The sequence below is a fragment of the Caulobacter sp. genome (assembly GCF_017744445.1).
Taxonomy (GTDB): Bacteria; Pseudomonadota; Alphaproteobacteria; order Caulobacterales; family Caulobacteraceae; genus Caulobacter.
In genome coordinates this window covers 114350-172020 of sequence record NZ_JAGIBH010000010.1, presented here as the reverse complement: position 1 = coordinate 172020, position 57671 = coordinate 114350, and the positions used below count along the sequence as shown (strand labels likewise).

Here is a 57671-nt window from a genome sequence, read left to right as displayed (position 1 = left end):
ACCCCGGACTACATCGTCGCCAAACCCGGCGACCGGGTGGACCTCAGCGCGGTCGGCTCGTCCGATCCGGACGGCGACGCCCTGTCCTACGAGTGGTTCTGCTACGAGGAGGCCGGTACACGCGGCATGACCAGCTCGGCCTCGGGCGTGAAGCTGGACATCAATAACGCCGACCAGCCCAAGGCCTGGCTGACCGTGAAGACCAACCGCGTCGTGCCGCCCGGCACGGGGACCATGCACATCATCCTGGCCGTCACCGACCACGGCTCCCCGCGCCTGACCCGCTACAAGCGGGTGATCATCGACGTGAAGTAGGCAGGCTGGTCCGCGCGAAGGCCGTCTTCGAGACGGGCTCCGTGCCGATCACCGCGCCCTGCGCGAAGTCCAGGCGCGCGGGGGCGCCGGCGGTTTCGAAGGTCAGGGTGTTGGTCCCGCTGCCCTCGACATACTTGCCCGCCTGGCCGCTGGCCGAGACCAGCTGCGGCGCGCCCTTGACCGTGACCAGGCGGTCGAAGGTCAGCTTGGCCCGACCGCCCTCGGTGGCGACAGCGATGACGCGGGGGCCATCGGTCCGCTCGGGGTTCCAGGTTCCAGCGAAGGTCCAGGCCGCGTCGATCTTCGCCGCCTGGGCCTTGCTCAGGCTATCGGCCATCCAGGCGTAGTCGCCGCCCTTGCGATGGCTGTTGCTGAAATAGCGCCGCTCGCCCCACTGGGTCTCGGCGGCCGCGACGCGGTTGCGCTCGATGTCGGCCGGGCTGGGGGTCCCGCCGTCCAGCGGATAAATCACCTGGTAGGTCGGCTTGTCGCGCATCCGTTCCGAGAAGGCGCAGTCCAGGAAATAGAACTGCGCGTCGCGGTGATGGCGGCCCAGATAGAAGTTCGGCGGGCCGTCGAACGTGCAGCCCTTCATGACGAACTTCTTGTCGGCATTGCCCTTGCCCTCATGCCAGACGGCGGCCTCGGCACGGGGATAGACCTGGACGATCTCGGAGTCGGACATGAAGCACCAGCCGCGCGGGCAGACGAAGTCCACCGCGCCGGTGATCCGCAGGTCGGTGTGATAGTAGCGCCCGCCGTCGGGGCTGAGCGGCGTGGCGCCCGGCCCTTCGGAGAGACCCATCTCGGCCTTGGACTTGTCGGTCCGCCACAGGGCCAGGGTGTCGGCGCCCAGGCTCAGCAGGTCGGCGTCCTGGATAATCGTCCGATCGCCTCGGCCCAGCACCGCGAAGGCGTGAGGACCGGCGACAGTGACGGTGTTGTGCACCGTCATATGCTCGAGGACGAAGTCATGGGCGGTGGCCGCGATATTGACCACGCCCTGGCCGATCTCGTCCTTGGTCTCGTTGGCGGGACGATTGGCCTGCAGGCGCAAGCCCAGCCGGCTCTCGCCGCGCAGAGTCACGTAGGGCGCGTCGACCCGCACGGCCTCGTCGTAGAAGCCGTTGCGGACCAGGATCCCCTTGCGCTCGCGGTTATCGGTCGGGATCGACTTCAGCGCCGCCGCGATCGTGCTGAACTGGCCCGAGCCGTCCTTGGCCACCACGATGTCGGGGACCAGGGCGTAGGTCGGCGGGACCGGCGTCGCGGCCCGCGCCGCCATGGGCAGCGCCGAGATGCCGGCCAGCGCCGCGCGGCGCGTCATCGAATAGCTCATGCCTTTTGGGTCCGCAGATAGGTGATCAGGCGCGCCATGTTGTTGATATAGGCGCCGGTGGAAATGCCCATCGGCCCGCTGGGCAGGGTGAAGGGTGAGGTGTCCCAGGCATCCCCCACTTGGCCGACATCGACGAAACCAGCCGGCGGCTTGTCTGGGCCGGGGCCCTGGTAGGGATGGCTGGTCGTGCGCAGCTCCACGGGCCAGTAGCCCTCGGCGTTCAGGCCCGAGACCAACTCGTTCACGGCCGCCAGGCGCTTGCCGTCGCCGACCGTGACATTCAGGTCCGAACCGCCGACATGGCTAACGATGTACGGCGGGAACAGCGACGGCCCACGGCCCATCAGGGTCGAGTTCTTCGTGGCCTCCTCCGGCGACATCGTCGCCACGCGCTCGTAGCGGGCACGCAGGGACGCGACGTTGATGTACTTCTCGGCCTTGGTCCCCTCGGTGTTGAAGTCCGCCCAGAACTTGCCGTTCTGGCTGTTGGAACCGCTGCGGTGGCCACCCAGCAGCTTGCCGGTCGAAGGATCATAGTTGCGGTAGAAATTGCGCCCGTCGGGCCCGCGCTTGTCGGCGGGGATCTCGACGCTGGCCAGCCAGTCCAGCGCCTCGGGCACGCGCGCCAGGTACTTCCGCTCGCCCGTCTGCTGGTAGTAGGCAATCAGCTGCATCACCGCCGCGGCCGTGCCGTGCGGGGTGATCGAGACCGGCTCATAGGTGCGGCCGGTCGCGGGCTTCAGATCGAGCGAATACTGCATGGCCCAGCCCGGCGTGGGCTGCGGCTGCTGCAGGGCGATGATCAGCTCCATGCCACGCTTGACCGGCTCGCGGACCCGCTCGTCCTTCAGCTGTTGCAGGACCAGCAGCAGGAAGTCGATGTTCTCCTCGGCCACCTCGTCGTTCATCGTGATGAAGCCGGTGTAGTCGGGGCGGCCCTGCTTGGAGAACTCGCCCATGCGGGGCCAGCGCTGGGGCCAGCCGCCGTTCGGATATTGGCTCTTCAGGACGAAATCGACGGCCTTGTCGACGGCGGCGCGATACTTGGGATCGCCCTTCTCTAGGTGCAGACGCAGCAGGAAGCGACCGCACTCGACCGTCACATGGTCGTCGAAGGTGGCGTTGCCGTAGTAGTGCTGGAATTCCTCCAGCCGCCAGCCATTGGTCCCGATGGTCTCGTACCACCGCTTCAGCGAGGCCTCGCCGGCGAAGTCGATGATGTAGTTCCAGCCGCCCGACGGATGTTGGCCGGCGATCAGGGCGTCCGCCGATTGCTGGGCGGCCTTGTAATAGGCCTCATCGCCGGCGGCGTGATAGGCGTCGAGGAAGATCTGGCCCATCTCGGGCGTGCCCGGCGCCTGGGTCCAGATCATGGACGGATAGGCCTCCATCTCGCCCCAGCGGCGCGAGAGGTCCGGCAGGTAGGACCAGACATAGCCGCCGTGGACCGCGACCTTGTCGGTCATGAAGCGGGTGGCGCGAGCCATGGTCGCCTTGACCTCGGCGGGGGCCGGGCCGGTCGCCGCTTCCGCAGCGCTTCCCAGGAAAGGCAGGGCCGCCACGGAGCCCAGCAAGGTGCGTCGCGAGAACATTCCAAACTCCATCCGAAAAAGCTCGACGCCGGCGATGGGGATCGCCGGCGTCGCTCCGAACCCGGGCCGTTGCAGGCGGCCCGAGCAAGAGGAAGTCAGCCTAGAACTTGTAGCGGACGCCCAGACGATAGTTCGGGCCACTGGCGCCGTACGACTGGATCACCGGATCGGTGTAGCTGTAGCGGGTCGCCTTTTCGTCGGTGATGTTCAGCGCCTCGAAGGTGATGCTCACCTTCTTGATCGGCGACCAGCGCACCGACATGTCGACATTGGTGGTCGCGGCCGACGAGCCGAACTCGTTGATCAGCGGGCTGTCGCACGCCGCGCCGTTCGACTGCAGGCCCGGATCGCAGTTGCCTGCGGTCAGCGGGTAGGTCGTCTTGTAAGCGTCGCGCTTGGCCACCGAGACGCGAGCGTTGAACTTCTCGGTCTCGTAGTAGAGCGTGAAGTTCAGGCCCTTGGGCGAGGCGCCCAGCCACGGCCCCTTGCCGTAAGTCGGGGCCTTGGTGACCGTGCCGGCTCCAGCCACCACGGTGCCCGGATCCAGGATGTAGGTCAGCTGGGTGTCCAGCTTGGTCATGTTGAACTGGACGCCCAGGTTCTTGAAGTACCAGGGCAGGAAGGTCAGGTCCTGCTGGAAGTTGAACTCCCAGCCCTGCAGGTAGCCGCCGGGCGCGTCGCGGACCTGGCGGGCCAGGACCGGGTTGTTGGCGTCGATATAGGCGCGACGGAAGACGTCGGCGCCGGTCTCGCCCGGGAACTGCAGCTTCAGAGCGGCGATGGCCTCGGCGTCCAGGAACTGCGAAAGCGGCGCTTCGTAGAAGACGGTCTGCGGGAAGCTGGAGATATCCTTGCGGAAGTAGCCCAGGCTGATCAGGCCGCCCTTGTTGAAGTACCACTCGGCGGCGATGTCATAGGCCTCGCCACGGAACGGCGAGAGCTTGGTGTTGCCGACCGTGATGGTGCCGCCGATGTTGGAGCCATCGCCCGGGATGCTGATGCCGGTGATGGCCGGCGACAGGTTGCCCAGCAGCGGACGAGCCATGACCTTGGCCGCCGCGGCGCGGATGTAGAGGTTGTCATAGGCCTCCCAGGTGATGTTCCCGGACGGCAGGGTGTCGGTGTAGTGGTTCTCGCCGGTGATGCGACGGCCGGCGGTTGTCTCGCCATAGGCCAGGACGTCGGTCTCGGCCTGGCGGACACCGATGTTGCCGAACAGGCGACGGCCGCCCCAGACTTCGTAGTCGAAGTTGAACTGCGCGTAGTACGACAGGTTCTTCTCGGTCACGCCGAAGGTGGCGGTGCGGTTGCGCTTCCGCGTGATCGTGAAGTCGCCGAACTTGTTGATGCAGTTGCAGTCGAAGCCGAAGACGTTGCTGAACGCCTCCATGTTCGGGACGATGAAGCTGGTGGTCGAACCGGCGGGCACGTCCAGGCCGTTGCCGAACTCGATCACCTGGCTCAGCGACGCCACCGAGACCTTGGCTTCCTTTTCGGTCGGATTCAGCAGGTCGTTGTTGCGCTCGTACTGGTCGGTCGAGAACTTGAACTCGCGCTTGGTGATGCCCGTCTTGATGGTCCAATGATCATCGAGCTCGTAGGTGACGTCGATCTTGCCGCCCGTGTAGTCGTTGATCGTCGTGCGCCGATAGTGGCGCATGCCCGAGAAGCCCTTGATGATGCCCCAGTTGTTCGGGTCGGCGGCGTTGAAGCCGGCGTCGAACTTGGGCATGCCGGTCGCGCCGCGCTCGTCGAAGACGAACGGGCCCTGGACGTCCATGGCGTTGAACTCGACCAGGGTGCCGACGTTGACGTTCTCCGAACGCGAGGTGCCCAGCGAAGCCGTGGCCCTCAACTTGTCGCTGAACTCGTGGTCGACCGTGGCCGACACCTGGCGGAAGTCGGTGGTGTAGGCGCCGCGGTCGGCGGCCGAACGCCAGTCGACATTACCCAGCTTCAGATATTCGGCGTTCTGGCCGACGACGTCGGCGTCCAGCACCTTGACCGCCGGCCGGCCGATCAGCTGGCCGCGGAACGGCAGGGACGAGGCCGGACCGGCATAACCGGGCGAGGCTGGGTTGGTGTAGTACTCGTAGGCGTCCAGGTTGTTGGGGTTGTAGCTGAAGGTGTAGCCCGGCAGCGGGTTATTGCCGTTCAGCGCCTGGCCGCAGTCCGTACCCGGCGCCAGCTCGGTCTCGGCGGCGGCGGTGCAGGTGCCGGGATAGAGCGCGCGGCGCTGGGCGTCGGTGAACGGCGTGCCCGCGCGAGCCGTAGCGGTCGGGACGTTGGCGCCGAACTGATAGGCGGCGTTGGTGTTGTTGCGGTTCAGGCCGACCGGACCCAGCTGGTAGTTGGTGCTGGTGCTCTCGAACTTCGAATACAGGCCGTCCACGGTCAGGCGCGTGCGCTCGGCCAGCTGCAGCTGGAACGAGCCCGTCAGGCCCAGACGCTCGGTCTCGACGTTACGCTGCTGGATCGACGGCAGAGCCGGGAAGCGGACCAGCGAGTTGTTGCAGCCCGGCGTGGTCGGGGTCAGGCCGGCGACCGCTTGCGCCGCCACGGCCGCGCAGCCCGGATAGAGCTTGGCGTAGGCGGCCGGATCCGAACCGGTCATCGCCGCATAGGCGTCCGGGTTGGCCATCGGGTTGTAGTAGTTGGCCGGATTGGCCTTGTAGGCGTCCAGGGCCGAGCCCGTCAGGGTGGTCGGGATCAGGGCGCTGAACACCGTGCCGGTCGGCGCGGCGAAGCCGGCGCGGCCCGGCAGTTCGTCGCCGGTCCAGGTCGAGCCGCGATAGACATAGTCCGACGAGCCGGTGCCGCGGGCGTAGTTATCGTCCTCGGAGTTGCGCTTGGCCCAGGCCGCCGAGACCAGCACGCCCAGCTTGCCGTCGAAGAAGCGGTCGGAGAACAGGCCGGTGACGCGCGGCGCGTGCTTCTTGCCGTTCTGGTAGTAGGAGTCCTCGGCCGAGAAGGCTGCGGCGCTGTTCTTGTAGTCGAACGGACGGCCGGTGATCAGGTCGACGGTCGCGCCCAGCGAGCCTTCATCGGCCTCGGCCGAGGACGACTTGCGCACCCGCACCGAGCTGAACAGCTCCGAGGCGAAGGCGTTGAAGTCGAAGGCGCGCGAGCGGTTGGGGCTGGAGCCGGCGTCGTTGGCCGCGCCGGTCGACAGCGCCTCCATGTTGTTGATCCGTACACGGCTGAAGTCGCCCGACAGGCCGCGCACGCTGATGGTGCGGCCTTCGCCGTTGTCGCGGTCGATCGAGATGCCCGGCAGGCGCTGCAGCGACTCGGCCAGGTTGGAATCGGGGAAGTCGGCGATGTCCTCGGCGTTGATGGCGTCCATCATCACGTCCGAGTTCTTCTTCAGGTTCAGGGCGCTCTGCAGGGCGGCGCGGTAACCGGTGACAACCACCTCGCTGACGGTGTCGGTCGAGTTGGCCGGAGCAGCCTCCTGGGCGGCCGCGAAGCTCGGCGCGGCGGCGACGAAGGCGGCGGTGGAGATGCTGGCCAGCAGCAGGGCTCGCTTCTTGTGGTCTCGATGGATAGTCATTGGTTTTCCTCCCCAATTGACGTCGACTCCGGGCGGCGGATGTTTCTCTGTCCGTCCCTTCGCCTGTTGATGGCCCCTAGTCGGCCGTGGTCCGTCGGCTGGCGTTCACGCCCTGCGGTGCGTGGCGTCAGTCGACATCGTGATCTTTCCGGGTGGCGTTCAGCTCCCGCACCAGCTGGCGGTCGGGGCGGAACAGCACGGTGCGCTCGCCGCCCAGTTCGCGGGTCTGGCCGCTGGTCGGATTGACGAGCGGGCGCGAGCGGGTCTGATGGATGGTCAGTTCGCCGATGGTCGGGACGTCCAGGCTGTGGCCGTCCAGCAGCGCCTGGCGCATACGGCCCAGCAGGGCCCGGACCATGACGTCGCTGACCTCGCGATCCATGCGCGAGAAATCCATGAAGGGTTGGACGAAGCCGCCATCAACGCGCATGGGCGCCCCGCTCTTTCGAGGCGATCCGCGCAGGGCGATCGATATGGCTCAGGGCTCGCAACAGGCCCGCCTCCCCTTCCCTAATCCGGCGAAATCATCGCCTGCCCGGCTGGACACCGGTGTCAATGACATCGACATAAACATGCCGAATTTGAATCCGAAAGGGAAAAGTTACCGGTCACATGCGATTTGTGGGGCAAATAATTTCTAGAAATCGCCTCGAACCTAATTCAACGAATGAGCCAGATCGATCCGCACAACAAAGATGTCCGAACGGCGATTTTTTTGTTGGCGCATTGAACAGGCGGCCATGAAGCCGCATCGTCGGCGGCATAGGACGGCGCGTAGCGATAGGGAGGGGCCGTGGCGAAACCGCACCGGCCGAGCGCCGACAACGACGTGCGAACGTGGAGCGGCCAGTCGGCCTTCCGCGAGAGCTACTGCGATGACTGGGAGGACCTGCGCCGGTTTCTGCGCGCGCGGTTCGGCCCCGGCCCGCCCGAGCCCGAGGACCTGGCGCAGCAGGCCTTCGTCAAGCTGGGCGAGCGGCCGGCGGACCAGGCGCACGAGAGCCCCCGGGCCTTCGTCTTTCGCGTGGCCATCAATCTCGCGCGCGACGCCTTGCGACGTCAGAAGATGGCATCCCGCCTGGTGTCGGCCTCCGCGCCGGCCCTGGAGGCGGACGCCGAACCTGACGCCGAGCGGACCATCATCGCCAAGCAGGAGCTGGGCGTGCTGAGCCGTGTTGTCGAAGGCCTGCCGCCCCGCCACCGCCGCTTCCTGGCGGCCAACCGGGTGGCCGGTCAAAGCTTTGCCGAGATCGCTCGCCAGAACGGCGTGTCCGAGGCGTTGGTGCGCAAGACGGTCGGGGAGGCCGTCGCCGCGTGCCAGCGCGCCATCGCGGGCGGTCAGATAGACTTTCGAGGATTGTCTCGTGAACGCAACCGTCGCGCCTGACGACGACATCGAGGGACAGGCCCGCGACTGGGCCCTGACCGTGTTCGGCGAGCGCCTGTCGACCGAGCGCGCCGACGCCCTGCGCGACTGGCTGGCCGCCGATCCTCGTCATGCCGAGGCTTATGACCAGGCCGAGCAACTGATGCTGGCCCTGAGCGGGGTCGACGCCCTGACCCGCGAGCAGCGCCCGGCGCGCGCGCCGGCCTGGCGCTGGGCCGCCGCCGCCGGCCTGCCGCTGGCCGCCTGCCTGGCGATCGGCGTGACTCTGGCGACGCGCTCGCCCGAGATCCTGGAGAGCGGCCGCGCGGTGCGCACCGCCACGCTCAGCGACGGCAGCGTCGCGACCTTGGCTCCGGAGACGCGCCTGCGGAAGGCAGGCTGGCTGGGCGGCCGCCACTATGTGCTCGAGCGCGGCGAGGCCTTGTTCGACGTCCGCCACGCCCGGGGCCGCAAGTTCCAGGTCGAGGCCGGTGAGACGCAAGTCACCGTGCTGGGCACGCGCTTCGAGGTGCGACATGCGCCGAGCGGCGAGATCGGCGTGGCGGTCGAGCGCGGCCGCGTCGCCGTGCATCGCGACGAGGGCGGCCCCACCTTCGACGCCGTGCTGGCGCGGGGCGACAGCGTCACCCTGGACGCCGCCGGCGCGCACCGGGCCAAGCTGGCCGATCCGGCCGCGATCGCCGGCTGGCGCCAGGGCCGCCTGAGCTATGCCTCGGCCCGCCTGACCGACGTGGCCAGCGACATCGGCCGCTTCTCGGCCGTGCGCGTGGTCGCCGCCCCGGGCGCGGCCGATCTGCGGGTGACCGCCAGCTTCCGCGCCGACCAGTCGCGCGCCTTCGTCGCCAACCTGCCGGCCGCGCTGCCGGTCACGGTGCGCCCACGCGCCGACGGCGTTCTGGTGGTCACGCCGCGCTAGGCCAAAAGAAAGCCGGCGAGGCGGACCTCACCGGCTTCAGTCATGCCTGTGTGCGGGGGAGTGCTCACAAACATCAGGGATGATGGGCGGGAGAGATCCCCTCCCGCCGGTAGCGCCTAGAACTTGCCGCGCACGCCGAACTTGATGGTCCGGCCGTTGTACTTGGCGTAGTCCATGCGGGTCTTGCGGCCGTTGCCGTAGCGACCGCTGACATCGTCGAAGAAGTCGTACTGCAGGGCGTTGGCCAGGTTCAGGGCGTCGAGGCGGACCTCGATGCTGTCATTGACCTTGTAGGTGACGTTGCCGTCCAGGAAGCCCGCGCCCGAGTGCCAGCGCTGCAGGTCCGAGCCGTTGTTGGACGTCTCGATGATGTTCTTGGCCTTGTAGTTGTACGACAGGCGAACCCCGAACGGCCCCTTCTCGTAGTAGCCGGTCAGGCTGTACGAGTACTTGGGCACCGTGTTGACGTTCAGGATCTTGCCCGCCGTCGTCGTGTAGTCGAAGCCCGACGTGTTGACGTGGGTGAAGCTGGCCAGGGCGCCGAAGCCGCTCCAGAAGCCGGGCAGGAAGTCGAACGACTGCTGGTAGGCCAGCTCGTAGCCGTCCAGCTTGATCGTGCCCTGGTTATAGAAGGTCGACAGGGTGATCGGCAGGTTCGGGTCGATCTTGCCGGTCGCCGGGTTCTGGAAGATCGGCGCCAGGGCCGCGTCGGGCAGGCCCAGCGACGAGAACGGCACGTTGATGTTGGTCGAGACGGTGGTGTCCTTCAGCTCCTTCCAGAAGAAGCCGGCGCTGAGGATGCCGCCGCGGCCGAAGTACCACTCCACGCCCGTGTCGTAGTTGGTCGCGGTCTGCGGCAGCAGGTTGGGGTTACCCGCCGTCGCCCGGGTCTCATAGATGTTGGGGATCACGGTGTTGGCCGCGATGATCGACAGCGAGGCGCGGGTGATCGTTTTGCCCCACGAGCCGCGCCAGATCAGCTTGTCGGTCAGGTCGTAGGCGAAGCTGGCCGACGGCAGGGTGTTCTTGTACGAGCCCTCGGCCTCGTTCGGCTGGTAGGTCGTCACGCCGTTGTTGGTCTGGCGCAGATAGTTGTCGATGTGGGTGTCGGTCTCCGAGTAGCGGACGCCGACATTGACGCGCAGTTCGCGGTCCAGGACCTGGCCCTTCAGGTCGCTCTGGATGAAGGCGGTCTTGACCGTCTCCTCGGCCCCGAACGAGGCGTTGAAGTCGACCGGCGTGGCCTTGGCCGTGCCGATCGGGTCGAAGGTGCTCATCACATAGTCGCGGCCGAACACCGCCCACTGCTGCGGATAGCCCGAGCCGATCACCAGGTTGTCGATCGGCACGTCGCGCAACATGGCGCCGCGCAGGGTGGCCGCGCCCAGGGCGGCGATCTTGGCGGTGCCGGCGGCGGTGGCGTTGCGCTTGGTGGTGGTCTTCTTGGTCGAGACGTACGAGAAGCCGCCCTTCAGGTGACCCTCGATGCCGAACACGCCGTAGTCCCAGTCGGCGAACAGCTTGGCCGTCTTTTCCTTGTCGACCTCGCGCCGCCAGTCGAAGCCGACGCCGAAGTCCTCGTAATTGGCCGGGTTGGTGAAGTCGACGCCCGGCGCCGACAAGGCCGGATAGACGTGGTCATCCGTGTACTTGATGGTCGTGGTGACGCCGTACAGGTTCGAGATCAGGCGGTTGCCGGTGAAGAAGGCGTCGCTTTCGCTGAGGCTGCCCTGGGCGGTGATCTTCAGCTTGTCCGTGGCCTGATAGGCGGCGCTGAACGACGCCATTTTGAACTCGGTCTGGGAGTCGTAGTAGTAGCTCTCGCCCAGGTACGAGGTGTTGCCGAACGTGCCTTCCAGCAGGTTGGACTTCGGATCCAGGGTCACGTTGATCGGCACGAAGCCGTTGTGGCCCGGCGCGCCAGGCTTGGCGGTCGGAATGGTCGTACGCGAGTTCCGGATCGGCAGGCCGAAGGTGTATTCGTCCAGCGAGTCCTGCAGCTTCGAATACAGGCCGTCGACGCTGATGTTCACCTTCTCGTTCTGATACTGCAGCGAGCCGACCGCGCCGGTGCGCTCGCGCGTATTTTCACCGCCATAGTAGCGGTAGAAGCGCGGCAGGTAGCCGTTCTCGATCTGGGCCTGGGTCAGCGAGCCGCGATTGTAGCGCGGGTCGGCGAAGTCGAAGGCGAAGGCGAACTGGCCCTTGTTGGGCGACAGGCTGGCCAGGGCGTGGCTGTTATAGCCGCCGGTGGCCTCGAAGCCGGAACGGTTGTTCACGCTCTTGGAATGGGCCACCGCGAACAGGGCGCCGAAATTGCCCCAGGTGTTGGAGAACAGCGCGAAACCGGCCGGGTCCAGGTGCTTGGACTTGTCGTTGTACGAGCCGACGACCTGGTAGCGGATGTTGCGACCGGCCTTGTCGAACGGACGCGGGGTCTGCAGATCGACCACGCCGCCGATGCCGCCTTCTTCCAGCTCGGCCAGCGGCGTCTTGTAGAAGTCGACACGGCCGAACAGTTCCGAGGCGAAGACGTCGTAGTTGAAGTCGCGCGACGAGCCGCCGACATTGCCCGACGAGGTCGTGCGGACCGGGGCGCCGTTGATGGTGGTGACGTTGTAGTCCGAGCCCAGGCCGCGGATCGAGATGCGCTGGCCCTCGTTCGACGCGCCGTCACGGCTCAGATACACGCCCGGAATGCGCTGCAGGGCTTCGGCGACGTTGGCTTCGGGGAACTTGCCGATGTCCTCGGCGACGATGGAGTCGCGGACGACGATGGCGTCCTTCTTCAGGCCCAGCGACTTTTGCAGCGAGGACCGGAAGCCGGTGACGATCACCTCCTCCACGGTGTCTTGCGGCGCCGCCGTCTGAGCCCACGCGTTGGTGGCGACGCCGCCCAGGCCCGCGGCCAGAATCGTCGTCAGCAGAAGTTGCTTCTTCATGTTCCCTCCCCGTCGCGGTCCATTCGCCGCGCAGTTTTCCCCTCCCCGCCCGGCGTGCCCGAGGGGGTTGCCCGCCGTTGGCGGAGCATTTCAAAAATCGAACTGGAGACGCGTTATGCGTGATGGCGCGGACTAGCCGCGTCGCAGTGCCCTAGACATGTTTCCTCGCATTCGAGCTTTTCGCTTCTGTCGATAGGCGTAACACATATCGAAGCGAGTCCACATATATCGGAACGCGGTTTGTCTGATTTTTTCGTCGCTGAAATGTTTCGACAGGCGCCGTTGCACGCCAGCCACATCAGACCTTTGAGCGTTTGACATACGAAAACACGCGCGCGGTCGCCCGCGCGCGTGCTCAAAGGATCCGACGATGTCGCGGGATCAGCGGTAGCCGAACTCGGCGCTGATCTTCTGGGTGGTTTCCTTGACGTAGTCGGCCACGGCCTTGATCCGCGCGTCGTCCATGTACTGGGCGATCGACGACACCGAAACGGCGGCGATGATCTTGCCGCCCATGTCGCGGATCGGCGCGGCCACGCAGCGGATGTGGTCCTCGTTCTCGTCCAGATCCATCGTGTAGCCCAGGCTGCGATAGCGGGCCATGACGTCCAGCCACTGACGCAGGTCGTAGCGATAGCGCGGGAAGGTCGCCGCCTCGCGCAGGAACACTTCGCGCAACACCTCTTCGCTCTCGTCCAGCAGTAGGGCCTTGCCCAGGCCAGTGTGGCGCAGCGGCTGGCGCTCGCCGATCACACAGCGCACCTCGATGCGGCGGGTGCCGGGGATCTTGTCGATATAGTGGACCTGGTCGCGCTCCAGCACGCCCAGGTTCACCGTGTCGCCCGTGTCGACCGACAGCTGGCGCAGATGATCATGGCTGACCCGCGTCAGGGTGATCTGCTGCGACGCCGCATAGCCCAGCTCCAGGAGCTTGGTGCCCAGGGCGTAGCCTTCCCGCGTCGAGAACGACAGGAACCCGGCCTCGACCAGGGTCGAGGCCAGGCGGTGCACCGTCGTCTTATTGAGGTCCAGCGACTTGGCCATCTTGCCGAGCGTTGTGTCGCCCTTGGCCACCCGGCTCAGAACCTCGAGCCCCTTGAAGAGGGTCTGGGCGCCGGCATTGGCCCGCGCCGAGGCGACCTCTTCCACATCCGCCGTGGCGATGTCCTTCATATCAACCGTTCATGCTGGCCCGATGGCGACATTGCCTCGAGCCGTCCCGAATAGTGATACGCCCCTCACAGGGCAATACAAGCCTGACACCGGTGTCGGAACTCATATCCTAGTAGTCGACGGCGTAGTCCTTGAGGAACGGCTGTCCCGAGAATGCCAGCTTCTGGGTCCAGGGTTGGGCCGGGGTCGTCCAGAAACTGTCATTGGCCGGCAGGCCCAGGGCCAGGAAGCCCTCGCTCGTGATGTACATGCTGCCGTTGTTTGAATACCAGTCGCCCAGGGCCGGGTTGTGGCCGACCAAGCCGATCGTCAGGAAGCCGTCCGGCGTGAAGTTGCTGGCCTGGCTGAACACCGCCTTGTGCACGGCGGTCAGCGCGGCCCGCACCTGGCCCTCGGTCAGTTTCGACGACAGTTGCTTGCGCTTGGCCATGAAGGCCAGCGGCTGGAAGGCCGCGGTGCGATAGGTCAGCGAGCGGCCGAACGGCGGGAAGGTCCCCTCTGGCGAGACCAGGCGCTCCAGATGTTCGGAATAGCGCTGGGCGCGCTTGACGGCCAGCTCGCGCCACTGGGTCAGGTTGTCGTTCCAGAACGGGGCCTTGTTGGCCTCCATGACCTCCAGCACCTGGATCATCATCGGGTGCATGACGAACGAGTTATAGTAGTCGAAGTGGAACTTCTCGCCGTCCTTGATCCAGCCGTCGCCGACGTACCAGCTGCTGATCGCCCGCACGGCCAGGCTCATGCGCATCGGGTCGTATTCCTCGCCGATCTGCATCAGGAAGGCTTCGTTCATGGCCGCGAACAGCAGCCAGTTCGTGATCGGAGGATTGGCCCGGCGCAGCCCCTTGATCTCGGCGACGATGCGCTTCTTGGTCGTGGCGTCCAGCGGATCCCACAGGGTCTTGGGCGCCCGCAGCAGGGCCTGGGTGTAGTAGGACGAGTCCACGAGCGCCTGCCCCGTGCCGCCCCAGGCCAGGTAGTCGGGGCTGCTGGGATCCACCGAATGGACATAAGCCTGCACCGCCTGGTCCTTCAGGCGCTTGCGCACCTTGCCCTCGGCGGTGTCGTCGTCGGGCAGCGCGAGCCACGGCGAGACGCCCGAGATGAGGCGGCCGAAGCACTCAAGATAGGCCACGTTGCGGTCGCGGCCGTCCCAGGTGGGGCTGAGCTCCAGGGGGAAGGTCTTCTTCAGCTCGCCCTTCGACATCGCCGCCAGCACCGGGCTGGCGATCTTTTCCAGCAGGCCCGCCATGTAGGCGCGGTCGTCGACGGCCGCGGGCTTGGCGGCATTGGCCGCGCCGGCGGAGCCCAGGGTGGCGGCGCCGACCAGGGCCGCCTTCATGAAGTCGCGCTTGTGCATGGTCGCCCCCTTAGCGAGTCGGTTTCAGATCAAGATCGGCCATCGCCGTCGCGGCCAGCAGGAAGGCCCCGACGCCGTAGAACTGGGTGTCCTCGTAGCTGACGCTTTCGGGACGATCGCCGATCGGCTGCACCCAGCCGAACTTGCCGTCCGGATGCACCGCGCGAGACAGGGCGCCCCAACCCTTGCGGATGGTCGGCTCGTAGGTCGCGCGGTCCAGCAGGCCGGCCTTCACGCCCCAGGCCAGGCCGTAGGTGAAGAAGGCCGTGCCGCTCGATTCCGGCAGCGATTTCGCCGGATCGGCCAGCAGCGACGGCGACCAGTAGCCATCGGGCTTCTGGATGGTCTTCAGCTTGGCGGCCATTTCCTTGAAGACGGTCTCCATCCGCACGCGATCGGGATCGCCCGGCGGCAGCATCGGGATCACCCGCGCCAGGCCTGCCACGACCCAGCCGTCGCCCCGGCTCCAGAACACCTTCTCGCCGTCCGGGCCACGGCGGGTGAAGAACCGCGAGTCCCGGTAATAGAGGTGCTCTTCCTTGTCGTAGAGGTAGTCGGTGGTGGCGGCGAATTCCTTGCGGGCATAGGCGGCGTATTTCGGATCGCCGGTGACGGCCGACAGCTCGAACCAGGTGGCAGGCGCCATGAACAAGGCGTCGCTCCAGCACCAGCGCTGGTCGCAGTCGACGCCGCGCGGGTCGGTATATTCGGCGTGCTCCAAACCAACCTTGGGCGGATAGGCCAGGATGGCGTCGAAACGCTGGCGCAGCGGGGCGATCGCCGCGTCGCCCGCGCCGTGCTTGGCCGCCCACAGATAGGACTGGCCGATGACGTGCTCGTCGGCGTGGTAGAAGCGCTTGCCCAGCGCCCACTTGTTGGCCGCGCCGCGCGCCAGGATCGCCTGGCGATAGGCGGTGTTGTCCGAGCGATCGGCCAGGTCGCGCAGGCCCACGAACAGCGCGCCCTGCACCCAGCCGGCCGGATCGACGGTGTCGCGCGCGGCTTCCGGCGGGATGTAGCCGGCGGCCATGGTGGCCAGCTGGTAGTCGGCGACCCGCTCGGCCAGGCGCAGAACGTCGGCGCGTCGCCAGGGCGTCTCGACGCCCTGACCAACCTGAGCAGCGGGAGCCTGGGCCGAAGCGGCCATGGGCAGGGCGCTCAGGGCGGCCAGGCCCAGGGTGAGTCCAGCGATGACCTTCATCGGGCGGTTTCCTCTCCGGTTCGTGGTGTCAGGTCCTCGGCCCGTACCGGACGGAGCCTTGGCGTCAGCAGGTGGATCAGAAGCAGGGCGACCAGATAGGCCCCGCCGGCGACCATGAAGATCGGTTGGTACGAGCCGAGCGCCTCGAGCACGCGGCCGTTGAAGGTGGTCATCAGCATGCCGCCAATCGCGCCGGCCGCGCCGCCCAGCCCGATCACCGAGGCGACCGACTGGCGGGGAAAGAGGTCCGACGGCAGGGTCATCAGATTGGCCGACCAGGCCTGGTGGGCCGCCGCCGCCAGGGCGATGATCGCCACCGCGCCCCACAGGTTGTCGACGAACTGCACCAGCACGATCGGCGTCACAGCCAGGGCGCAGGCCAGCAGAGTCCACTTGCGCGCCGCATTCGCTGATCTTCCGGCCTTCATCTGCCGCGACGAGCTCCAGCCGCCCAGGATCGAGCCGATGTCGGCGACCAGGTAGATGGCGATCAGCGGCGGGCCGAACGACTTCAGGTCCAGGCCGTGCCGCTTGTTGAGGAAGTCGGGCAGCCAGAAGAGATAGAGCCACCAGACCGGATCGGTCAGGAACTTGCCAACCGCATAGGCCCAGGCCTCGCGCCGCCGCAGCAGCGTCCGCCAGGGCGTGCGGACCGCGACCTCGTCCGTCCGGCCATCCTGGATGTAGGCCAGCTCGCTGGCCGAGATCTTGGGATGCTGCTCGGGCGAGCGATAGACCAACAGCCAGGCGACCAGCCACAGCAGGGTGATCAGGCCGGTGGCGATGAACGCCGCGCGCCAGCCGAACGCCAGGGTCACGGCCGGCACCAGCAACGGCGTGACGATGGGGCCCAGCGCCGTGCCGGCGTTAAACAGGCCGACCGCCTGGGCGCGCTCCTTCTGCGGGAACCACTCCGACACCGCCTTCAGGCTGGCGGGGAAGGCGCCGGACTCGCCCAGGCCCAGGCTGAACCGGGCCAGCGCGAACTGGATGACGGTGTGGGCAAAACCGTGGGCGATGCTGGCCGCCGTCCAGACCACGAAGGCGACGGCATAGCCGATACGCACGCCCAGCAGGTCGATCGCCCGACCAAAGGTGACGAAGCCGATCGCATAGGCCAGCTGGAACCAGAAGACGATGTTCGCATAGGCGACCTCGGTCCAGCCCAGGTCCTTCTGCAGGGTCGGCTTCAGGATGCCGATCATCTGCCGGTCGATATAGTTGATGCCGATCGCCAGGAAGAGCAGCGCGCAGATCAGCCAGCGATAACGCGTGGCGGGCTTGTCCGACAAGGCGATGGTCATGGCGCGCGCTCCCTATCGCAGCTGGCAGAGATCGACGGGGGTCATGTCCTCGTAGTCGAGGTTTTCGCCGCCCATCGCCCAGATGAAGGCATAGGCGTGGGCCCCGACCCCCATGTGCACCGACCAGGGCGGGCAGATCACCGCCTCCTCGTTGGCGATCACCAGGGTGCGCAGCTCGTCGGCCTCGCCCATGAAATGCAGCACCCGCTCGGTCTCCGGCAGGCGGAAGTAGAAATAGGCTTCGGAGCGGCGGTCATGCACGTGCGGCGGCATGGTGTTCCAGACGCTGCCCGAGCGCAGGATGGTCAGGCCCATCAGCAACTGGGCCGAGGCGCAGACCCCGGGGATGACCATCTGGTAGATGATGCGGTGATTGGCGGTGTCCTGCGTGCCGCGCTCCAGCGGGATGGCGGCGGCGGTGGACAGGGCCTTGGTCTCGAAGGCGGCGTGGGCCGGGGTCGAGGCCAGGTAGAAGCGGGCGGGGTTGGCGGGATCGTCGCTCTCGAACCGCACCTCGACCGCGCCACGCGTGATGTACAGGGCGTCCAGCGGCGCCAGGGCGAAGACCTGGCCGTCGACGACGATGCGCCCCGCGCCATGGCCGACATTGACGACGCCCATCTCGCGCGCCGCCAGGAACGGCTTGCCGGCATGGGACGGCGGTTCGGTCTGAACGGGCAACGCCAGCGGCTGGTCCAGCGGCGTCGCGCCGCCCAGCACCAGACGCTCCTGGTGCAGATAGTTCAGGGTCAGCGCGCCGGCGACGAACAGGCCGTCGACCAGGTAGCGATCGCGCAGGTCCTGGTTGCTGGCCCCGGCCATCATGTCCGGATGGGTGGCGTAGAAGACTCTGTCGTAGATCAAGCCAAAGTCCCCGCCCCAACGTGCCCCGGCGTGTTCGCCGGTAGCGGGGCGGCGTCTTAAGGTCCGCCCGATGCGATTTTCTCGCAAAACTATATTCGGAACGCAAGTCCACAAATCGGAACGGTAGCCGATCTACGACTAAAAAGACCGATTTCCGTCACGGACTTTCACACTTTGTCACACAAAAGTGGAACGGCGATCGCGTCGCTCAGAATTGTGAATTGCGAAATAATCCCTTCCACAATGCGCAGATTAAAGAAATCTGACGCAGCAATATCTTCCTCGTCATGAGGCGACGACGACAGACGGTTCGGCCTCACTCAAGAGGAGATCCGACATGAAGCGCCTGCTCGTTCCGTTCCTGCTGGCCACCGCCAGCCTGGCCCCGATGGCCTCCGCGATCGCCGCGCCCAAGGCGCCGGTCGCCGTCGAGCGCCTGGCCCCGCCGGTGGTTCACTATCGCAGCGCCACCATTGATGGCGTGAAGATGTTCTACCGCGAGGCCGGTCCCGCCAACGCCCCGGTCGTCGTGCTGCTGCACGGCTTCCCGACCTCGTCGCACATGTTCCGCAACCTGATCCCGCTGCTGGCCGATCGCTACCACGTGATCGCGCCCGACTATCCGGGCTTTGGCCAGAGCGACGCGCCGGACCACACGAAGTTCGAATACAGCTTCGGCCACTTCGCCGACATGACCGACACGCTGCTGACCCAGCTGAAGGCCCAGCGCTACGCTCTCTATGTGATGGATTACGGCGCCCCGGTCGGCTACCGCCTGGCCATCAAGCATCCCGAGCGGGTCAGCGGCCTGATCGTCCAGAACGGCAACGCCTATGAAGAAGGCCTGCGCGAGTTCTGGAACCCGATTAAGGCCTACTGGGCCGACGGCTCGGCCGCCCACCGCGAGGCGCTGTCGGGCGTGCTGACCCTGGACACCACGAAATTTCAGTACACGGACGGCGTGAAGGACGTCAGCCGCATCAGCCCCGACAACTGGACCCACGACCAGGCCCTGCTGGACCGCCCCGGCAACAAGGACATCCAGCTGGACCTGTTCTACGACTACCGCACCAACGTGCCGCTGTACCCGCAATTCCAGCAGTTCTTCCGCGAGCGCAAGCCGCCGACCCTGGTGGTGTGGGGCAAAAACGACCAGATCTTCCCGGCGCAGGGCGCGCTTCCCTACAAGCGCGACCTGCCCGACGCCGAGATGCACCTGCTCGACACCGGCCACTTCGCCCTGGAGGACAAGCTGGACGAGATCGCCCCGCTGATCCGCGACTTCCTGGACCGCAAGGTCGCCAAGTAACTAGCCCCGCCGGATCGCGCCGGGTCGTTCGCCGAAGCGTCGGTGGACGGCCCGGCTGAAGGCGCTTTCGGACTGGTAGCCCAGCTCGGCCGCGATCTGGGCTATCGACTGGTCGCCACGCCGTAGCCGCTGGCGGCCCAGGTTCAGGCGCAGCTCGCTGAGGAACCCGAGCGGCGACTGGCCGGCGATCTTGCGGAACTGCCGCACCAAGGTGGCCCGCGACGCGCCGGCGAGATCGGCCAGGGCGTCCAGGCTCCAGTCCTCGCCCGGCTCACGCAGCATGGCCAGAGTCGCCGCCGCCGTGGCGCGATGGGCCAGCAGAGCCAGCAGACCCTCGGCCGGCGGATCGGCCTCTAGATGGGCGCGCAGGAACATCACGAACAGCGCGCTGGCCAGGTCCATGGCGATGGCGACGGCCCCAACCCGCGCCTGTTCGATCTCGTCGTGCATGGCCGCGACTAGGCCCACGAACCGGGCCTGGGAGGCATCCTGCCCCGCCCGCAGCACGATCACGTCCGGCAAGGCCGAGACCGGCAGTTGCGCGGCGGTGGCCTCGAAGTGCAGCAGGCCGCAGATCAGCTCGGTGTCGGGCGCGCCGTCGCCCGCTTCTTTGATCCGGATGGCGTTGTGATAGCGGGTCGAGATCGGCCGCGTCGCCTGCTCGGCGGTGATCCGGGGACGCAGGACGTGGGCGTCGCCGCGCGGCAGCAGCAGGATGTCGCCAGCGCTCAGCACCACCGCCTCACGTCCCGTCGGCGTCACGACGCACTGCCCTTTGGCGACGATATGGAACTGCGCGGCCGCCGAGGCCTCGTGCTCCACCCGCCAGTCACCCCCGAACCGGCAGTAGTCCTCCAGCTCAGGCCGGACCCGTAGAAGCGCCGCCAGGTCACTCAGAGCATCGCTCATCGGCACTTTCTCCGCCCGAATGATCCGCACGGTCATAAGGACGCGTCGCGCGGGCATCAAGCGAGGACCGCTGGAGGCTTAGCTTTCTCGTCACAGCAAGAGGAGGCCCACATGGCCATGCATGACTGGAATGGATATCGCAAACAGATCGGCGCCGCGGTCGGCGAGGTCGGCAAGCTCAGCCCCGGGACGGTGCAGGGTTACGTCGCCCTCAGCCAGGCCGGCGCCAAGACGGGCCTGCTGGACGCCAAGTCCCGCGAGCTGATCGCCCTGGCGGCGGCCGTGTCCCTGCGCTGCGACGGCTGTATCACCGTCCACGCTGAGGAAGCCCGCAAGCACGGCGCGTCGAGGGAAGAGATCGCCGAGGCCCTGGGCGTGGCGGTCGCGATCGGCGCCGGCGCCAGCCTCGTCTACACCACCCGCGCGCTGGACGCCTTCTCCGAAGCCGTGAAGGCCGCCGGCTAGGCGACCCAACTAGGCGGCAGGCGGCGGCGCTGACTATAACCGCGAGGACAAGGGAAAGGCGGGCGTCATGGATCGCTGGCAGGCGATGAGAGTGTTCGTGAAGGTGGCCGAGACCAAGGGTTTCGCCGAGGCCGCGCGACACCTGCACATGAGCCCGCCCGCCGTCACCCGCGCGGTGGCGGCGCTGGAGGAGACCATCGGCGCGCGTCTGCTGACCCGCACCACGCGCTCGGTCACCCTGACCGACGCCGGGGCGCGGTTCTTCGAGGACTGCACGCGGATCCTGGCCGACCTGGCCGAGGCCGAAGCCAGCGCCGCTGGCAGCTTCGCCAAGCCCAGCGGCGTGCTGACCATCACCGCGCCGGTAATCTTCGGCCACCGCTACATCCTGCCGATCATCATGGATTACTTGGCCGAGCACCCGCAAGTCAGTGTCCGCACCCTGTTCGTGGACCGCATGGTCAACATCGTCGACGAGGGCGTCGACCTGGCGGTGCGCATCGGCAACCTCTCCAATTCCGGCTTCAGCGCCCTGCGCGTCGGCGCGGTGCGGCGGGTGATCTGCGGCGCGCCCGGCTATTTCGAGAAGAACGGCGTGCCGGCCGCGCCGGCCGACCTGGCCAACCATTCGGTGATCGCCACGACCAGCGCCTGGGCGTCGTCGGAATGGCGCTTTGGCCAGAACGACAAGACCATCGTCCATGTCTATCCGCGCCTGTTCTGCAACACCAACGACGCGGCGCTGCAGGCGGCGATCGCCGGGTTCGGTCTGACGCGAGTGTTATCCTATCAGGTCGCCCCCTCGCTGGAGTCGGGCGAACTGCAGACGGTGCTGTCGGCCTATGAGGAAGCCCCTCTGCCGATCCATCTGGTCCACCCCGAGGGACGGCAGGCGCCGGCCAAGGTCCGCACCTTCATCGACTTCGCCGCCGAACGGCTGCGGGCCGACCGCCTGATCAACTGACCTAGAGCAGGCCCATCCACGAGATGGCGTCGACCGTCTGCCCCTCGGCGAGCCCGGCGAAGACGTCGTGCAGGAAGGTCTTGGCCCTCTTGCGGAAACGGAAGCGGGGCATCGCTCAGTCCTCCCGGGCCAGGGTCAGCAGCGCCCGGATCTGACCCGCGCACAGGCCGACGCGCTCGGCCCGGCCGCGCGCCGCGTCGGTGGCGACGCCGGCCCTCAGCGCCAAGGCCAGGACGATCGCGGCCTGGGCCTGGATGTCGAAACTGCGCCCCTCGCGGGCGGCGTCGATCTCGGCTCCGGTCAGGCCGGCTTGCGAGGCCTCTTCCGCCACGGCGAGTTCGGTTGGGAACAGGGCCAAGCGGACCTGCACGGCCAGCTTCGGGTTCAAGTCTGCGGGGGTCATCATCCTCTCCGGCGGGGGTGGCCGATGAGATCGATATGAGCCTCGTACGTGATCGGAAGAACGCGGATCCGGCGGAATGGATTGTTCCGCCGATCGAAACACGAGGCGATCTCGCCATCGACAATTTCATCAAGCGGAATAGTGCCTTTACCCCATCGCGGCTTCAGCACAGCCGGGGAGGCTCTAGTTTTCGGGACATCGGATGGACGCCGTGTCCAGCCGCCTCGCTCCAAAGGACACGACGATGCGTCTCCACTACTTCCCGCTCTCGGGCCACGCCCACCGCGCCCAGCTGTTCCTGTCGCTGATCGGCGTCGAGGCCGAACTGGTCGAGGTTGACCTGGCTGGCGGCGCCCACAAGACGCCCGCGTTCCTGAAGCTGAACCCGTTCGGCCAGGTGCCGGTGCTGGAAGACGGCGACATCGTCATCGCCGACTCCAACAGCATCCTCGTCTATCTGGCCAAGAAGTACGGCAAGACCGACTGGCTGCCGGAAGACGTCGTCCAGGCCGCCCAGGTGCAGCGCTGGCTGTCGGTCGCCGCCGGCGAACTGGCCTACGGCTCGGCCGCCGCCCGCCTGGTCACCGTGTTCGGCGCCAAGCGTGATCCGGACGAGGTCATCGGCCGCGGCCACGCCCTGCTCAAGACCCTGGAAGGCCTGCTGAGCCAGCACGACTGGCTGGTCGCCGACCGTCCGACCATCGCCGACGTCGCCCTCTACAGCTACACGGCCCGCGCGCCGGAGGGGAATGTCGACCTCGAGCCCTATCCCGCCGTCCGCCAGTGGCTGGCCCGCATCGAGGCCCTGCCGGGCTTCGTGCCGTTCGCCCGCACGCCGGTCGGCCTGGCCGCCTAGCGCCGCCTTATTGCCAGGGAGAGCGCCATGACCACGACTGAGATCGAAAAGCCCTCTCCCTGGCATCGCGGCGAGATCGAGATGCAGCGCGCTGTCGGCGTCGACAAGCGCATGGACGAGATCGGCCGCCGGGTGCTGCGCGACTACCTGCTGGACCAGCACCGCCAGTTCTTCCCGCAGCTGCCGTTCCTGGTGGTCGGCGCCGTCGACCCGACCGGCGCGCCGTGGGCCACGATCGTCGCTGGCCAGCCGGGCTTCATCAGCTCACCCGACATCCACACCCTCGCCATCGCCGCCGTGCGCCAGCCCAGCGATCCCGCCGATGCGGGCATGGAGGACGGCGACCCCGTCGGCCTCTTGGGCATCGAGCTGCACACCCGCCGCCGCAACCGCATGAACGGCACGGTCCGCCGCCAGTCCTACGGCTTCGACGTCACGGTCGGCCAGAGCTACGGCAACTGCCCGCAATATATCCAGCTGCGCGACTTCGACGTGGTCGGCGATCCGGCCGCGCCCTATGGCGGCGAAGTAGAGACCTCCGACATCCTGGACGCCGAGGCCCGCCGCATGATCGGCGCGGCCGACGCCTTCTTCGTCGCCTCCTATAGCGACGAGAACGGTCGGCAGGTCGACGTCTCGCACCGGGGCGGCAAGCCCGGCTTCGTGCGGATCGGCGACGACGGCGTCCTGACCATCCCCGACTTCGCCGGCAACCTGTTCTTCAACACGCTGGGCAACATCCGGCTGAACGGCAAGGCGGGCCTAGTCTTCGTCGACTTCGCCAGCGGCGACCTGCTGCAGCTGACCGGCGAGGCGGAGGTCGTTCTGGACTCGCCCGAGATCGCCGCCTTCCAGGGCGCCGAACGCCTCTGGCGCCTGCGGCCGACCCAGTTCGTGCGCCGCCGCGCCGCTCTGCCCGTCCGCTGGAGCACCCGCCACGACGGCGCCTCGCCCAACGCCCTGATCACCGGCGACTGGGACGAAACCGCCGCGCGCCTGAAGGCGGCCGCGCTGGCCAATCAGTGGCGACCATTCCGGGTGCGGAAGATCACCCAGGAAAGCGCCACCATCCGCTCGTTCGAGCTGGAGCCCGCCGACGGCGCGGTCGCCATCCCGCACCTGGCCGGCCAGCACCTGCCCATCCGCGTGCAGCCGCCCGGCGTCGAACGGCCGGTGATCCGCACCTACACCCTGTCGGTCGCGCCCTCGGACCCGTTCTACCGGATCAGCGTCAAGCGCGATGGCGTGGTCTCGCGATATCTGCACGACCACATCCGTGAAGGCGACCTGATCGAGGCCCGCGCCCCGGCCGGCGACTTCACCATCGACGCCTCGGAGAAGCGGCCCGCCGTGCTGCTGGCGGCCGGCGTCGGCATCACCCCGATGATCGCCATGGTCCGCCACCTGCTGTTCGAAGGCTTCCGCAAGCGCGGCATTCGCCGGACCTACATCTTCCAGGCCGCGCGAACCAAGGCCGAGCGAGCCTTCGACGCCGAGCTTTCGGCCCTGGTCGAGGCCACCGGCGGCGCGATGCATCTGACCCGGATCCTCAGTGACACGCAGGGGGCCGATCCCGACGACTACGAGCTGTTGGGCCGCCTGGACATGGACGCCCTGCGGGCCGAATTGCCGTTCGACGACTACGACTTCTATCTGTGCGGCCCGCCCGCCTTCATGCAGGCGGTCTATGACGGCCTGCGCGGGATGAACATCGCCGACCAGCGCATCCATGCCGAGGCGTTCGGCCCGGCCTCGATGCAGCGCACGCCCGACGTCGGCGCCGCGCCGATCCCGGCCGGCCCGCCGCCCGCGACCACCGCAAAACCCGTCTTCTTCCTGGAGTCGTCCAAGGAAGCCCGCTGGGAGCCCGGCTCAGGCACGCTGCTGGACCTGGCCGAAGCGCGCGGGCTGCAACCGGAGTTCAGCTGCCGGTCCGGAACCTGCGGCTCGTGCAAAACCAGGATCGTGCAAGGCGCGGTCTCGTACCTGAAGCAACCTGCGGCCCAGGTGGGCGACGACGAGGCGCTGATCTGCTGCGCTGTCCCCGCCGCCGAGGGCGAAGCGCTGCAATTGGCGCTGTGATCCCTATCTAGACCTCGAACCCGGAGTTCCCCATGTCCCGTCCGCCACTACCCCCGTTCACTCGCGAAACAGCCATCGAAAAGGTCCGCCTGGCCGAGGACGGCTGGAACAGCCGCGACGCCGCCAAGGTCGCCCTGGCCTACACCACCGACACCCGCTGGCGGAACCGCGCCGAGTTCCTGAACGGCCGCGATGAGGCCCAGGCCTTCCTGACCCGCAAGTGGGCCAAGGAACTGGACTACCGCCTGATCAAGGAGCTGTGGGCCTTCGAGGGCGCGCGCATCGCCGTCCGCTACGCCTACGAATATCACGACGACAGCGGCAACTGGTTCCGCGCCTACGGCAACGAGAACTGGGAGTTCGACGCCGACGGCCTGATGCGCCACCGTCACGCCAGCATCAACGAACACCCGATCACCGAGGCCGACCGCAAGTTCCGCTGGCCCCTGGGCCGCCGCCCGGACGACCATCCGGGGCTGAGCGACTTCGGGTTCTGACGACAGGGCGCCTAGCCCTCTTCTATTTCAGCGTCGCCTTCAGGTTCCGCCGCGCGGATCGATGAAGGCGTTCAGCACCTGGGCCTCGAGGGGCCGCGATCGACACGCGCCGGGGCGGCCCGCTGGTTCTGACCAGGATCCGCTTCGGCGTGACCGATGCGATGCGCCATCAGCCGCGACAGCTCATCTGAGCTGAAATCTCCAGCTCCCCTCGCGAGCGAAGCCGCCTTCGCGTCGGAACCGTTCAAGCCGGCCCAGTGGGTCTCGGCACTATTCCAGTTCAGACGACGCGGGCCGAGATCTTGGCCATCTCGACGCTCGGGGTACGCCGACGGCGTGCGCCGTCGATTCCGACGAGTCAAAGAAATGGAAACGATGAATTTCCACCATTTCCATTTCGCGACCAATCGATCGAGACGAAAGTCACCTCATCGGAACAAACGCGGCGGCCCGCAACGGTGCGCCGAAAGCCCAAGACAAGGATCCAGCCATGACCGTCCAAGCCAAGGCCACCCCCGGCGCGCGCCTTCTGACCCCGACCGACCACACCCTGATCATGATCGACTTCCAGTCGCAGATGGCCTTCGCCACCAAGTCGATCGACGCCAGCCTGCTGCGCACCAACGCCGCCCTGGTGGCGGGCGCCGCGGCCGGCTTTGGCGCCTCGACCATCCTGACCACGGTCGCTGAGAAGAGCTTCTCGGGCCCGATGTTCCCGGAAGTCACCGCCCCCTTCCCCGGCAAGACCCTGCTGGACCGCACCTCGATGAACAGCTGGGAAGACGAGGCGGTGATCGCCGAGGTCAACGCGATCGGCAAGTCGCGCATCGTGCTGGCCGGCCTCTGGACCAGCGTCTGCATCGTTGGTCCGGCCCTTTCGGCGCTTGAGCAGGGCTTCGAGGTCTTCGTGATCACCGACGCCTGCGGCGACGTTTCGGACGAAGCCCATGAGCGCGCCGTCACCCGCATGGTCCAGGCCGGCGCCCAGCCCATCACGGCGCTGCAGTACCTGCTGGAAATGCAGCGCGATTGGGCCCGCGGCGAGACCTACGACCTGACCACGGGCCTGGCCAAGACGTTCGGCGGCGCCTACGGCTTGGGCATCATCTACGCCAAGTCCATGTTCGGCGCCTCAGAAGGCCACTGACGCAAGTCAACGGGGCGGGTCGACCGCCCCGCCCACTTTCTCGAAGCTTGAGCGTCGTCATGAAACCCTATCTGCTCTCTTTGGGCGCGGGCCTGCTGGTCGGCGTGATCTATGCACTGCTGAACGTGCGTTCGCCGGCTCCGCCAGCCATAGCCCTTTTGGGCCTGCTGGGCATGTTGCTGGGCGAACAGGCGGTCCCGATCGCCAAGCGCCTGACGGCCAAGGCCCCGGTCATTTCCTACCTCAAGACTCCCGAATGCGCCGGTCAGGTGCTGGGTCCGCAAGCCGTTGACCCGCAACAGACCGAGCGCCAGGCATGACCCCTCTCAACCGTCGCAAAGCTGTCGCGCTCGGCGCGGCCTTCCTTTCCAGTCCCGCTTTCGCCCGGAGTCCCGGCCCGATGTCCTCCCAAGCCGACCTGCTGCTGATCAACGGCAAATTCACGACGCTCGACCGGAGCAATCCGCGCGCCGACGCCGCCCTGGTCCGCGACGGCAAGTACGCCGCCGTCGGCGAAGAAGGCGAGGTCCGCGCCGCCGCAGGTCCCAACCCGACGATCATCGACCTGAAGGGCCGTCGGGTGATCCCCGGCCTGATCGATAGCCACATGCACATCATCCGTGGCGGCCTGAACTACAACATGGAACTGCGCTGGGACGGCGTGCCGACCCTGGCCGACGCCATGGCCATGCTCAAGAAGCAGGCCGCCAACACCCCGCCGCCGCAGTGGGTGCGCGTCGTTGGCGGCTTCACCGAGCACCAGTTCGTCGAGAAGCGCCTGCCCACCCTGGACGAGATCAACGCCGCCGCGCCCGAGACGCCGGTGTTCATCCTTCACCTCTATGATCGCGCGCTGCTCAACCGCGCCGCCCTGCGCGCCGTCGGCTACACCAAGGACACGCCCAACCCGCCAGGCGGCGAGATCCAGCGCGACGCCTCGGGCGAGCCCTCGGGCCTGCTGCTGGCCCAGCCGAACGCGACGATCCTCTATGCCACCCTGGCCAAGGGTCCCAAGCTGCCGCCCGAATACCAGCTGAACTCGACCCGTCACTTCATGCGCGAGATGAACCGCCTGGGCGTGACCGGCGTGATCGACGCCGGCGGCGGCTTCCAGAACTACCCCGACGACTACGAGATCATCGAAAAGCTGCACGCCGACGACCAGTTGACCCTGCGCATCAGCTACAACCTGTTCACCCAGAAGCCGAAGGCCGAGCTGTCGGACTTCCAGTCCTGGTCCAAGCAGGTCAAGCCCGGCCAGGGCGACGACAAGTACCGCCACAACGGCGCGGGCGAGATGCTGGTCTACAGCGCCGCCGACTTCGAGGACTTCCGGGTGGAGCGTCCCGAGATGCCGGCCAACATGGAAAGCGACCTGGAACCGGTGATCCGCCACCTGGTCGAGAACCGCTGGCCCTGGCGGCTGCACGCCACCTATGACGAGACCATCACGCGGGCGCTGGACGTCTACGAGAAGGTCAACCGCGACATGCCGTTCGACGGCCTGCACTGGTTCTTCGACCACGCCGAGACGATCAGCGAACGCAACATCGACCGCATCGCGGCCCTGGGCGGCGGCATCGCCGTGCAGCACCGCATGGCCTATCAGGGCGAGTACTTCATGGAGCGCTACGGCGCGAAGGCCGCCGAAGCCACGCCGCCGATCACCAAGATGCTGAAGGCTGGCGTACCCGTCGGCGCCGGCACGGATGCGACCCGTGTGGCCAGCTACAATCCTTGGGTCTCGCTGAACTGGCTGGTGACCGGCAAGACGGTGGGCGGCACGCGCCTCTATCCGCCGGCCAACCGCGTCGATCGCGAAGAGGCCCTGCGCCTGTGGACCACCGCCAACACCTGGTTCTCGAACGAGGAAGGCAAGAAGGGCCAGATCGCCGTCGGTCAGCTGGCGGACTTGGCCGTGCTCAGCGATGACTACATGACCGTGCCCGAGGACGAGATCCCGCACCTGTCGGCGGTGCTGACCCTGCTGGGCGGCAAGGTGGTCCACGGCGAAGGCGATTTCGGCAAGCTGGCGCCTGTTCTGCCGCCGCCGATGCCCGACTGGTCGCCGGTGCGCACCTTCGGCGGCTATCAGAACCGCTCCAAGCGCACGGCCATGGCGCTGGCTTCGGCCTGCGGCTGCGCCAGCAGCTGCAATGTCCACGGCCATGACCACGCCTCGGCCTATACGCGGGAAGCTCCGACCAGCGATGCGCGTTCCTTCTGGGGCGCCATGGGCTGCGGCTGCTGGGCGGTTTGATCATGACCCGTTCGCCCCAGACCCCGCGCTTCGTCGACGCCATCCTCGACTGGCGTCCCACCGCGCACATCGCCCGCCTGGCCCTAGTCAGCGCCTATCTGCTGGGCGCGGCCGTCAAGGCCAGCGACTTCCAAGGCGCCGTCGCCGAACAGGCCCACTTCGGCATGACCCCGCCAGCCTTCTGGGCTGTGCTGACCATCGCCGTCGAGATCGTCGGCCCTCTGCTGATCCTCACTCGTCGCTGGCTGTGGCTGGGCGCGGGCATGCTGGGGGTCTTCACCCTGCTGGCGGCGTTCAAGGCCAATGCCTTCTGGGCGATGGCCCCGGGTCATGATCGCTTCATGGCCACCAACGCCTTCGTCGAGCACATCGGCCTGATCGGCGGCTTCGTGCTGGTCGCGCTGCTGGATCGCCGGGAGCGCGCCGCATGACCCCGCGCCCCACGCGCCTGGCCGGCGTGACCGGCATGGGCATGGCTTTTGTCGGCGGCTATGTCGACGTGATCGGCTTCGTGCTGCTGTTTGGCCTGTTCGTCGCTCACGCCACCGGCAACATCGTCATGCTGGGCGTCGGTCTAGCCGGCGACGCCGGCGGCCTGGCGACCAAGCTCCTGGCCCTGCCGGTGTTCATCGGCGCGGCGGCCGCCACCTACGCCCTGATCCGCTGGCGCGACGCCCGCGGGCAACCCTGCGAAATGCTGGTCCTGATCCTCCAGGCCATCCTGCTATTGGCCTTCATGCTGCTGACCGCCCGCGCCCTGCCCGCCGCCAACGCCAATGCGCCGGCCGTCATGCTGGCGGGCTTGGTCGGGGTCGCGGCCATGGCCGTGCAGAATGTCGGCGCCCGCGCGGTCTTCACCCATTTGGCGCCGACCACCATGATGACGGGCAACGTCACCCAGCTGGCGATCGACATCGTCGATCTTGTCATCGCCAGGGGACGTCCGGACCAGGCGCTGAAAGCACGACTTCTCAAGACCTGGCCGCCCATCTTCGCCTTCGCCCTGGGCGCGGTCGGCGGCGCGATCGGCGTGCTGGTCGCCGGGGCCTGGAGCCTGGCGCTGGGCGTCGCCGTGGTCGCCCTCCTGGCCGCCCTCCACGCCCTTCGCGGGGAACGGTCGTGAGCAGACCCGCCGCGACCGCGGCTGATGACCAAGCTCAGCCAAGTCAAGGCTTTGTCATCCCAGGAGTGTGAACGAAGACGCCCCCGCCAGCTCACGCCCGCGCCCGAGCTGACGAAGAGCAGAACAAGCTTTCACTCCGCCTGCCTCTCATGGGCCTTGCCGGGGCTCGCGTTCGTTCCAAGCGTCGGCTAGTCAGTGGATCGCTCAAGCTCAGGAACGCTAACGCTCAGCGCTTTCAAGCCCAGCGAGGTAAAGACGCCAATACGCCGCATAGCCAATGAGATCGTCGAGCAATGCGGAGACCTTGGCTTGGTCAGGAACGTAAGCCCGAACAACTCCTCCCCAGACCGGGTAACTCGGCAGGGAGACTTCACCGCCCCCAGCATTTTCTCGCGAGACAGTCTCGCGATCGTGAGCCGGAAAATGGTTAGCGGACGCTAGGCGAGGCTATCCCCTTCCCGCGTGGAGGGCATTGACCTGCGTAAGTACAACTGCGCAGAATGCAACTTTCAGTTGCCAATTCGCAGCGTAGGCCCCTAGGATATTCATCGTCTTGAGCTCAAGGGCAGCATTCATCCGAAGGGAAGTTCTTATAGGGGCAGGGGCCTTGCTGGCTCCGTGTTGGGCGTATGCGGCAAGCCCCGCCCAAAGCTTGCTGCGCCGCTACGTCCAGTGGCGAGGCGGACACGCCTTCCAACAGGTGCGCCTCATCTCCACTGTAGCGAGTCTCCAGGTAGAGGGGCTCGACACCGTCCGGACTATATGGATCGAAGGGAACGACCGATACGCAGAGAGCTTGGCGGCTGGTGCGATACGGACGCAGTTCGTTTCCACCAACGCGGCGACCTGGTTTCAAACGCCCGATGGCCGGACCGATAGCGCGGATGCCGCCACTGGAGCGTCCAGGCGGCGGCTCGCCGGCATTCTTTCCCCGTGGATCTTGGACGCAAATTGGAAGTCGGCAGGCTCCGAGAGGCGCTACGGGCAGGAATGGAGTGTAATATCGGCCGAGTTCCCTGGAGCGGTGATCGTCGACCTATTCATTGACGCTCGATCCGGAGCGCTCGGCGGAGCCCGTGTTCGCGAACCCGCCGGCGGCCACTTCTCGCGATACGATGACTGGCGGGAGGTGGGCGGAGTAAGGATGCCGTTTGCCGAGCAGACGGAAGCCATCGAACTCGAAAACGGCCAGTCTATAGTCGTCGAGAAACTCTCCTATAGCAGCGTCAGGATCAATGCCGCGCCGCCGTCGGGGACGTTCGAGCCGCCGCGCTCGCCCGCCAGGATACGCTTCGCGACGCCGGAGGGACGGACAGGAAAGATCGCCTTCGGCCCCGGTTCTGACGTGATCTTCACGGTCGAGCTGGCGGGGCGCAACGTACAGGCGCTGCTCGACAGCGGGGCCTCCGTCTCGCACATTGATGTCGACTTGGCCCGCGCCATCGGCTTGCAGGGGACCGGCGCGTTTCAAGCACCCGGCACGAGTGGCGCGACGGTGGCGGTGCAGGCGGCCGAGTGCCCTCCCATCACTATCGACAGCATGACGGTATCAGGCCTGCGCGTTGGCCTGACGGATCTTGCCCCCGCCCGCGCGTCGATCGGCCGCCCCGTCGAAGTCATCCTGGGGCAGGACATCTTCGATCACGTCGTGGTCGAGATTGATTTCGGCGCAGGGCGCGTCGCGTTTGTCGAGCCCGCGCGGTACCGGCCGGCGGCAGGAACGCGTTCGCTTCCGATCGGCCGCGTGGGCTTTGTGCCGACCGTCCAAGTCGAATTCGAGGACATAGGTCCCGCTGACTTCGCCCTCGACCTTGGGAATGCCGCCGCGCCCCTGGTCATTTACGGTTCGTTCTGGAAGCCGCGAGAAATGCTGACGCGACGCCCCTGGTCCACCACCATGAGCGCCGACATCGCAGGGCCACGCGAAGTAAAGCAGGCCAGTGTCTCGACCGTTGTCTTCGCCGGCTGGACATTCCGGGACCTGCCGGCGCTCTTCGTGGATCTCGACAAGGGAAAGGGGTCTGAGCGGCTGGCCGGCAATATCGGCCTGCCGATCCTGGACCGCTTCACGCTGGCCTTCGACTACCCGTCCAGTCGCCTTTACCTCTCCCCCAACGCCTCGATCGAAAGACCCTTCGCCAGCGCGGGCATCCTGCCCTGGAGCGTGGCTGCATATACAGCCTAAGGTGTTTCTTATGCCGAGAAATCTTTAAGATTGCATGTCTGAGGATTTAACCTAAGGTTGATGCGCCCCCAAATCCGGGGTGCAAACCTTTGAGGCACAGAATGCGCACTTCGAACGTGGTCTACGCCTTCGACACCGACTTCCGCGCGCTGAACGATGACGAGATCGACTTCGTCAGCGGCGGCGACGGCACGCCCAGCAACGTCGGCACCGGCGGCACCGGCGGCACCACCACCACCACGACCAGTTGGGGGATCAAGATCACGACGCCGGTCGGCGGAGTCGAAATCACCCGCAAGACGGAGGTGACCAAGAAGCCCGCCTCGGACACCGGCAGCGGCGGTAGCGGTACGAGCGGCGGCACCAGCGCTGGCGGCACAAGCGGCGGCAGCGGTACGAGTGGCGGCACAAGCGGTGGCACCTACGGCCCGCAGCCCTGATGAAAAGTCGGCCGGCGGCGCGTACGCCGCCGGCCGTCTCCGATTTTGAGGGGAATGCTCTTCTAGATGAGTAGCTTGTTCAGGTCGCAGGCTGTCGCCCACGCAGCGCGTCGCCTTGATGGCGAAGTGATGCTGGCGTCTCCGCCTTCGATGCGCCTGTTAGTGTTGGCGAGCGTCGGCGCCGTGCTGACGAGCGCCATCTTCTGCGCCACCTCCTCCTATGCGCGCCGCGAGACTCTTACCGGCTCCCTCGTTCCTCAGGGCGGCCTCATCCGCATCACCGCCCGTCAGGGCGGCATGGTCGAGCAACTGAACGTGGTCGAGGGGCAGAGCGTCAAGGCGGGCCTGCCGCTGGCCGTGCTTCGGACTTCCATGGATATCCGCGACGGCGACACGGGTTCGGCCTTGGTGCGGGATGTCGCCCTGGAAGCCCATGCGCTGGATGTTCAGGATCAGGCCACACAGGCGCGCCTGGGAGCGCAGGTCGCAAGATTGCGGGCCGAACGAGCGTCGCTCGTGAGAGAGCGCGACGCGACGAAGGCCCGCCTGGCGGCGCTCGAAGAGCGCGCGCGGCTCGCCCAGAACAATGTCGACAGGTTCAACAAGATGGCGGTCGACGGTTTTGTCAGCCGCCGAGATCTGGAGAACGCGCGGTCTACGTCCCTCGCCATGCTGCAAGACGCCGCCGAGGTGCGGACCCTGGCTCTGGGATACGAGCGCCAGATCACGGACATTGATGCGCAACTTAAGGCCGCGCCGTTTGATGCGCGGGTCGCGGCTGCACAGTCGAAAGCCGCGCGAGCTGAAGTGATGCAGAAGGGAACATCCGCCGCCTTGCAGGCGACCTACATCGCCACTTCGCCAGTGTCCGGCCGCGTCGGCGCAGTACCAGTCGATCTTGGGCAGACCGTTTCCGTGGGCTCGACGATCGCCGTCGTTTCTGGCGGGGGCGACATGGAGGCGGAACTCTATGCGCCCTCACGCGCGGCCGGGTTCATCAAGCCGGGACAGGAGGTGCGGCTGATGTACCAGGCGTTCCCACATCAGAAATTCGGCGCCGCGCGAGGACATATCCGTTCGGTTTCGAGAACCGTTCTCGCTCCCAGCGAATTGACGGTCGCGGGCATGACCGTCCAGGAGCCAGTGTTCCGCGTCAAGGTCGCGCTCGACAAGCAGACGATGAGCGCCTACGGCCAGGAGCTGCCACTGCGCGCCGGCATGCTCGCCAACGCCGACGTGATCGTGGATCGCCGGACGCTTCTGGAGTGGCTTCTCGATCCTCTCTACGCCGCCGGCCGCCGATGAGGGATATTCTCAGCGAGCTGAACTTCGCACGAAAGCGTAAGCTGCCCGTCGTCATCGGCGCCGAGGCGGCTGAGTGCGGCCTTGCCTGCATGGCCATGATCTCGGCGTACCATGGGCACGATATCGATCTGAACGGCCTGCGCCAGCGTTTCTCCCTGTCGCTAACCGGGGCGACGCTGCGCCACCTGATGACGCTGGCCGACCAACTCTCTTTCAACTGCCGGGCTTTGCGGGTCGAGATCGGGGCGCTTCAGAAGATCCAACTCCCAGCGATCCTCCATTGGGACCTTAACCACTTCGTTGTCCTGAAGTCAGTCGAAGCCAAGCAGGTCATCATTCACGATCCGGCGCGCGGGGCTCGAACGCTGAGCCTTGCCGAAGTCTCGGATCATTTCAGCGGCGTCGTGCTCGAACTCACGCCGAAGGCCGAGTTCCAGAAGGTCGAGGCGCGCGTCGGCGTACGGATCTCAAGCCTCTGGTCGAGCCTGCGGGGCTTCGGGCCGGCGCTGGCGCAGGTTCTCACGCTGTCGCTGGCTCTCCAGGTCGTCGCCTTCGCCGGCCCATTCCAGATCCAACTCGTCGTGGACGAGGCGATCGGGCGGATGGACAGGAACCTGCTCACGGTCTTGGCGATCGGCTTTGGCGGCCTGATGCTGCTGCAGCTTTGCATGGACGCGCTGAGGTCATGGATGCTGCAGGTATTCGGCAGCATGATGACATACCAGATCGTGGGCAATCTGGTTCACCACCTGCTCCGGCTGCCGTCCAGCTTCTTCGAGAAGCGTCATGTCGGCGACATCCTTTCCCGCGTCGGATCAACATCGGCGATCCAGGACGCCCTCACGCGTGGACTGGTGGCCTCGCTGATCGACGGCATCATGGCCCTCCTGGCGGCCATCATTCTGTTCCTCTACTCCCCCCAGCTGGCTGGCGTTGTGTGCGCTTCGGTCCTGGCCCTGCTCGTGCTCGCCCTCGCCTTCTACCCCGTGGTCCGCGCCCGCGCCGAGGAACTGCTTGTCGCCGGCGCCAAGGAGCAGTCGCACCTGATGGAGACGGTGCGCGCGGCGACCACGATCAAGCTAATGGGACGCGAGGTCGAGCGCGAGGGCGCATGGAGGAACCTCTATGCCAGCACGATCAACGCCTCGGTTTCGCTCGGTAGGTTCCATATCGTCCTGGGTCTGCTTCAGAGCGGCGTCATCGCGCTCCAGTTCATCCTGGTGGTTTTCCTGGGCGCGCGGACAATCATGGACGGCGCGGGGTTCTCGATCGGCATGCTCCTGGCGTTCCTCTCATTCCGCCAGACCTTCACCGACCGCTGCTTCTCTCTGATCAATCAGGGCATGGAGTTCCGTCTCCTGGGCCTGCACATGCAGCGGCTCGGCGACATCGTCGGCGCCGACGTCGATACTCGCGAGACGACGCTCCCGAACATTCACATCGCTGGGGGTATCGAGGCTCGGGCGATAGCGTTCCGGTACGGCGCGACGGACCCGGTGATCGTTCGGGAAGCCAGCTTCAACATCGCACCCGGCGACTTCGTAGCCTTGATTGGCCCGTCAGGCGGCGGGAAGACCACCATCCTGAAGCTGCTCTTGGGTCTTCAAGCCCCCACCGAAGGCGAAGTCCTCTTGGACGGGCAGTTGGCGACGCCTGAGCGCTTCCAGGCGTGGCGGTCGCACGTGGGTGTCGTCTCTCAAGACGACCGCCTGCTGTCTGGGTCGATCGCGGACAACATCGCCTTCTTCGACCCTGATCTCGATATGGAACGGGTGATGGCGGCAGCCGAGGCCGCGCGCATCCACGCCGACATCATGCGCATGCCCATGCAGTACATGGCGCTGGTGGGCGATATGGGATCGACGCTCTCGGGCGGTCAGAAGCAGCGCATCCTCCTCGCGCGAGCGCTCTATCGCCAGCCCGCCATCCTGTTCCTGGACGAAGGGACCGCGAACCTGGACGAAGAGACCGAAGAAGCGATCGCGGAACTGATCAGCGCGCTTCCCATCACGCGGATTGTGGTCGCCCATCGTCCGGCGCTGATTCACCGTGCGGGCCGCATTCTCGAGATGCGCGAAGGGCGCATCGAGGAGCGCTTGCGGCACGCTCCCCATGGGGCGGAGCTTCCGCTCGAACAGGCCGATGGCTAGCGTACTTTCGGCGGCTCCAGCGAGCAGTCCGTCCCATTTGAGATCACCGAACCCACAAGGAACGCTTTGGCGGTTTGGCTTAAGGTGCGTGGACGGCGCAATGACGACTGGCTGTTCCCAGCCGTCTCTAGCGCATCAGTTCACCCCGCTTTAGCGCGGTGCAAATGCGCGACGCGCGTCCGTTGGATGTCGTGTTCCTGGAGGTGCGCCAATGTCCGAAAATGGCGCTGCGCCCGTCCACACAGCGCTCCGCATGCAGCGTGGCGCTCAGGTCGTGGCCAGCTTGTCCGCTGCCGCAACGTCGGCCTGCGCGCCCGCGATATCGCCGAGTTCGGTCTTGACCTTCGCACGCCAACGAAGCGTCTCGGCGTCGCCAGGATTGGCGGCCAGCGCCGCGTCCAACTCCTCGAGCGCTCGGCGATAATCCTTCAGGTACCAGTAGCAACGCCCCTTCCGCGACAATGTCATCGCGTCGCCGGGCGATAGGCGCAGCGAGACATTGAGGTCGCGGATGGCCCGGTCGTAGCGGTCCTGATCCATGAACACGCCGGCGCGATTGTAATAGGCCGGCTCATAGTCGGGGTCCGCTGCGATTGCCGCGCCGTAGTCGGCCAAGGCCTCGTCCAGATGGCTCGTCTCAGCCAAGGCCAGCCCCCGATTGTTCAAGACAAAAGCCGACCTCGGCTGCAGCTTCACCGCCGCATTCAGGTCCGCCATCGCCGCCGCTCCCTTGTCATCCTTGCGCAGTGCGCTGGCGCGCCCCACCAGCAATTTGGCGTCGTCGGGCGCCAATACGATGGCGCGGTCGTAGTCGGCCTTGGCGTCGCGCAAACGGCCGGCCAGCTGGTTCAGCCAGGCTCGGCCGCCCCAGGCGGCAACGCGCTTGGGGTCCAGCCTCAAGGCGCGGTCGTACTCCACGCGCGCCGCATCCAGACGGCCCATGCTCGTGAGGGTGTCGGCCAAACCCACGCGCAGATCCGCGCGCTCAGGCTGGGCGGCGACGGCGATCTGATACTGCTCCAGCGCCTTGGGCCAAGCTTCACGGTCCGCGTAGTAGATGGCCTTGTTGATTACCGCGTCGGTGTTCTTGGGATCGGCGGCCAGAGCCGCGTCATAGGCCTTGAGCTCGCCTTCCGCGTCCTCGTTCAACGCGCTCAACTCCATACCCACGCCGTTCAGCGCGTCCGGATCGTTGGGCGCCAGTTCAGCCGCCTTGCGATAGTCGGCCAGGGCGCCCTTGTGGTCGTCCTTGTCGGATCGCAGCTGGGCGCGATTGTAGTAGGCCGCAGCGGTCGGCTGGGCCTCGATCGCCGCGTCGTAAGCGGCCAGGGCGTCTTTGCGGCGATCGCTCAGTTCGCTGAGCAGTAGGGCGCGATTGAAAAGGAGATCGCCATCCTTCGGCGAGCCCTTCAACCCTTCCTCCACGGCCGCCAAGCCTTCAGCCTGTTTGCCCTGCCGCCGGCGCGTCTGCGCCAGCTTGACCCAGGCGTCGGCATAGGCCGGTTGCAACTGGGCTGCCTTGCGATAGGCCGCGGCCGCGCCCTCGTCGCGCTTCAGCGCCGCCAGCGCCCGGCCCCGAGCGATCTGCGCGTAAGCCATCTTGGGATCGATCGCGATCGCCAAGTCCGCGTCACGCAGGGCGCCCGACGGATCCTCCAGCCACAGCCGCATCACGCCGCGATAAGCGACGATAAGCGCATCTTTGGGATCCTTGCGGACGATCTGGTCGTATATCGCGAAGGCCTCCTTCGGTCGATCCTGGGCCTCCATCACCGAGCCCAGCTCCATCCAGGCCGCGCTGTCGTCGGTTGCGATGGCGACAGCTGCCCGGGCGTCGCGTTCAGCGGCCGCAAGATCGGTGTTCATGAGCAGGTCCGCTCGCCGCAACAGGGCCTGAACGAAGCGAGGATCCACCGCCAACGCCGCGTCGTAGTCGACCCGCGCGCCCTTCGGATCATCGCGGTTCCATCGCTTCAATCCCCCACGATAGACTAGGGCCAGCTTGTTGCGAGGATCGGCCTTGAGGACAGTCTCGAAATCGGCCGCCGCCGCATCGATCTTGTCCTGGTCCTGCTGAGCCACGCCGCGCGCCAGCAAGGCGTCGGCGTCGCCAGGCAGCAGCTTCAGGGCTTCGCGCGCGTCTCGCTCCGCCTCGGCGTTGTTGTCCAGCCGCCAATGGGCAAAGGCGCGCACCACCAGCAGGCGCGCCCGCTCGTTGGCGGCCAGACCCGGGCTGGCCAGCGCCGCGTCGCACACGGTCACGATCGCCTCGCGATCGACGCGCCGGGGCTGGGAGTCGGCCATGGCGCAAACAGCGATCGGATCGGCGCTCTGCCGCGCGAGGGCGGGCATGGCCCCGCCCGAAGCGAGAGCAGCGGCCAGGATCAATGAAATGGAGATTGGCCTCACGGGCGCGCTCCCTTGGCCGCGGCGGGTTGGGCCACGCCGACCATGGGGTCCGACTTCAGCCAACGGACGGCGGCGGCCTTCACCTCGTCCAGCGTGATTGCGCTCATCAGCGGGCCGTACTGAAGATATTCTTCGAGCAGGGCGGGGTCGCGGGCGGAGCCGCTCATCGCACCCGCCCACCAGGGCAGATTGTCTCGCGCGGTCTGGACCCCGGCGAGGAGCGGCGCGCGCGCCTCCTCGAAGGCGGCCGCGGTGATGTCGCCTGCGACCAGCTTGGCCGCCACGGCGCGGGTCTCGACGACCAGGGCCTCGATGTCGGCGGGGCTGGCGTCGACCGCCACCACCAGCGAACCTTGATCCCCATGGTCTGGAGTGTTGATGGCGACGGCGGGGGCGTAGGTCTTGCCCAACTCCTCCCGTATCCGGCGGCGTAGGGCGGTGTCGAAGATCGCCGCAAGGACCTTGAGGCTGTATTCCTCGCGCCGCCGCTCGGGATTGGCCACGTAGAGCGGCCAGATCAGAGCCGCGGCGGCCTTGTCAGCCTGACCTTGATGCTCGACGCGAATGATCGGCGGCGCCACCGCAGGGTAGCGCACGAAATGCGGCTCGACCGTTCGGCGCGACGCGGTCGAGCGCGGCGGCAGGGCTCCGAACGTTCGCGCCACCAGCGCGATCACCCTGTCTTCCTCGACATCGCCGACGATGGTCAGCTCCAGCGGTTCGGTGGTCAACACCGGCTTCAGCACGCGTTCGAAGTCCACCGATCGCATCTTCGCCATCACCTCGCGTGGCGGCACATTGCTGGCCGCGTCAGGCGAGATCTTGGCTGTCATAGCGATGTTCAGCGCCATGGCCGGCTGGGTCAGATAGGACCGGTACACAAGATCCACCACGGTCGGGATCCGAGCGTCGATCGTTGGCCGAAAGCCCGGATCGCTGACATAGGCCGAGAGCACAGAGACCTGCCCCTCCAGCGACTCGCCAAGGCCGGCGGTGCGCATCTCGAAGGCGGTAGGACCCATTCCGAGCGACAAACCCCAAAGATTCGAGCCGTCGTAGATCTTCTGGACCTCCTCGACGCTGTTTCGGCCCAGGCCGCCGGCCGCAAGGAGGTTGGTTCCAAACTCGGCCACGATGTAGTCGGTGTCGGCGACCTGACGCCGCCCCACCCCGAAGCGCAGCCGAACCTCGACCTTGTTGGGGGTGATTTTGGTCGGCTTGAAATTCAGGATCAGCCCGTTGGAGAACTTCAGCCGCGTGAAGCCGGGCTTCTCGACGGTCTTTCGGTCGACCACCTTGCCCGGCTTGCCAAACCAATCATAACCCCAGTGCGGTTTGGCTTGGTCAGCGTAGCGCTCGCCCAGGACATGGCCCTCCCCGCGCGTCCAGGCGGCCGCCAGAGCTTCCTTGGTCGGCGGCTTGGGCCCGGTGATCGAGAGCAACGGCCCCGCGCCGGACCAATCGGTCGCGAACCGGGCCTTCACATCCTCGGGCGTCATGTCCTCTACCGCCAGGTCGAAGGCGTAAAGCGCATCGGCCGGACTGCTGGAAAGCTGATCGTTGACGGCGCGGGCCGCCAAGTCGCTGGCGATCGCGGACGAGGTGCGCGAAGCGCTGCTCAGGACGCCCGCCCGTAGCTGCCCCCGCAGGTTCTCGATGACGGCCTCGGTCTCCAGTTCCGTAGGACCATCCTTGGCAAAGCGATTGAGCTCGCCCTGAGCCGCGTCCAAAGCGCCGTCCCACGCGTCGCCGGTCGGCACGACGATCAGACAGGCGATCGCCAGATCGCGGACGTCGTTCGCCAGGGTGGCGGCGCTGACGAGCGGGGCCTCACCCTTGTTGACCAGGCGCGCCAGACGCTGGTTCAGGATGGTCTGCCAGACTTGTCGCTGGATCGCCGCACGGCGGTTGGGGATGGTGTCGGCGGGCCGTCCGGCGCCTGGGTTGGTACGGCACGCGGCAACAGCGACCGGGAGGGCTTCGCCGGTGACCGTAAGCACCTCCAGGCCGCGGTTTGACCTTGGACGCTCGAGGGGCGGCTGCAAGGGTCGCGGCCCCCGCGCCGTCCAGCCGGCGAAGGCTTCGCCAACCAGGGATTCGGCGCGGTCGAGGTCAAGGTCGCCGACAAGCACGACGACCGCGCTTTCTGGCCGGTACCACCGATCATAGAAACGCTTCAAATCAGCCGCCGTCGCGGCATTCAGGGTCTGGGTCGCGCCGATAGGCGGCCTATTGACGGACCTCAGGGTCTCGCCTTGAAAACGCGCGATCGTTTCCTGAGCCGCTAGCATCTCGTTGCTGCGCGCTTCCATCTCAGCCAGTACGACGCCGCGCTCACGCTTAACCGCCTCGTCCGTGAAGCTTACGCCGTCGGCGACGTCGCGCAGCCACGCCATGCCGGCTTTCATCTGCTCGCCGTCCGGTTTAGGCATGTCCAGTTGGTAGGTGGTCGAGAACAGGGTCGTCATTGCGTTCTGGTCGCGTCCGAACGCGATGCCCCAGGGCGCGAAGACATGATCGGACGCCCCTTCCGGATAGTTCCGGCTGGAGCGGAAGGCCATGTGCTCTATGAAGTGAGCCCAGCCGCGCTCAGCCTCCCCCTCCTGAAAGCTGCCAACATCCAGGGTCAACCGGGCAGAGACCGCCCCCGCCGGATTGGCGTTCCGCATCAGGAGATAACGGACGCCGTTGGGCAGCACTCCGCGGCGAATAGCAGGATCGGGCCGGATCGCATCCTTGCGGTCGCTCGTCGCGGCTGGCGCATCCGCCGCCCAGGAGGGCGCGGCGACCATAAGCCCAAAGGCCAGCGCAGCGCTGGCCAGGCACAAACACTTCAAGACATCGCCCCCCAAAGGTGATGCACAACCTCAACTATAGCCGTCGTAACCCATCGCGCTTTGCGTCGGAAGGCGAAACCGCCCCCTTCTGGGGCGGAGTCGGTGCTCTCCCGGCGTTGCGCTTGGCTGTAGCAGGCGCCGTTGACCTTCGCCCTATGGGCTGCGGCTGGACGCGGGCGCGACTAGAACGGCACGGTCACGGCTTGTCCGCCGTACGAGACCGTCCGAACAGTCGGGGACGGCGCGAGCGCGCTCATTTCGGCGGAGCGGATCATCACGATCTTCAATGTTCGCTGTTTGACCATGCCAGGGAAGGCGCCCCGCCGCGCGCTGATCGTCAGCGTGCGCCGAGCATCGTTCCAGCTGAGGTCGTAGCGCGCCGACTGGCCCTTCTCGTAGGCGTAGGTTTCGTTGTCGTCTTCGTAGAGCGTGAACCGCCCGTCGGCGCCCGCGTAGATCCGGATTTCGTATGGGGCGTTCGGCTGTTCGGTGGCGTACTGCAGCACCGGCCCCATCGGAATGATGGCGCCGGCCCGGACATACAGCGGGACCATGTCGAGTGGGGTCTCGCGCGCCACGGTCTGGCCGCCGGCATGGCGCTGGTTGCTCCAGAAGTCGTACCAGTCCGCGCCCTTCGGCAGATAGGTGCGCATCGTCAGGTCGCGCGGCGCGCTCATCGCCGCCGCGTCCCGCTGCAGCTCGCCAGGCGTGCGCCACACGAACCGGAACACCCGGCCGCCCTCGGGGTGAGAGAATTCCAGTCGGACCGGCAGCCGCTCACCCTTCTTGAGTATGCGCCGCACCAGCCGGGTTCGGGTGGCGCTGCGACGCAGCTCGTCGATCACGGTGTCGCCGCCCAGGACCAGGCGCATGCCGTCGTTGCCGGTCAGGCCGATCTCGTACTCGCCGTCTTCCGGCGCGATCAGCTCGCCTTCCCAGCGCGCGGAGAAATGGCTGAGCGAGGTCAGGCCCGGGGGCAGCTCGGCCAGCGGCGGATCGGGCCAGGTGTGGTCGATCTTCTGGTCCACGGTCTGGCCGCGCGGCGTCTCGAAGGCCTCGCCTTCGAAGTAGTTCACGGTCAGGCCCGGCTTGCCGTCGGCCGTCCGCAGATATTGTCCGGGCACCGTCGTCGCGGAAGAAGGCAGGAGATTGTACATCGCATGCGTCACGGGATGGACCAGCAGCGACGGGCCGAACATGAAGCTGTCGTTGATGCTGTGCGTCGCCGGATCGTCCGGGAAATCCATCGGCAGGGCGCGCATCAGGGTGTAGCGGTCGGCGGTGACCTTGGCGCTCAGGCTGTAGATGTAGGGCAGCAGGCGATAGCGGAGCTGCGTCGACGCCAGCAGCGTCTTGTAGACGGGCGGGTCCAGCGTCTTGAACAGATAGGGCTCCCGTTCGACGCTAGTGCCGTGGATGCGCATGATCGGGTTGAAGGTCGCGTACTGGAACCAGCGTGCGTACAGCTCGCGCCAGGCGGGGTTCTTCTCGCCGCCCGGGAAGTCGGTTACGAAGAAGCCGCCGGTGTCCTGCGTCCAGTAGGGATTGCCGGTGATCGTGACATTGACGCCGCCGGCCACCTGCTGGGCGAAGGTCTTCCAGCTGGCGTAGATGTCGCCTGACCACGAGGCGGCGGCGGTGCGCTGGGCGCCGGCCCAGGCCGAACGCGTCAGGGTGAAGACGCGCTTGTCGCTGGTCGCGCGCTGGCCCGTGTAGGTCCCCTCGGTCGTGAGCAGCGAGTAGGGGTTCAGATAGCGGGTGAAGTCGCCCATGGCGTTGGCGCCCAGCGCCTTGGTGTCGCGGACATTGTCGGCCGGGTTCCACATCGCCGAGCTGACCTCGACCTCGGTCCCGTCCATCCAGAGCGCGTCGACGCCCTTGTCCAGCAGGCCCGACTTGATGTGCTTGAAGTAGATTTCCCGCCCCAGCGGGCTGTAGGCGTCATAGACGCGCGCCTGCTTGGAGATCCAGTGCAGCGGCTTGAACCGCAGGCCGTGCTGGTCGAGTTCGCGGCCCAGCGCCGTGTCATTGCCGACCGAGGGCCAGATCGAGACCATCAGCTTCAGGTGCAGGTCGTGGAGCGTGCGGGTCATGCCCGCCGGATCGGGGAACCGCGTGGGATCCCAGGTCATGCCCGACCACGAGCCGTCCTTGTCACTGCCCCAGTACTGCCAGTCCTGGACGATGTAATCGAGCGGGAAGCCCTCCTGGCGGAAGGTCTTGGCGACCTCGATCAAGCGGTCCTGGGTAGGGTAGCGCTCCTTGCTCATGAACAGCCCGAAGGCCTGCTTGGGGTACATCGGCGCATCGCCGGTCAGCCAGCGATAGGCGCCGACAACCCCGTCCATCGTCTCGCCGGCCATGAAGTAGTAGTCGACGCCGCCCGGGGCGCTCTCGGCCCAAAGCCGCGCGCCCTGCGCGTCGTCCTTGAAGCGCATCTGCGAATAGGTGTCCCAGAGCACGCCGTAGCGCTCGCTGGAGACCATCACCGGGATGATGATCCCGACATTGGTCTGCACCAGCAGCAGGTCCTTGCCCCGGCGGTTGACCTCGTCGTCGCCGGTGAAGCCGAAGCCGTAGATCCCCTCCCCCGGCTTGAGCGTGAAGCGGTTTTCCACCTCGTAGGTCGGCGCATCGCTGATGACGCGCTTGTCGATCGATTGCGGCGCGTCGGCCTTCTCGCGGGTAAGCAGTCGGCCGGAGGCGTCATGGTAGGTCAGGGCGCCGGTATGCTTGTCGATCACGACGCGCAGGCTCGTGCCGGCCAGCTCCACCGCGTCCGACGTCTCGCGCACCGTGAAGGCCACGGTCTCGGGCTGGCGGATCACCACCAAGCTTGGCGCCATCCAATAGGATTGGCCAAGGTTGGCGTTCACCCGCACGACCGTCGGCGAATAGAACAGCACCGACTTGGTGACGCCGTTCAGCTGGAACTGCACGCCGTTGCGCAGCCGCTGGAAGTGGAACGCCGCGTCGGTGGCGGGCGTCAGAGCCTGCAGCTGGGCCAGCGGATCAAGACCGATCGGCGGCGATGGCTGCTGCGCCAAGGCCGGAGCGCCCGCCAACATGACGATCGCCGCCGCGGCCATCGTCCAATGTGCTGTCGTGCGGCGCCCGTGTCGTGGCGGGTGACAGTCTTTGGATTTGGCGCCCAAGGCGGCCCAGACCGCGTGACGGCTGCAGCGCCAGCCCATTATCGAATTCCCCAACGCTCCATTTGTCTGACTAATGGTAGCGCAGCCATCTGCCATTGCGAAGTGCGAAACCTCACTCATCAAACGCGCGCATGCGCCGCCGTGGCGGAGCCCGTCGATGACGGTAATCTCGCGCGCGGGCCTCGCGTGTCTCAACCTATCGACGGTCTTGGGGCATCGCTGGTTCCACTATAGCGTCGCGCAAAGTCGACGAACGCCTTGAACGCGGCGGTCGGATTGCGCCGGCTCGGATAGTAGAGGCTCAAGGGCGACAGAGTGGGGGTCCAGTCCTCCAGCACACGCACAAGGCGGCCAGCCTCGATATCGTCTCGCACGTCCGACTCCATCGCCAGGGTCAGGCCGACAGACGCAAGCGCCGCGGTCCTTGCCAAGCTCGCTTCATCGAGGGTGACAGCGCCCTCGACGTCGATCTGGATGGACTGTCCGTCCTTCTCGAACGGCCATCTGTAGATCGCGCCGTTGGGAAGCCGGACACGGAGACAAGAATGTTCAGCCAGATCCTGGGGGATCAGAGGTGTCCCGTGCGCCTTTAAATAGCTGGGCGCGCCGACCACGACATTGCGCCGCCCGCCGCCTAGCGGCAGTGCGATCATGTCGGCGGGCACGAAGTCAGCGCTGCGGACGCCGAAGTCGAAGCCGCCCTCGACGATATCCACAAGGCGCCCTTCCGTGACGATATCGATGTGGACCTGAGGGTGCACGCGCAGGAACGGCAGCACGAGCCAGGAGAAGATCTCCCGCGCCGCTGTCGGAAACGCATTGATGCGCAGCGTGCCCGACGGTGCGGCCTTTTGGGAGCGCGCAATGTCCATGGCTTCATGGATGTCGCGCAGGGCGGGGGCGACCTGCGCGACGAATTGTCGGCCCGCCTCTGTCAGGGAAACGCTTCGCGTCGTGCGATTGAAGAGCCGTACGCCGAGCGTGCGCTCCAGCTTATTGACCGCGTTGCTGAGCGCGGTCGTCGAGATCCCGAGCTCGAGCGCGGCCGTGCGGAACTTGCCCCGCCGGGCGACCATGAGAACGGCCTCCAGTTCCGTAAGACTGCCTTGCGCCATTATCCTGCTTTTCGCGATGAAGCGTTCCGAGTTGCTCGGATTATCACGCAAACTGGTCATCTCTATCTTGTCTGGCAAGCGCAATGGCAGCCGCCCCGGCCGCAACCGCCGAAAGCAGGACAAAAACGATGACGCCCGATCTTCCATCCCCGATCGCCGCGTATGTGGCCGCGAACGCGCAGCTCGATGTGGACGGCATGCTGAAGCCCTTCGCGGACGACGTGGTCGTCAAGGACAATGGCGCGGTTCTCGTGGGCACGCCGAATTGCGGTCCCTGTTCGAACACGAAGTCGTCCCCGTGAAGGCGATCTTCACGCCGGACACCGTCCGTCACGAGGACGGCAAGGTCGTCGTCGAAGGCCCCGCCCACGGCGATTTTCCGGGCAGCCCGATCCGCTTCACCTACCGCTTCACCCTCGAAAACGACGCCATCACGGCCCTGGAGATCACGGCATGACCATCAAGACTGATCCGACCGAATTCGCCGGCAAGCGCGTGCTCGTCAGCGGCGGTTCCAAGGGCCTGGGCCGCGCCACCGTCGATCGCTTCCTGGCTGGCGGCGCCCGGGTGATCACCGCCGCGCGCGGAAGCCTGGAGCCCATCGACGGCGTCGAGTTCGTCCAGGCGGACCTGACGACGGCCGAGGGCGGGGAGGCTCTGGCCAAGGCGGCGCTTGAGCGGCTGGGCGGTATCGACATCCTCGCACACGTGGTCGGCGGCTCGTCGGCGCCAGGCGGCGGTTTCGTCGCCCTGACGGACGACGACTGGCTTTCCGAACTGAACCTGAACCTTTTGGCGACGGTGCGCCTGGATCGCCTGCTGATCCCGCAGATGATCGAGCGCGGCGCCGGCGCGGTGGTGCATGTCACCTCCATCCAATCGGTCCTGCCGCTCCCTGATGCGACCACGGCCTACGCCGCCGCCAAGGCCGCGCTGCGGACCTATAGCAAGTCGATCTCCAAGGAACTGGGCCCCAAGGGCGTTCGGATCAACGCCGTCTCGCCCGGCTGGATCATGACCGAGGCGACCGGGATGTTCCTCAAGCGCCTGCAGGACGCCAACGGCGGAACGATCGAGGACGCGCGTCAGCTCGTCCTGCGGGGCCTTGGCGGCATCTCGATCGGTCGCGGGGCCGAACCCTTCGAGGTCGCCGATGTCATCGCCTACCTGGCCTCGGATCGCGCCGCCTCTATCCACGGCGCAGAATTCGTCGTCGATGGCGGCACGGTGCCGACCGTCTGATTGCGCGCCCACGCCTGGCCCAATCGGCCAGGCGTGGGCCGCCGTCGGCGACGTCTGGCGTCCTCGACGTCACCTAAGATTGGGCGTCAACCTTGGGGGTGGAAGCGCCCGGCCCCCATCCGCCGATGGCGCTATAGATGTCGTTCCTCAGCGTTCGGACCTTGTCGTTCAGGTCGTTGAGGGCCTCATGCGGCTGGCCCGAGGCTTCAAGCAAGGCCGCGCCCAGGCAGCCCGCCTTCCGCTGCATCGCTCTGCCCGCGTCCGTCAGGGCGACAATGACCTGACGCGCGTTGGCCGGATCGCGAGTGCGGTTCACCAGGCCCGCCGCCTCGAGGCGCTGGAGCAACGGCGTCAGGGTGCTGGATTCGAGCGCCAGCCGTTCGGCAAGCCGCCCGACCAATTGCCCATCCTCGGCCCATAGCAGGTTGAGCACCAAGTACTGGGGATAGGTCAGCCCGAGCTCATCGAGCAGGGGCTTGTAGGTTCGCTGAATGGCGATGCCCGCCGAATAGATGGCGTAGCAGAGCTGGTCGTCGAGCGGTGGCGGGGGGCTGTGGGTCATAGCGTTCTCCTCCCCTTCATATAGGTCCGATCAGAAAAATAGCTATCGCGATAACTTTTCCCTGGACGGCCGATCAGAGCGCCGCTACACAACATTTATCGCAATAACTTTTATCGTAATAAGCAACTGACCCAGCCGACAGACACAGGGAGAATCACCATGATCCGCCAAGCTCGCAACATTCTCATCGCCGCCGCCCTCTCGGGCCTGGCCGGCGCCGCGCACGCCCAGACCGACGCCTCGCACGGCGCGCACGCCCCGACGGTCCGCAACGTCGTCCTGGTCCACGGCGCCTTCGCCGACGGTTCGGGCTGGCGCGGGGTCTATGACCGCCTGACCGCCCAGGGCTACAAGGTCAGCATCGTCCAAAATCCGTTGACCTCGCTGGCCGACGACGTCGCCGCCACCCGCCGCGTCCTGGCGCGCCAGGACGGCCCCACCATCCTGGTCGGCCACTCGTACGGCGGCACGGTCATCACCGAGGCCGGCAACGATCCCAAGGTCGCGGGCCTGGTCTATGTCGCCGCCCTGGCGCCGGATGCCGGCGAGTCGACCGGCGACCAGTTCGCCGAGATCCCCGCTCCTCCCGGCTTCGTGATCGAGCCGCAGGCGGACGGCTTCGGCTTCGTCAACCTGGCCAAGTTCAAGGCCGGTTTCGCCGCCGACATCAATGATGCCGACGCCGCCTTCATGCGCGACAGCCAAGTGCCAATCGCCATGTCCGCCTTCGGCGACAAGGTCACCAAGGCCGCTTGGCGCGTGAAGCCCAGCTGGTTCGTCGTGGCCACCGAGGACGGCGCCATCGATCCCAAGCTGCTGCGCAAGACCGCCGCCCGCATCGGCGCCGAAGCCGTGGAGATCAAGGGCAGCCACGTCGTCTTCCTCAGCCGTCCCGAAGCGGTCGCCAACGTGATCGACAAGGCCGCCAAGACCGCCGCCGCCAAGGCGAAGTAAGGCCAGGATAGATCCTCAAGCCCCAAGGTCGGCCGCCGACGCGCCCAGCGGGTCGGCGGCCGCGCCTGTGAACGCGGCTGGAAACGGCGGCGGCTATGCTGTTATGCGACAAACGCCCATGACCTTCAGAACGCCTCCCGTCACCGCCTGGTCGGCCGCCCTGATCGGGTTTGGCGGCACAGTCGCCCTGGTCGTGCAGGCCATGCGCGTCCTGGGCGTCGGCTCGGCGTTCTGGGGCCTGACGGCGGGCTTCCTGGCCCTGGGCGCAGGAGCGCTCCTGCGCCGCGCGCCCCGGACGTGAAGCCAGTCCTTCAAATCTTGTTCGCCGCCGCGCTGGCGCCCGCCAGAGCCGCGAGGTCAACGACGCGATCCACGCGCGCGGCGGCCATGTCTTCTACCAGCTCATGCACGCGGGCCGCATGTCGCACCCCGACAACACGCCGCATCACCGGCAGGGCGTGGCGCCGTCGGCGATCACGCCGGGCGAGCAAATCTACACCCTGGACGGCATGCAGGACATTCCCACGCCTCGCGCCCTCTCCACCGACGAGGTGCGGGCGACGGTAAAGGACTACGCGCATGCGGCAAGGCGCGCGGTCGACGCGGGCGCCGACGGCGTCGAGATCGGCGCCGATCGAACGGGTATCCGGCTATCGCCCGGCTTCACCGGCATGGGTTTGAACCATGGTTCGGAAAGGCCCGACCTCTTCCGCTACCTCGTCAGCGAACTCGACAAGCTTGGCCTCGCCTATATCCACATCGTGCACTACGGCGAGGACGATATCCTGCACGACTTCCGCAGGATCTGGCGTCATGCCCTGATCCTCAATCGCCCCGGCCGGCCTCGCGAGGACATCGGCAAGGACGTCGCATCAGGACTGGCGGATCTGTCACAGCGCCAAACGTCCGGCTGGGCGCCGCCAGCGGTCGCCGCGTCAAAGCCGTTGGGCGGCAGGCCGGTGACGCGGGCAAGTTCGTCCTGCTAGCGTGCGGGTAGGTGGTCGAGACTGGATTTCATGGGCCTGGTCTCGCTGACCCGACCGGCCGGGCAAGCCGGCGACAGGCGATGGATGAAAACCTTCTGGCGGTCTGTCGCCGGTCTGGCGGCGTTCCATGGAGAAGAGCACAAAGCACGAGGGACGTTGGCGGAACTCAGGTCCCAGCAAGCGCGTCGCTCAACGGGCTCAAGCCTCCACTGGCAGCCTCCGGGTAGAGTTCACGGATCAGCGCCTGGGCCTGGGGACGGGCAAATCGGCGCGACGCGACAAATTCGGCCTCTAGCCGCCAATCGGCCGGATCGAACGACGCGCGGCGCTTCCTGGCGAGGCGGTGCGACCACCAAGCGACATATTCCGGCTCGGGCAGGTTCAGGATTCTGGACGCGCGCGCCTTGATGGCGCCTACCTTCGCGCCATTTGCCGGATCGTCCGCCGCTGATGCGGCCTTGAGGGCATGATCGAACTCGTCCTCGTCGACGCCAAACCGTATCGCCAGGGCCTTGGCCGTCAAATCGCCTGATGCGGGCTCCAGCCCCGCGGTGCTTTCCCCTGGCCGCCAGGCCTGCATCGCGATGGTGATCTCGTCGTTCAGTCGCCCGAGACGCACCGGACAATTGCCCGAATGGTGGAACTGCATGACCAGCACGACGCGCTCGCCCGCGCTGATCGGTGCGACGGCATGATAGGAATGGGCGCTGGCCTCGAAAGCGATCATCGATCCGGCGATGGGCGCGTACCGCCGCAGCGGGATATCCGTGGGTGGCGTGGAGAAGACGCAAAACTGCCCTCCGGAATAGTGCTCTTCGGGCTCGGCCAGATAGAGCATGATCCTGTGGGTGGGCTCGCCGGCGCGCGGCCGGTCGTTGTGGACCTGGGTGGCTTGCCCGGCCCCTTGGCGCATGATGGCGAAGCTTCGTTCCTCGGAGAGTGGGATCGAGAACCTCTCGAGCACGGCGTGGGCGGCCTCGGAGACGGCCTTGGCGTCGCGCGCATCGGGGAACACCGACGCGAAGTCGCCGCACCACGCATCGCCCTCATAGAGGGGATTGTCGTTTGGCCGCCAGGTGCGGGCCCGCCCCAATACAGCAAGCGCCCGTCGGCAGGCCTCGATGGGGATGACGCGGTCGGTGACGACATGCGGATAAGGCGAGCTCTCGAGCGGCGGGATAGCTGGGGTCACGGTGCGTGGCTCCGCGTCGATTGAGATGTCCAAGGGCCACAGGTGGAGAGGGTCTTGGAAAAAGGGCCGACTCGCGCCGGGCCGCGCGGGCCGGTTGCGGGGCGGCGCTATTGCGCCGCCGCCTCGCCGTAGTCGAACCCTTCTGAGCGGCGTTTGCCCCCGCCCAGGGTGTAGGTCAGGCTCACAAACGCCGCGCGGATGCTCATGTTCTTGTCGGTTCTCTGGCGCAAGGCCGGGGTGTCGATGACCAGGCCCTCGCGATAGGTGTCGAAGGCGTCCTGGACCGTCACCACCGCCGCCAGCTTGGGGCTGATGATGTGGCGGTAGCCGAGATTGAGGTTGGCCGACGGACGGCGATATCCTTGGGGCAGCAGCGTTCTACCGCGAGCGACCAGATTGAGCTGCAGAAGGTCCTTGGGACCGATCTGCCAATTGAGATTGCTGCGCCCCCCCACGGTCGCGCCCGACCGCTTCTCCTCCCGGCCGTTGAGGGTCCACGCGATCTCGTCCCAGGAGGCGTTTCCGCTGATGTTGAAGGCCATGGACTTGCCGACGCGGCGGCTGGCGACGAGCTCGAGCCCGAGGTTGCGCGAGCGTCCGGCGTTTTCCTTGCGGGTCAGCAGGACGCCGTCGCCAAGGTCGGACACCACGTCGGTGACCGCGTCACGGCTGCGACGCGCGTAGAGCGTGGCCAGGTAGGACGTCGACTTCCGCTTAAATTCGTAACCCAGTTCCGCCGCGTCGGTGATCTTCGGCGCCAGGTCGGGATTGCCCTCCTCATAGGCGACGGGGGTCACGAACTGGCGGAAGCCATTGAGGCTGGAAGGCTCCGGGCGCTGGATGCGGCGACTGAAGCTCATATTCAGCTTCTGCTCGTCATCGATGGCGTAGACGGCGTGCAGGGTCGGAAACAGTCGGACGTCGTCTCGCGTGGCGCGCGTCCCCAGCGTCAGCTGATGGACGCGCCTTTGCGCGGCCTCGAGCCTCGCGCCCGGCAGCAAGGTCCAGTCGCCGACCGAGCGCTCGTAGGTCAGGAAGGCCGACTGGACATTCTGGCGATAGTCGAACTGGTTGTTGAGCGAAGGCGAAGGCGACGCGACCGCCGCGCTCGCGCCCAAGGCGCCGCGGTGATCGACGCGCTCGTCCTCGAACCGGCCCTCGAAGCCAACATCCAGCAGGCCCTTCTTGGTCGGGCGCTGGTATTCGACCTTGGCCGAGGTCTCGTGTTGGACCTCGTCGCTCGCCTGGGCCAGGAAACGACTTTCAACGACCGGGCGGCTGTGCAGATAGGTCTGGCGGCTATCGTCGAAGCTTCGCGAACGGGTCCGGGAGAGGTCGAGCGACACCTGGTGGCCTTCGCCGCCGAGCCGCCGGACGAGCGAGGCGGACGCGGCCGTGTTGGCGAAGAGGCCGCCGTTGCGACCTTGGGAATTGTACGCCTCGGCGAGCGGGCCGCTCGCGGCGTCGCTGGCGTATCGGACCGCCGAGGGGGAATGGTAGTTGAGCCGCAGCTGGCTGATATCCGCCGAAAGATCGGTCTTGGCATTGGGCTGATAGGCGATGTTGGCCTGGGCGTTCCAGGAGGTGTTGGTGGTCTTGGCCTGGCCAACGGCGCGGGTGTGGACCATCGCTCCGGTGGTCGGATCGAGGATCTCGCGATCGGTTCTCGGATTGAGCTTGGCGTTGTCGCGCCGACCGCCGGCGCTGGCGCTGAAGGACAGGCGCTTGGTGTTCTGGCCGATGGCGATCCGACCATTGTAACGGCCGTCGGTCCCATAGGCCCCGCGCACCGACCCCGTGACGCCGACGCCCTTGGCCTTCTTGCTCACGAGATTGATGATCCCGGCCGCGCCATCGGCGCGATAGGCGGCCGAGGGATTGGTCATCACCTCGACGCGTTCGAACTGGCTGGCGGGGAGCTGCAGCAACGCATCGCCCCGACCCGCGCCCTGCAGCATCCCCGCGGGCTTGCCGTCGATATAGACCTTGACGCCGGACTCGCCGCGCAGGCTGACATTGCCCTGCACGTCGACCTCCACGGATGGGATATTGCGCAGGGCGTCGGCGATCGAGCCGGTCGACGAGACGATGTCGTTCTTGAGCCCATAGCTTCGCCGATCGACGAAGCTCTTGTAGTCGGGATCGGCGGCCTTGATCGTGACGGCGCCGACCGTGTTGGCCGACGGTTCATGCCCCGCCGTCGGAGGGCCTAGCGCTTGCGCTGCGGGGGGCGACGCGGGCGCAGGTGATGTCTGGGCGGCGGCCGAGCCGCAGGCGACCGTCGACGCCACAAGCCAAAGCACTGATTTTGGCAAAGCCCCACCCACACGAAACTGCTTCGTCAGCATAGTGAGCACCCGACAACCGGAGCGCAAGCGACATTTCTTCCCCTAGTTGCATGCCGTTTTCACTCATGCTAGCGCTGCATGGCCGGTCAACCGGTGCGATAGTTCTTCAACGGAGGGATTGATGCAAAGCCTCAAAGAAGCCATGCTGGGCAAGGGCGTTTCGGCCGAAAAGCTGAACATTCAATCGGACAATGCTGCTCTTCCGGACAGCGTGTTCGACTCCCTGGCCAATATCGGTGGCGGCGATGATGAAAACGCCAAGATCGATATTGACGCTTTCGGCCGCATCTTCGGTCGGATTCGCTTCTAGTCTGAGCGAATAGTGCTCCGCGGCTGTCCGGAGGCCGCGGAACATGACGCGTCCTCGCTTCGCAGCGAGCGATGCGAGATGCTTACCTAAAGTAGATTTTTCTCGCTGGCGCACCGTCGCCAGCCGCCGCGATCAGCGCCCTCGGCGTGCTCATCGCGGCGTCTAGTCAGAGCGAGCATAGCCTTGCGCGACACCCCTCCGTACGCTCCCGTCGACGCCTTGCGGCACACCGCGGGCTCGAGCCTCGAGGTCATCCTCAAGGTCACCGAGCGGTGCAATATCGCGTGCACCTACTGCTACTTCTTCTTCGCGGGCAACGACTCGCACGCCGAGCACCCATCGCTGCTGAAGCGCGACGGGTTCCTGGAGACCGTCGACTTCCTCGCCAAGGCGCTAGAGGAGCATCAACTCGACCGGATCCAAATCGACTTCCACGGCGGCGAACCGCTGCTGGTCAAGCCCGAATATTTCGCCTGGATGTGCGAGACCCTGCAGGAGCGCCTTGGCGCCTGCCCCCAATTGATCCTGGCGGTCCAGACCAACGCGATGTTGGTCAACGACACCTGGATCGAGCTGTTTGGTCGCTTCAACATCCAGGTCGGCGTCAGTATCGACGGCCCCTCCGAATACAACGATCGCTTCCGGGTCGACCACAAGGGACGCGGCACCCACGCCAAGGTGGTCGAGGGGATCCGGGCGCTCCAGGCCGCGCACGCGCGCGGCGTCATGGACGACCTGGGCGTGCTCTGCGTGATCAATCCCGATTTCGACATCACGCGCGTCTACCGACACATCGTCGACGAACTCGGCGTCCGAAACCTCAATTTCCTGTTGCCCGACGTGGCCGGCAGCACCTATGGGCCCGGCGCGGCCAAGGCCATGATCCCGATCCTTCGGGAACTGACCGCGCTGTGGCTGGCCGACACCTCGGTCAACCTGACCTTCCTGCGCAAGCCGTTCCAGCGCTTCCTGGCCGGCGGCCGCTATGACGAGGAAATGGCGCGCTTCCGACAACTCAAGGCGCCAATCCTGACGATCTACTCCAACGGTGAGATCGGGCCGGACGACGCGATCCGGCCGCTCGCGCCCGAGCTGTTCGTCACGGGGCTCAATGTCGCCACCAGCAGCCTGACCGACGTCATGACCCATCCCGATCTCGTCGCCCACGTCCATCGGAGCTTCAGCTTGCCCAAGGACTGCGAGGCCTGCTGCTGGCGCAACATGTGCCGCGGCGGTGAGCTGTCGCATCGGCCGACGGCCGACGGCGGCTTCGCGGCGCGGTCAGCATACTGCGAGGCGCTTTCGGACATGTACGCCGAACTGGCCGCCGCGGCGATCAATCAAGGCGCGCGCCTGGACAGCGTCGCCGGGGTGCTCGGACTTCGCCCGGACGAACTGGGCGAGGAGCCCGCCGCGGCGCCCTCGCCGGCCATGCTCCAGACGGTGGCGTCGTGATGGCGGGCGAGGCGTCGCGGCCGGGCTCGGGCGAGGTGGCTGCCGTGGATGTCGCCAGCCTCTTTCGCCCGCAAGCGATGGCGGCGCGGCGGCGCCTATCGCCGTTCAAGCCCCCGCGTGTCGGTCGCTCCCTGATCCTGGCCGGCGTGCTCTACCTCGTCGTCGCCACCGGTCTGGTCGTCTTGGCGGCCGGCGCGATCGCCGCCCACCGGATCTAAGGAAAGCTCGCGCGTGCCGTCTCTTCTCCAAGCCCAGCTTCCCAATCAGCCCGCCGCGACGCCGTCACTGGAGGCCCTGGGGTCCTGGTATCAGGCGGTCGAGATCGAGGGCCTCGGAACGCCTCCCGTGGCCAGCGGCGCCGAGGACAGCCGGTTCTATAACCTCGGAAAGTGGCGCAACTTCATCGCCCCTCTCCTCCCCGCCGGGCGCGACGCCTTCTGCGAGCTGGGCTCCAATGCGAGCCTTTTCCTGCTCTGCGCCGCCCAGGCCGGGTTTCGACGCGTGATCGGCGTCGAGCCCGACGCGGAATGGCATGGGCAGGGCCGTTTCGTGCTCGATCACTACGCGGCGCGCGACCCGCGACTGTACGGCGGGATCGAGCTCGTCAAGGCGCGCGTCGGCGATCCGGGTCACGGCGTCAACGACAGCTGCCTGATCGAGGGGTCTTGCGAGGCGCTCGACCTGGCCACGCTGCCGGCTTTGGACGTCATGCTGCTGTCCAACGTGCTCTACTGGATCGAGCGGGAGGCCTCCCAGGCGTTCATCCACCAGCTCGCCGACAAGGCGCGATACGCGATCGTGGTCAGCATCGAACAGGCCACCGAGCGTGGCGGCCCCGCCGCCCTGGCCGACGTGCGGGCCGCCTTCGACGCGTCCTGGATCGAGCGCGAGATCATCGCCGGCGTCGCGCGCCAAGGCGATCCCGCGCCGCGCCGCATGTTCAGCCTCCTCTTCGAAAGCCGACGCTGATGCCATACGCCGCCGGCCCCAAGGCCTCGCGCCTGGAAATCGTTCGTCAGCAGTCGGCGTCCGAATGCGGCCTGGCCTGCCTGACGATGATCGCGCGCTATCATGGACTGAACTGGTCGTTGGCGGGCCTGCGCGCGGCCTTTCCCATCTCCCTGCGCGGCATGTCGATCCAGAACGTGCGCCAGGTGGCCGGCGAGATGGGGCTGGATTGTCGGGCGGTCAGGGTGGAGCCGTCGGGGCTGAGCAAGCTGGCCGGACCCGCCATCCTCCACTGGGGCTTTGATCATTTCGTCGTCCTCAAGCGAATGCGAGGCGACCGGGCGCTCATCCATGATCCCACCAGTGGCCGGCGCTGGGTGGACGCCGAGAGCCTTTCGGACAAGCTCACGGGCCTGGCGCTGGTCTTCGCGCCGAGCCAAACGCCCGGGCGCGCGCCCTCCGGTGTTCGCGAGACCGCGGGACGGCTGGAGGCGCTGTTGCGCCAGGTCTGGTCGCGTGACGTCGCGGTCGGCGCGGGCCTGGCCCTGGTGCTGACCCTTCTCGTGCAGCTCTATACGCTGGCCGCGCCCCTGGCGATCTCGACCCTCGTCAATCACATGATGTCGCGCAGCGGCCCGTCGCCGACGGTCATCGTGCTGGCGTTGCTGACCTTCACCGTCCTGACCAGCGTCGGAAACCTGCTGCGCTCGGCGACGATCACCCGCGTCGCGATCACGGCGAGCCATAGGCTGAGCCTTCGACTCTACGAGGGGCTGATCGTCTCGCCGCTGACCTACTTCGAAAATCGCAAGGTGGCGCAACTGACGGCGGGCTACGACGCCAAGGAAGCGCTGGAGGACATCATCTCCTCGCGCGCCATCGGCGCGGTGCTCGACGGCATCGGCGTCCTCGTGGTCCTGGGCGTCATGGCCTACCTGTCGCCGCCGTTGTTCGCGATTTCCGCGGCCAGCACCGCCGCGCTCGTGGGACTGATGATCCCGCTGCTGCGCCAGCTGCGCCGCGTCAGCCTGGAATCGACCAACGAGACCGCGCGTGTCCAGGAGATGTTCCTGGAGCTGATCCGCAACGTCCACGCGATCAAGGCCTTCAGCGCCACGGCCCACTTCATCGGCGAGTGGCGACAACGCACCACCGTGGCCTTCGACCTTCGCGCCCACCTGCTGCGGTCCAACAACCTGCGTTCCGTCGTCGTCGAGCTGGTCGGCGGCGTCGATTTCGCGCTCATCCTGGGCGTTGGCGGTTGGCTGGTCTTTCAGGGTCGCATGGAGGCAGGCGCCCTGCTGGCGCTGGTCTTCCTGCGCACGCAACTGATGCAGCGACTGGACATGCTGTCCCAGAACGGCGTCGTCCTGGGCACGCTGGATCTTCACTTCCACCGCTTCGCCGACATGCTGCCGATGCAACTGCCCGACGCCCCTGGCGCCGCGGGGCCCGCGGAACCGCCGCCGGCCAGCATCGCCCTGCGGGGCGTGACCTTCGAATACGGCCAGAACCTGCCTCGGGTGCTGGATGGCGTCGATCTAGACTATTCGGCCGGAGAGTTCCTCGGCGTCACGGGCGCGTCCGGCGAGGGCAAGACCTCGATCATCAAGGTCGCGCTGGGGTTCTACACGCCGACGGGCGGCGAGGTCCTGGTGGACGGCGCCGCCGCCGACGCCCAGGCCCTGGAGCGCGTGCGCCTAGCCAGCGCCACGCTCCTGCAGTCGGACCGGCCCATCGTGGCCACGATCGCCGAGAACATCGCGTTCGCCCGCTTGGGGGATTTCGACGAGGAGAAGATCTGGTGGGCGTTGTCGGCCGTCGAGCTCGACAACGACGTGCGCCGCATGCCGATGGGGATCAACACGCTGGTCGGCGATATCGGCAGCGGCCTGTCGGGCGGGCAAACCCAAAGGCTGCTCCTGGCTCGCGCCCTCTACCGCTCCCCGACCTTGCTGTTCCTCGACGAGGCGACCTCGCAGATCGATCCGCCCACCGAGGCGCGGATCTTCGAGCGCCTGCGCGCGCTCGGCATGGGTTGCATCTGCGTGGCCCACCGCAACGAGACGCTTTCGCGCATGGACCGGGTGGTGCGCATCTCCGGCGGTCGCGTGCTC

47 protein-coding genes and 2 pseudogenes (2 of these 49 running past the window's edge) are annotated in these 57671 nt (G+C 66.8%); 30 read left to right on the top strand and 19 right to left on the bottom strand.

From position 1 onward, the window contains the following. Positions 1 to 315: the end of a nucleoside hydrolase-like domain-containing protein gene (locus J7528_RS15750; protein WP_291876216.1), read on the top strand. It extends 1164 nt beyond the left edge of the window; 315 of the gene's 1479 nt are visible here — the last part of the coding sequence; its start codon lies beyond the left edge, outside the window; the stop codon is at positions 313 to 315. On the opposite strand, the gene J7528_RS15745 is transcribed toward J7528_RS15750, so the two are convergent. The 4 genes from J7528_RS15745 to J7528_RS15730 all read right to left on the bottom strand — a co-directional run bounded on the left by J7528_RS15745 (position 299) and on the right by J7528_RS15730 (position 7229). Beyond that, positions 299 to 1654, bottom strand: a complete 1356-nt coding sequence (locus J7528_RS15745; RefSeq protein ID WP_291876214.1) for a pectinesterase family protein — start codon at positions 1652 to 1654, stop codon at positions 299 to 301. The genes J7528_RS15750 and J7528_RS15745 overlap by 17 nt on opposite strands. Beyond that, positions 1651 to 3246, bottom strand: coding sequence for a pectate lyase (locus J7528_RS15740; protein ID WP_291876212.1), 1596 nt, complete (start codon positions 3244 to 3246; stop codon positions 1651 to 1653). Before J7528_RS15740 ends, J7528_RS15745 begins: the two co-directional genes overlap by 4 nt. Before the next feature lie 100 nt (positions 3247 to 3346). Beyond that, entirely contained in the window at positions 3347 to 6799 is a 3453-nt protein-coding gene (locus J7528_RS15735; protein ID WP_291876210.1) for a TonB-dependent receptor, read from the bottom strand. Positions 6800 to 6926: 127 nt separating this feature from the next. Then, a complete protein-coding gene (locus J7528_RS15730) occupies positions 6927 to 7229 on the bottom strand; it encodes an HU family DNA-binding protein (protein ID WP_291876208.1) in 303 nt (100 codons plus the stop codon). A gap of 363 nt (positions 7230 to 7592) precedes the next feature. Here J7528_RS15730 and J7528_RS15725 point away from each other — a divergent pair, with 363 nt between their 5' ends. Both J7528_RS15725 and J7528_RS15720 read left to right on the top strand, forming a co-directional pair. Then, positions 7593 to 8186, top strand: a complete 594-nt coding sequence (locus J7528_RS15725) for a sigma-70 family RNA polymerase sigma factor (protein ID WP_291876206.1) — start codon at positions 7593 to 7595, stop codon at positions 8184 to 8186. Beyond that, positions 8164 to 9102 (top strand): FecR domain-containing protein, encoded by a 939-nt coding sequence (locus J7528_RS15720; protein WP_291876204.1) that lies wholly within the window; start codon positions 8164 to 8166, stop codon positions 9100 to 9102. The genes J7528_RS15725 and J7528_RS15720 overlap by 23 nt, the downstream gene beginning before the upstream one ends. Positions 9103 to 9218: 116 nt before the next feature. On the opposite strand, the gene J7528_RS15715 is transcribed toward J7528_RS15720, so the two are convergent. From J7528_RS15715 to kduI, 6 genes are all read right to left on the bottom strand, one after another. After that, positions 9219 to 12044 carry a TonB-dependent receptor gene (locus J7528_RS15715; protein WP_291876202.1) on the bottom strand — a complete coding sequence of 942 codons (2826 nt, stop codon included), beginning with the start codon at positions 12042 to 12044 and terminating at the stop codon, positions 9219 to 9221. 381 nt (positions 12045 to 12425) lie between these two features. Beyond that, on the bottom strand, positions 12426 to 13217 hold the full coding sequence (locus J7528_RS15710) for an IclR family transcriptional regulator (protein WP_291876200.1): 792 nt from the start codon (positions 13215 to 13217) through the stop codon (positions 12426 to 12428). Positions 13218 to 13326: 109 nt separating this feature from the next. Then, positions 13327 to 14577, bottom strand: a complete 1251-nt coding sequence (locus J7528_RS15705) for a DUF2264 domain-containing protein (protein WP_291876198.1) — start codon at positions 14575 to 14577, stop codon at positions 13327 to 13329. Positions 14578 to 14587: 10 nt separating this feature from the next. Further along, positions 14588 to 15778 carry a glycoside hydrolase family 88 protein gene (locus J7528_RS15700; protein WP_291876196.1) on the bottom strand — a complete coding sequence of 397 codons (1191 nt, stop codon included), beginning with the start codon at positions 15776 to 15778 and terminating at the stop codon, positions 14588 to 14590. Further along, positions 15775 to 17082, bottom strand: coding sequence for an MFS transporter (locus J7528_RS15695; RefSeq protein WP_291876194.1), 1308 nt, complete (start codon positions 17080 to 17082; stop codon positions 15775 to 15777). The genes J7528_RS15700 and J7528_RS15695 overlap by 4 nt, the downstream gene beginning before the upstream one ends. A gap of 12 nt (positions 17083 to 17094) precedes the next feature. After that, positions 17095 to 17943 (bottom strand): 5-dehydro-4-deoxy-D-glucuronate isomerase, encoded by an 849-nt coding sequence (kduI, locus tag J7528_RS15690; RefSeq protein ID WP_291876393.1) that lies wholly within the window; start codon positions 17941 to 17943, stop codon positions 17095 to 17097. Between the two features lie 340 nt (positions 17944 to 18283). Between kduI and J7528_RS15685 the strand changes: the two genes are divergently transcribed. Further along, positions 18284 to 19255 (top strand): alpha/beta hydrolase, encoded by a 972-nt coding sequence (locus J7528_RS15685; RefSeq protein WP_291876192.1) that lies wholly within the window; start codon positions 18284 to 18286, stop codon positions 19253 to 19255. On the opposite strand, the gene J7528_RS15680 is transcribed toward J7528_RS15685, so the two are convergent. Then, the gene (locus J7528_RS15680) at positions 19256 to 20164 is read right to left on the bottom strand and encodes an AraC family transcriptional regulator (protein WP_291876190.1); all 909 of its coding nucleotides are present in this window, start codon (positions 20162 to 20164) and stop codon (positions 19256 to 19258) included. It lies immediately after the preceding gene. A 111-nt stretch (positions 20165 to 20275) separates the two neighbouring features. Between J7528_RS15680 and J7528_RS15675 the strand changes: the two genes are divergently transcribed. Both J7528_RS15675 and J7528_RS15670 read left to right on the top strand, forming a co-directional pair. Beyond that, the gene (locus J7528_RS15675) at positions 20276 to 20629 is read left to right on the top strand and encodes a carboxymuconolactone decarboxylase family protein (protein WP_291876189.1); all 354 of its coding nucleotides are present in this window, start codon (positions 20276 to 20278) and stop codon (positions 20627 to 20629) included. 67 nt (positions 20630 to 20696) lie between these two features. Further along, entirely contained in the window at positions 20697 to 21593 is an 897-nt protein-coding gene (locus J7528_RS15670) for a LysR family transcriptional regulator (protein ID WP_291876187.1), read from the top strand. A 115-nt stretch (positions 21594 to 21708) separates the two neighbouring features. Here the strand turns inward: J7528_RS15670 and J7528_RS15665 are convergent, their stop codons facing one another. Beyond that, the gene (locus J7528_RS15665; protein ID WP_291876185.1) at positions 21709 to 21996 is read right to left on the bottom strand and encodes a hypothetical protein; all 288 of its coding nucleotides are present in this window, start codon (positions 21994 to 21996) and stop codon (positions 21709 to 21711) included. Positions 21997 to 22240: 244 nt separating this feature from the next. Between J7528_RS15665 and J7528_RS15660 the strand changes: the two genes are divergently transcribed. From J7528_RS15660 to J7528_RS15600, 13 genes and pseudogenes are all read left to right on the top strand, one after another. After that, positions 22241 to 22852: a glutathione S-transferase gene (locus J7528_RS15660; RefSeq protein ID WP_291876182.1), complete on the top strand. Its 612-nt coding sequence runs from the start codon at positions 22241 to 22243 to the stop codon at positions 22850 to 22852. 27 nt (positions 22853 to 22879) lie between these two features. Next, positions 22880 to 24934, top strand: a complete 2055-nt coding sequence (locus J7528_RS15655; protein WP_291876179.1) for a pyridoxamine 5'-phosphate oxidase family protein — start codon at positions 22880 to 22882, stop codon at positions 24932 to 24934. Positions 24935 to 24966: 32 nt separating this feature from the next. Beyond that, on the top strand, positions 24967 to 25431 hold the full coding sequence (locus tag J7528_RS15650) for a nuclear transport factor 2 family protein (protein WP_291876176.1): 465 nt from the start codon (positions 24967 to 24969) through the stop codon (positions 25429 to 25431). A gap of 490 nt (positions 25432 to 25921) precedes the next feature. Next, the gene (locus J7528_RS15645; protein ID WP_291876172.1) at positions 25922 to 26578 is read left to right on the top strand and encodes a hydrolase; all 657 of its coding nucleotides are present in this window, start codon (positions 25922 to 25924) and stop codon (positions 26576 to 26578) included. Between the two features lie 59 nt (positions 26579 to 26637). Continuing rightward, the gene (locus J7528_RS15640; RefSeq protein ID WP_291876170.1) at positions 26638 to 26898 is read left to right on the top strand and encodes a DUF1427 family protein; all 261 of its coding nucleotides are present in this window, start codon (positions 26638 to 26640) and stop codon (positions 26896 to 26898) included. An 80-nt stretch (positions 26899 to 26978) separates the two neighbouring features. Further along, entirely contained in the window at positions 26979 to 28838 is a 1860-nt protein-coding gene (locus J7528_RS15635; protein WP_291876168.1) for an amidohydrolase, read from the top strand. Positions 28839 to 28840: 2 nt separating this feature from the next. Beyond that, a complete protein-coding gene (locus J7528_RS15630) occupies positions 28841 to 29269 on the top strand; it encodes a DoxX family protein (RefSeq protein ID WP_291876166.1) in 429 nt (142 codons plus the stop codon). Beyond that, on the top strand, positions 29266 to 29961 hold the full coding sequence (locus J7528_RS15625; protein ID WP_291876163.1) for a YoaK family protein: 696 nt from the start codon (positions 29266 to 29268) through the stop codon (positions 29959 to 29961). The genes J7528_RS15630 and J7528_RS15625 overlap by 4 nt, the downstream gene beginning before the upstream one ends. Before the next feature lie 1144 nt (positions 29962 to 31105). After that, positions 31106 to 32146: a retropepsin-like aspartic protease gene (locus J7528_RS15620; RefSeq protein WP_291876160.1), complete on the top strand. Its 1041-nt coding sequence runs from the start codon at positions 31106 to 31108 to the stop codon at positions 32144 to 32146. A gap of 101 nt (positions 32147 to 32247) precedes the next feature. After that, positions 32248 to 32586 carry a hypothetical protein gene (locus tag J7528_RS15615; protein ID WP_291876158.1) on the top strand — a complete coding sequence of 113 codons (339 nt, stop codon included), beginning with the start codon at positions 32248 to 32250 and terminating at the stop codon, positions 32584 to 32586. A 66-nt stretch (positions 32587 to 32652) separates the two neighbouring features. Further along, positions 32653 to 33891: an HlyD family efflux transporter periplasmic adaptor subunit gene (locus J7528_RS15610; RefSeq protein ID WP_291876155.1), complete on the top strand. Its 1239-nt coding sequence runs from the start codon at positions 32653 to 32655 to the stop codon at positions 33889 to 33891. Then, on the top strand, positions 33888 to 36041 hold the full coding sequence (locus J7528_RS15605; RefSeq protein ID WP_291876152.1) for a peptidase domain-containing ABC transporter: 2154 nt from the start codon (positions 33888 to 33890) through the stop codon (positions 36039 to 36041). The genes J7528_RS15610 and J7528_RS15605 overlap by 4 nt, the downstream gene beginning before the upstream one ends. A gap of 18 nt (positions 36042 to 36059) precedes the next feature. Then, positions 36060 to 36170 (top strand): annotated as a pseudogene (locus tag J7528_RS15600) (integrase); the annotation flags it as partial. Positions 36171 to 36308: 138 nt separating this feature from the next. Here the strand turns inward: J7528_RS15600 and J7528_RS15595 are convergent. From J7528_RS15595 to J7528_RS15580, 4 genes are all read right to left on the bottom strand, one after another. Further along, the gene (locus J7528_RS15595) at positions 36309 to 38450 is read right to left on the bottom strand and encodes a tetratricopeptide repeat protein (protein WP_291876149.1); all 2142 of its coding nucleotides are present in this window, start codon (positions 38448 to 38450) and stop codon (positions 36309 to 36311) included. Continuing rightward, entirely contained in the window at positions 38447 to 41242 is a 2796-nt protein-coding gene (locus tag J7528_RS15590; protein WP_291876146.1) for an insulinase family protein, read from the bottom strand. The genes J7528_RS15595 and J7528_RS15590 overlap by 4 nt, the downstream gene beginning before the upstream one ends. A gap of 227 nt (positions 41243 to 41469) precedes the next feature. Then, a complete protein-coding gene (locus J7528_RS15585) occupies positions 41470 to 44355 on the bottom strand; it encodes a TIM-barrel domain-containing protein (RefSeq protein ID WP_291876144.1) in 2886 nt (961 codons plus the stop codon). Positions 44356 to 44633: 278 nt separating this feature from the next. Beyond that, entirely contained in the window at positions 44634 to 45617 is a 984-nt protein-coding gene (locus J7528_RS15580) for a LysR family transcriptional regulator (protein WP_291876141.1), read from the bottom strand. Between the two features lie 68 nt (positions 45618 to 45685). Here J7528_RS15580 and J7528_RS15575 point away from each other — a divergent pair, with 68 nt between their 5' ends. The 3 genes from J7528_RS15575 to J7528_RS15565 are packed head-to-tail and all read left to right on the top strand — an operon-like array spanning position 45686 to position 46799. Further along, entirely contained in the window at positions 45686 to 45859 is a 174-nt protein-coding gene (locus tag J7528_RS15575) for a nuclear transport factor 2 family protein (protein WP_291876139.1), read from the top strand. Beyond that, positions 45856 to 46014, top strand: coding sequence for a hypothetical protein (locus J7528_RS15570; RefSeq protein ID WP_291876136.1), 159 nt, complete (start codon positions 45856 to 45858; stop codon positions 46012 to 46014). Before J7528_RS15575 ends, J7528_RS15570 begins: the two co-directional genes overlap by 4 nt. Continuing rightward, on the top strand, positions 46011 to 46799 hold the full coding sequence (locus J7528_RS15565) for an SDR family oxidoreductase (RefSeq protein WP_291876133.1): 789 nt from the start codon (positions 46011 to 46013) through the stop codon (positions 46797 to 46799). Before J7528_RS15570 ends, J7528_RS15565 begins: the two co-directional genes overlap by 4 nt. Before the next feature lie 73 nt (positions 46800 to 46872). Here the strand turns inward: J7528_RS15565 and J7528_RS15560 are convergent, their stop codons facing one another. Next, positions 46873 to 47361, bottom strand: coding sequence for a MarR family winged helix-turn-helix transcriptional regulator (locus J7528_RS15560; protein ID WP_291876130.1), 489 nt, complete (start codon positions 47359 to 47361; stop codon positions 46873 to 46875). 159 nt (positions 47362 to 47520) lie between these two features. On the opposite strand from J7528_RS15560, the gene J7528_RS15555 reads away from it, so the two are divergent. From J7528_RS15555 to J7528_RS15545, 3 genes and pseudogenes are all read left to right on the top strand, one after another. After that, positions 47521 to 48315 (top strand): alpha/beta hydrolase, encoded by a 795-nt coding sequence (locus tag J7528_RS15555; RefSeq protein ID WP_291876127.1) that lies wholly within the window; start codon positions 47521 to 47523, stop codon positions 48313 to 48315. A gap of 118 nt (positions 48316 to 48433) precedes the next feature. Then, complete coding sequence (locus J7528_RS15550) at positions 48434 to 48616, top strand: hypothetical protein (protein ID WP_291876124.1); 183 nt, start codon at positions 48434 to 48436, stop codon at positions 48614 to 48616. Between the two features lie 52 nt (positions 48617 to 48668). After that, positions 48669 to 49301 (top strand): annotated as a pseudogene (locus J7528_RS15545) (alkene reductase); the annotation flags it as partial. Between the two features lie 166 nt (positions 49302 to 49467). On the opposite strand, the gene J7528_RS15540 reads toward J7528_RS15545, so the two are convergent. Then, the gene (locus J7528_RS15540) at positions 49468 to 50493 is read right to left on the bottom strand and encodes a 2OG-Fe(II) oxygenase (protein ID WP_291876121.1); all 1026 of its coding nucleotides are present in this window, start codon (positions 50491 to 50493) and stop codon (positions 49468 to 49470) included. Between the two features lie 107 nt (positions 50494 to 50600). Next, positions 50601 to 52784: a TonB-dependent receptor gene (locus J7528_RS15535; protein WP_291876120.1), complete on the bottom strand. Its 2184-nt coding sequence runs from the start codon at positions 52782 to 52784 to the stop codon at positions 50601 to 50603. Positions 52785 to 52962: 178 nt separating this feature from the next. On the opposite strand from J7528_RS15535, the gene J7528_RS15530 reads away from it, so the two are divergent. The 5 genes from J7528_RS15530 to J7528_RS15510 all read left to right on the top strand — a co-directional run. Next, positions 52963 to 53151 carry a hypothetical protein gene (locus tag J7528_RS15530; RefSeq protein ID WP_291876119.1) on the top strand — a complete coding sequence of 63 codons (189 nt, stop codon included), beginning with the start codon at positions 52963 to 52965 and terminating at the stop codon, positions 53149 to 53151. Positions 53152 to 53334: 183 nt separating this feature from the next. Continuing rightward, positions 53335 to 54606: a radical SAM protein gene (locus tag J7528_RS15525; protein ID WP_291876117.1), complete on the top strand. Its 1272-nt coding sequence runs from the start codon at positions 53335 to 53337 to the stop codon at positions 54604 to 54606. Between the two features lie 44 nt (positions 54607 to 54650). After that, entirely contained in the window at positions 54651 to 54824 is a 174-nt protein-coding gene (locus J7528_RS15520) for a hypothetical protein (protein WP_291876115.1), read from the top strand. Between the two features lie 13 nt (positions 54825 to 54837). Beyond that, a complete protein-coding gene (locus J7528_RS15515) occupies positions 54838 to 55575 on the top strand; it encodes a hypothetical protein (RefSeq protein WP_291876112.1) in 738 nt (245 codons plus the stop codon). After that, positions 55575 to 57671, top strand: the 5' portion of a protein-coding gene (locus J7528_RS15510; RefSeq protein ID WP_291876109.1) for a peptidase domain-containing ABC transporter. It continues 45 nt past the right edge of the window; the window shows 2097 of its 2142 coding nt (coding positions 1-2097); the start codon lies at positions 55575 to 55577; the stop codon falls past the right edge of the window. Before J7528_RS15515 ends, J7528_RS15510 begins: the two co-directional genes overlap by 1 nt.

Excerpts from the sequence above, each read along its gene's own strand:
- J7528_RS15705 (WP_291876198.1), bottom strand. The coding sequence starts at position 14,577 with ATGCACAAGCGCGACTTCATGAAGGCGGCCCTGGTCGGCGCCGCCACC.
- J7528_RS15575 (WP_291876139.1), top strand. The coding sequence starts at position 45,686 with ATGACGCCCGATCTTCCATCCCCGATCGCCGCGTATGTGGCCGCGAAC.
- J7528_RS15695 (WP_291876194.1), bottom strand. The coding sequence starts at position 17,082 with ATGACCATCGCCTTGTCGGACAAGCCCGCCACGCGTTATCGCTGGCTG.
- J7528_RS15590 (WP_291876146.1), bottom strand. The coding sequence starts at position 41,242 with ATGGTCGCCGCGCCCTCCTGGGCGGCGGATGCGCCAGCCGCGACGAGC.
- J7528_RS15660 (WP_291876182.1), top strand. The coding sequence starts at position 22,241 with ATGCGTCTCCACTACTTCCCGCTCTCGGGCCACGCCCACCGCGCCCAG.
- J7528_RS15675 (WP_291876189.1), top strand. The coding sequence starts at position 20,276 with ATGGCCATGCATGACTGGAATGGATATCGCAAACAGATCGGCGCCGCG.
- J7528_RS15635 (WP_291876168.1), top strand. The coding sequence starts at position 26,979 with ATGTCCTCCCAAGCCGACCTGCTGCTGATCAACGGCAAATTCACGACG.
- J7528_RS15685 (WP_291876192.1), top strand. The coding sequence starts at position 18,284 with ATGAAGCGCCTGCTCGTTCCGTTCCTGCTGGCCACCGCCAGCCTGGCC.
- J7528_RS15625 (WP_291876163.1), top strand. The coding sequence starts at position 29,266 with ATGACCCCGCGCCCCACGCGCCTGGCCGGCGTGACCGGCATGGGCATG.
- J7528_RS15630 (WP_291876166.1), top strand. The coding sequence starts at position 28,841 with ATGACCCGTTCGCCCCAGACCCCGCGCTTCGTCGACGCCATCCTCGAC.
- J7528_RS15605 (WP_291876152.1), top strand. The coding sequence starts at position 33,888 with ATGAGGGATATTCTCAGCGAGCTGAACTTCGCACGAAAGCGTAAGCTG.
- J7528_RS15745 (WP_291876214.1), bottom strand. The coding sequence starts at position 1,654 with ATGAGCTATTCGATGACGCGCCGCGCGGCGCTGGCCGGCATCTCGGCG.
- J7528_RS15735 (WP_291876210.1), bottom strand. The coding sequence starts at position 6,799 with ATGACTATCCATCGAGACCACAAGAAGCGAGCCCTGCTGCTGGCCAGC.
- J7528_RS15555 (WP_291876127.1), top strand. The coding sequence starts at position 47,521 with ATGATCCGCCAAGCTCGCAACATTCTCATCGCCGCCGCCCTCTCGGGC.
- J7528_RS15700 (WP_291876196.1), bottom strand. The coding sequence starts at position 15,778 with ATGAAGGTCATCGCTGGACTCACCCTGGGCCTGGCCGCCCTGAGCGCC.
- J7528_RS15670 (WP_291876187.1), top strand. The coding sequence starts at position 20,697 with ATGGATCGCTGGCAGGCGATGAGAGTGTTCGTGAAGGTGGCCGAGACC.
- J7528_RS15710 (WP_291876200.1), bottom strand. The coding sequence starts at position 13,217 with ATGAAGGACATCGCCACGGCGGATGTGGAAGAGGTCGCCTCGGCGCGG.
- J7528_RS15680 (WP_291876190.1), bottom strand. The coding sequence starts at position 20,164 with ATGAGCGATGCTCTGAGTGACCTGGCGGCGCTTCTACGGGTCCGGCCT.
- J7528_RS15530 (WP_291876119.1), top strand. The coding sequence starts at position 52,963 with ATGCAAAGCCTCAAAGAAGCCATGCTGGGCAAGGGCGTTTCGGCCGAA.
- J7528_RS15665 (WP_291876185.1), bottom strand. The coding sequence starts at position 21,996 with ATGACCCCCGCAGACTTGAACCCGAAGCTGGCCGTGCAGGTCCGCTTG.
- J7528_RS15715 (WP_291876202.1), bottom strand. The coding sequence starts at position 12,044 with ATGAAGAAGCAACTTCTGCTGACGACGATTCTGGCCGCGGGCCTGGGC.
- J7528_RS15580 (WP_291876141.1), bottom strand. The coding sequence starts at position 45,617 with ATGACCAGTTTGCGTGATAATCCGAGCAACTCGGAACGCTTCATCGCG.
- J7528_RS15740 (WP_291876212.1), bottom strand. The coding sequence starts at position 3,246 with ATGTTCTCGCGACGCACCTTGCTGGGCTCCGTGGCGGCCCTGCCTTTC.
- J7528_RS15615 (WP_291876158.1), top strand. The coding sequence starts at position 32,248 with ATGCGCACTTCGAACGTGGTCTACGCCTTCGACACCGACTTCCGCGCG.
- J7528_RS15650 (WP_291876176.1), top strand. The coding sequence starts at position 24,967 with ATGTCCCGTCCGCCACTACCCCCGTTCACTCGCGAAACAGCCATCGAA.
- J7528_RS15655 (WP_291876179.1), top strand. The coding sequence starts at position 22,880 with ATGACCACGACTGAGATCGAAAAGCCCTCTCCCTGGCATCGCGGCGAG.
- J7528_RS15560 (WP_291876130.1), bottom strand. The coding sequence starts at position 47,361 with ATGACCCACAGCCCCCCGCCACCGCTCGACGACCAGCTCTGCTACGCC.
- J7528_RS15640 (WP_291876170.1), top strand. The coding sequence starts at position 26,638 with ATGAAACCCTATCTGCTCTCTTTGGGCGCGGGCCTGCTGGTCGGCGTG.
- J7528_RS15585 (WP_291876144.1), bottom strand. The coding sequence starts at position 44,355 with ATGTTGGCGGGCGCTCCGGCCTTGGCGCAGCAGCCATCGCCGCCGATC.
- J7528_RS15565 (WP_291876133.1), top strand. The coding sequence starts at position 46,011 with ATGACCATCAAGACTGATCCGACCGAATTCGCCGGCAAGCGCGTGCTC.
- J7528_RS15610 (WP_291876155.1), top strand. The coding sequence starts at position 32,653 with ATGAGTAGCTTGTTCAGGTCGCAGGCTGTCGCCCACGCAGCGCGTCGC.
- J7528_RS15620 (WP_291876160.1), top strand. The coding sequence starts at position 31,106 with ATGCCGTTTGCCGAGCAGACGGAAGCCATCGAACTCGAAAACGGCCAG.
- J7528_RS15730 (WP_291876208.1), bottom strand. The coding sequence starts at position 7,229 with ATGCGCGTTGATGGCGGCTTCGTCCAACCCTTCATGGATTTCTCGCGC.
- J7528_RS15645 (WP_291876172.1), top strand. The coding sequence starts at position 25,922 with ATGACCGTCCAAGCCAAGGCCACCCCCGGCGCGCGCCTTCTGACCCCG.
- J7528_RS15550 (WP_291876124.1), top strand. The coding sequence starts at position 48,434 with ATGACCTTCAGAACGCCTCCCGTCACCGCCTGGTCGGCCGCCCTGATC.